The 57,456-nt window shown below is 72.4% G+C and carries 51 protein-coding genes, 1 pseudogene and 1 riboswitch (2 of these 53 cut by a window edge); of the genes and pseudogenes, 25 read left to right on the forward strand and 27 right to left on the reverse strand.

Features of this window, described 5'->3' with window-relative positions:
- Window positions 1-1,801 carry the 3' portion of an AMP-dependent synthetase/ligase gene (locus tag BLT36_RS17505; RefSeq protein WP_092097326.1) on the forward strand. The gene continues 47 nt to the left of window position 1, outside the view, so 1,801 of the gene's 1,848 nt are visible here — the last part of the coding sequence; its start codon lies off the left edge, out of view; its stop codon occupies window positions 1,799-1,801.
- Window positions 1,802-1,933: 132 nt separating this feature from the next.
- Here the strand turns inward: BLT36_RS17505 and BLT36_RS19145 are convergent, their stop codons facing one another.
- The 3 genes from BLT36_RS19145 to BLT36_RS17515 form a co-directional block, all read right to left on the reverse strand.
- Window positions 1,934-2,065 carry a hypothetical protein gene (locus BLT36_RS19145; RefSeq protein WP_302847122.1) on the reverse strand — a complete coding sequence of 44 codons (132 nt, stop codon included), beginning with the start codon at window positions 2,063-2,065 and terminating at the stop codon, window positions 1,934-1,936.
- A 153-nt stretch (window positions 2,066-2,218) separates the two neighbouring features.
- Window positions 2,219-2,722 carry a peptide deformylase gene (locus BLT36_RS17510; protein ID WP_092097074.1) on the reverse strand — a complete coding sequence of 168 codons (504 nt, stop codon included), beginning with the start codon at window positions 2,720-2,722 and terminating at the stop codon, window positions 2,219-2,221.
- Window position 2,723: 1 nt separating this feature from the next.
- The gene (locus BLT36_RS17515) at window positions 2,724-6,134 is read right to left on the reverse strand and encodes a pyruvate carboxylase (protein ID WP_092097076.1); all 3,411 of its coding nucleotides are present in this window, start codon (window positions 6,132-6,134) and stop codon (window positions 2,724-2,726) included.
- A 60-nt stretch (window positions 6,135-6,194) separates the two neighbouring features.
- Between BLT36_RS17515 and BLT36_RS17520 the strand changes: the two genes are divergently transcribed.
- Complete coding sequence (locus BLT36_RS17520) at window positions 6,195-7,007, forward strand: ParA family protein (RefSeq protein WP_092097077.1); 813 nt, start codon at window positions 6,195-6,197, stop codon at window positions 7,005-7,007.
- 456 nt (window positions 7,008-7,463) lie between these two features.
- Here BLT36_RS17520 and BLT36_RS17525 read toward each other — a convergent pair whose 3' ends face one another.
- The 7 genes from BLT36_RS17525 to BLT36_RS17555 form a co-directional block, all read right to left on the reverse strand.
- Complete coding sequence (locus BLT36_RS17525) at window positions 7,464-8,024, reverse strand: MerR family transcriptional regulator (RefSeq protein ID WP_071292796.1); 561 nt, start codon at window positions 8,022-8,024, stop codon at window positions 7,464-7,466.
- Between the two features lie 214 nt (window positions 8,025-8,238).
- Window positions 8,239-8,943 carry a transcriptional regulator FtsR gene (locus tag BLT36_RS17530; RefSeq protein ID WP_092097079.1) on the reverse strand — a complete coding sequence of 235 codons (705 nt, stop codon included), beginning with the start codon at window positions 8,941-8,943 and terminating at the stop codon, window positions 8,239-8,241.
- Window positions 8,943-9,422 (reverse strand): FHA domain-containing protein, encoded by a 480-nt coding sequence (locus BLT36_RS17535; protein ID WP_092097080.1) that lies wholly within the window; start codon window positions 9,420-9,422, stop codon window positions 8,943-8,945. Before BLT36_RS17535 ends, BLT36_RS17530 begins: the two co-directional genes overlap by 1 nt.
- 192 nt (window positions 9,423-9,614) lie before the next feature.
- Window positions 9,615-11,225 carry a chitinase gene (locus tag BLT36_RS17540; RefSeq protein ID WP_254787723.1) on the reverse strand — a complete coding sequence of 537 codons (1,611 nt, stop codon included), beginning with the start codon at window positions 11,223-11,225 and terminating at the stop codon, window positions 9,615-9,617.
- Window positions 11,225-13,681: a glycosyltransferase family 2 protein gene (locus BLT36_RS17545; RefSeq protein WP_092097082.1), complete on the reverse strand. Its 2,457-nt coding sequence runs from the start codon at window positions 13,679-13,681 to the stop codon at window positions 11,225-11,227. Before BLT36_RS17545 ends, BLT36_RS17540 begins: the two co-directional genes overlap by 1 nt.
- Window positions 13,682-14,167: 486 nt before the next feature.
- Window positions 14,168-15,184, reverse strand: coding sequence for a FecCD family ABC transporter permease (locus BLT36_RS17550; protein ID WP_092097084.1), 1,017 nt, complete (start codon window positions 15,182-15,184; stop codon window positions 14,168-14,170).
- 20 nt (window positions 15,185-15,204) lie between these two features.
- The gene (locus BLT36_RS17555) at window positions 15,205-16,200 is read right to left on the reverse strand and encodes a FecCD family ABC transporter permease (RefSeq protein ID WP_254787724.1); all 996 of its coding nucleotides are present in this window, start codon (window positions 16,198-16,200) and stop codon (window positions 15,205-15,207) included.
- A gap of 213 nt (window positions 16,201-16,413) precedes the next feature.
- On the opposite strand from BLT36_RS17555, the gene BLT36_RS17560 reads away from it, so the two are divergent.
- A complete protein-coding gene (locus BLT36_RS17560) occupies window positions 16,414-17,853 on the forward strand; it encodes a S1C family serine protease (protein WP_254787725.1) in 1,440 nt (479 codons plus the stop codon).
- Window positions 17,854-17,936: 83 nt separating this feature from the next.
- Here BLT36_RS17560 and BLT36_RS17565 read toward each other — a convergent pair whose 3' ends face one another.
- Both BLT36_RS17565 and BLT36_RS17570 read right to left on the reverse strand, forming a co-directional pair.
- Entirely contained in the window at window positions 17,937-19,094 is a 1,158-nt protein-coding gene (locus BLT36_RS17565) for a hypothetical protein (RefSeq protein WP_092097087.1), read from the reverse strand.
- Window positions 19,095-19,225: 131 nt separating this feature from the next.
- Entirely contained in the window at window positions 19,226-19,483 is a 258-nt protein-coding gene (locus BLT36_RS17570; protein ID WP_254787726.1) for a hypothetical protein, read from the reverse strand.
- A 35-nt stretch (window positions 19,484-19,518) separates the two neighbouring features.
- On the opposite strand from BLT36_RS17570, the gene BLT36_RS17575 reads away from it, so the two are divergent.
- Window positions 19,519-19,881: an RNA-binding S4 domain-containing protein gene (locus BLT36_RS17575; RefSeq protein ID WP_070418630.1), complete on the forward strand. Its 363-nt coding sequence runs from the start codon at window positions 19,519-19,521 to the stop codon at window positions 19,879-19,881.
- 34 nt (window positions 19,882-19,915) lie between these two features.
- Here BLT36_RS17575 and BLT36_RS17580 read toward each other — a convergent pair whose 3' ends face one another.
- The 3 genes and pseudogenes from BLT36_RS17580 to BLT36_RS17590 all read right to left on the reverse strand — a co-directional run bounded on the left by BLT36_RS17580 (window position 19,916) and on the right by BLT36_RS17590 (window position 22,817).
- A complete protein-coding gene (locus BLT36_RS17580; protein WP_092097088.1) occupies window positions 19,916-20,863 on the reverse strand; it encodes a J domain-containing protein in 948 nt (315 codons plus the stop codon).
- A gap of 107 nt (window positions 20,864-20,970) precedes the next feature.
- Window positions 20,971-22,123 (reverse strand): annotated as a pseudogene (locus tag BLT36_RS19210) (crosslink repair DNA glycosylase YcaQ family protein).
- Entirely contained in the window at window positions 22,071-22,817 is a 747-nt protein-coding gene (locus BLT36_RS17590; protein ID WP_092097091.1) for a phosphotransferase enzyme family protein, read from the reverse strand. The pseudogene BLT36_RS19210 and the gene BLT36_RS17590 overlap by 53 nt, the downstream one beginning before the upstream one ends.
- 152 nt (window positions 22,818-22,969) lie before the next feature.
- Between BLT36_RS17590 and BLT36_RS17595 the strand changes: the two genes are divergently transcribed.
- On the forward strand, window positions 22,970-23,611 hold the full coding sequence (locus BLT36_RS17595; RefSeq protein WP_217638332.1) for a GntR family transcriptional regulator: 642 nt from the start codon (window positions 22,970-22,972) through the stop codon (window positions 23,609-23,611).
- Window positions 23,608-24,834, forward strand: a complete 1,227-nt coding sequence (locus BLT36_RS17600) for an MFS transporter (protein WP_092097094.1) — start codon at window positions 23,608-23,610, stop codon at window positions 24,832-24,834. The genes BLT36_RS17595 and BLT36_RS17600 overlap by 4 nt, the downstream gene beginning before the upstream one ends.
- A gap of 123 nt (window positions 24,835-24,957) precedes the next feature.
- On the opposite strand, the gene BLT36_RS17605 is transcribed toward BLT36_RS17600, so the two are convergent.
- Complete coding sequence (locus BLT36_RS17605) at window positions 24,958-25,968, reverse strand: NUDIX domain-containing protein (RefSeq protein WP_254787727.1); 1,011 nt, start codon at window positions 25,966-25,968, stop codon at window positions 24,958-24,960.
- 68 nt (window positions 25,969-26,036) lie between these two features.
- Window positions 26,037-26,132, forward strand: a riboswitch (TPP riboswitch).
- On the opposite strand from BLT36_RS17605, the gene thiM reads away from it, so the two are divergent.
- The 3 genes from thiM to thiD all read left to right on the forward strand — a co-directional run bounded on the left by thiM (window position 26,121) and on the right by thiD (window position 29,337).
- Window positions 26,121-27,023, forward strand: coding sequence for a hydroxyethylthiazole kinase (gene thiM / locus BLT36_RS17610; protein ID WP_092097332.1), 903 nt, complete (start codon window positions 26,121-26,123; stop codon window positions 27,021-27,023). (Overlaps the previous riboswitch by 12 nt.)
- A complete protein-coding gene (gene thiE, locus BLT36_RS17615) occupies window positions 27,020-27,820 on the forward strand; it encodes a thiamine phosphate synthase (protein WP_254787728.1) in 801 nt (266 codons plus the stop codon). Before thiM ends, thiE begins: the two co-directional genes overlap by 4 nt.
- Window positions 27,817-29,337 (forward strand): bifunctional hydroxymethylpyrimidine kinase/phosphomethylpyrimidine kinase, encoded by a 1,521-nt coding sequence (thiD, locus tag BLT36_RS17620; protein WP_254787729.1) that lies wholly within the window; start codon window positions 27,817-27,819, stop codon window positions 29,335-29,337. Before thiE ends, thiD begins: the two co-directional genes overlap by 4 nt.
- Before the next feature lie 135 nt (window positions 29,338-29,472).
- Here thiD and BLT36_RS17625 read toward each other — a convergent pair whose 3' ends face one another.
- The 4 genes from BLT36_RS17625 to BLT36_RS17640 form a co-directional block, all read right to left on the reverse strand.
- Entirely contained in the window at window positions 29,473-29,982 is a 510-nt protein-coding gene (locus BLT36_RS17625) for a metallophosphoesterase family protein (protein ID WP_092097097.1), read from the reverse strand.
- Window positions 29,979-30,449: a MarR family winged helix-turn-helix transcriptional regulator gene (locus BLT36_RS17630; protein ID WP_092097099.1), complete on the reverse strand. Its 471-nt coding sequence runs from the start codon at window positions 30,447-30,449 to the stop codon at window positions 29,979-29,981. Before BLT36_RS17630 ends, BLT36_RS17625 begins: the two co-directional genes overlap by 4 nt.
- Before the next feature lie 84 nt (window positions 30,450-30,533).
- Complete coding sequence (locus BLT36_RS17635; RefSeq protein WP_092097100.1) at window positions 30,534-30,995, reverse strand: VOC family protein; 462 nt, start codon at window positions 30,993-30,995, stop codon at window positions 30,534-30,536.
- 22 nt (window positions 30,996-31,017) lie between these two features.
- A complete protein-coding gene (locus BLT36_RS17640; protein ID WP_092097102.1) occupies window positions 31,018-31,314 on the reverse strand; it encodes a GNAT family N-acetyltransferase in 297 nt (98 codons plus the stop codon).
- Between the two features lie 75 nt (window positions 31,315-31,389).
- Here BLT36_RS17640 and BLT36_RS17645 point away from each other — a divergent pair, with 75 nt between their 5' ends.
- Window positions 31,390-32,085: an NADPH-dependent F420 reductase gene (locus BLT36_RS17645; RefSeq protein WP_092097335.1), complete on the forward strand. Its 696-nt coding sequence runs from the start codon at window positions 31,390-31,392 to the stop codon at window positions 32,083-32,085.
- Between the two features lie 201 nt (window positions 32,086-32,286).
- On the opposite strand, the gene BLT36_RS17650 is transcribed toward BLT36_RS17645, so the two are convergent.
- Window positions 32,287-33,255: an aldo/keto reductase gene (locus BLT36_RS17650; protein ID WP_092097103.1), complete on the reverse strand. Its 969-nt coding sequence runs from the start codon at window positions 33,253-33,255 to the stop codon at window positions 32,287-32,289.
- 98 nt (window positions 33,256-33,353) lie between these two features.
- On the opposite strand from BLT36_RS17650, the gene BLT36_RS18865 reads away from it, so the two are divergent.
- Complete coding sequence (locus BLT36_RS18865; protein WP_175529710.1) at window positions 33,354-34,499, forward strand: hypothetical protein; 1,146 nt, start codon at window positions 33,354-33,356, stop codon at window positions 34,497-34,499.
- A gap of 43 nt (window positions 34,500-34,542) precedes the next feature.
- On the opposite strand, the gene BLT36_RS17660 is transcribed toward BLT36_RS18865, so the two are convergent.
- Complete coding sequence (locus BLT36_RS17660; RefSeq protein ID WP_092097106.1) at window positions 34,543-35,400, reverse strand: LysR substrate-binding domain-containing protein; 858 nt, start codon at window positions 35,398-35,400, stop codon at window positions 34,543-34,545.
- 124 nt (window positions 35,401-35,524) lie between these two features.
- On the opposite strand from BLT36_RS17660, the gene BLT36_RS17665 reads away from it, so the two are divergent.
- The gene (locus tag BLT36_RS17665) at window positions 35,525-36,850 is read left to right on the forward strand and encodes an MFS transporter (RefSeq protein WP_092097108.1); all 1,326 of its coding nucleotides are present in this window, start codon (window positions 35,525-35,527) and stop codon (window positions 36,848-36,850) included.
- Between the two features lie 172 nt (window positions 36,851-37,022).
- Here BLT36_RS17665 and BLT36_RS17670 read toward each other — a convergent pair whose 3' ends face one another.
- On the reverse strand, window positions 37,023-37,670 hold the full coding sequence (locus BLT36_RS17670) for an NAD(P)-dependent oxidoreductase (RefSeq protein ID WP_092097110.1): 648 nt from the start codon (window positions 37,668-37,670) through the stop codon (window positions 37,023-37,025).
- A 129-nt stretch (window positions 37,671-37,799) separates the two neighbouring features.
- Here BLT36_RS17670 and BLT36_RS17675 point away from each other — a divergent pair, with 129 nt between their 5' ends.
- Entirely contained in the window at window positions 37,800-38,162 is a 363-nt protein-coding gene (locus tag BLT36_RS17675) for a winged helix-turn-helix transcriptional regulator (protein WP_092097112.1), read from the forward strand.
- A gap of 44 nt (window positions 38,163-38,206) precedes the next feature.
- Complete coding sequence (locus BLT36_RS17680) at window positions 38,207-39,238, forward strand: NADPH:quinone reductase (protein ID WP_092097113.1); 1,032 nt, start codon at window positions 38,207-38,209, stop codon at window positions 39,236-39,238.
- 141 nt (window positions 39,239-39,379) lie between these two features.
- Here the strand turns inward: BLT36_RS17680 and BLT36_RS17685 are convergent, their stop codons facing one another.
- Window positions 39,380-39,565: a hypothetical protein gene (locus tag BLT36_RS17685; RefSeq protein ID WP_092097115.1), complete on the reverse strand. Its 186-nt coding sequence runs from the start codon at window positions 39,563-39,565 to the stop codon at window positions 39,380-39,382.
- 41 nt (window positions 39,566-39,606) lie between these two features.
- A complete protein-coding gene (locus tag BLT36_RS17690) occupies window positions 39,607-40,434 on the reverse strand; it encodes a GAF domain-containing protein (protein WP_139166515.1) in 828 nt (275 codons plus the stop codon).
- 157 nt (window positions 40,435-40,591) lie between these two features.
- Here BLT36_RS17690 and BLT36_RS17695 point away from each other — a divergent pair, with 157 nt between their 5' ends.
- The 7 genes from BLT36_RS17695 to BLT36_RS17725 all read left to right on the forward strand — a co-directional run bounded on the left by BLT36_RS17695 (window position 40,592) and on the right by BLT36_RS17725 (window position 49,287).
- Window positions 40,592-41,329, forward strand: coding sequence for a S1 family peptidase (locus BLT36_RS17695; RefSeq protein ID WP_092097118.1), 738 nt, complete (start codon window positions 40,592-40,594; stop codon window positions 41,327-41,329).
- A 102-nt stretch (window positions 41,330-41,431) separates the two neighbouring features.
- Window positions 41,432-42,604, forward strand: a complete 1,173-nt coding sequence (locus BLT36_RS17700; RefSeq protein WP_092097120.1) for an ROK family transcriptional regulator — start codon at window positions 41,432-41,434, stop codon at window positions 42,602-42,604.
- 211 nt (window positions 42,605-42,815) lie between these two features.
- Window positions 42,816-43,925: an ABC transporter substrate-binding protein gene (locus BLT36_RS17705; RefSeq protein ID WP_092097121.1), complete on the forward strand. Its 1,110-nt coding sequence runs from the start codon at window positions 42,816-42,818 to the stop codon at window positions 43,923-43,925.
- A gap of 147 nt (window positions 43,926-44,072) precedes the next feature.
- Window positions 44,073-44,837, forward strand: a complete 765-nt coding sequence (locus BLT36_RS17710) for an ATP-binding cassette domain-containing protein (protein ID WP_092097123.1) — start codon at window positions 44,073-44,075, stop codon at window positions 44,835-44,837.
- Complete coding sequence (locus BLT36_RS17715; protein WP_092097125.1) at window positions 44,834-46,102, forward strand: sugar ABC transporter permease; 1,269 nt, start codon at window positions 44,834-44,836, stop codon at window positions 46,100-46,102. Before BLT36_RS17710 ends, BLT36_RS17715 begins: the two co-directional genes overlap by 4 nt.
- A gap of 116 nt (window positions 46,103-46,218) precedes the next feature.
- The gene (locus BLT36_RS17720) at window positions 46,219-47,091 is read left to right on the forward strand and encodes a patatin-like phospholipase family protein (protein WP_092097126.1); all 873 of its coding nucleotides are present in this window, start codon (window positions 46,219-46,221) and stop codon (window positions 47,089-47,091) included.
- 81 nt (window positions 47,092-47,172) lie between these two features.
- Entirely contained in the window at window positions 47,173-49,287 is a 2,115-nt protein-coding gene (locus BLT36_RS17725) for a S9 family peptidase (protein WP_092097128.1), read from the forward strand.
- 181 nt (window positions 49,288-49,468) lie between these two features.
- On the opposite strand, the gene BLT36_RS17730 is transcribed toward BLT36_RS17725, so the two are convergent.
- Window positions 49,469-50,656 (reverse strand): acyl-CoA dehydrogenase family protein, encoded by a 1,188-nt coding sequence (locus tag BLT36_RS17730; RefSeq protein ID WP_092097129.1) that lies wholly within the window; start codon window positions 50,654-50,656, stop codon window positions 49,469-49,471.
- Between the two features lie 53 nt (window positions 50,657-50,709).
- Between BLT36_RS17730 and BLT36_RS17735 the strand changes: the two genes are divergently transcribed.
- On the forward strand, window positions 50,710-51,318 hold the full coding sequence (locus tag BLT36_RS17735; RefSeq protein WP_092097131.1) for a QsdR family transcriptional regulator: 609 nt from the start codon (window positions 50,710-50,712) through the stop codon (window positions 51,316-51,318).
- Window positions 51,315-51,758 carry an acyl-CoA thioesterase gene (locus tag BLT36_RS17740; RefSeq protein ID WP_092097132.1) on the forward strand — a complete coding sequence of 148 codons (444 nt, stop codon included), beginning with the start codon at window positions 51,315-51,317 and terminating at the stop codon, window positions 51,756-51,758. Before BLT36_RS17735 ends, BLT36_RS17740 begins: the two co-directional genes overlap by 4 nt.
- Window positions 51,759-51,943: 185 nt before the next feature.
- Here the strand turns inward: BLT36_RS17740 and BLT36_RS17745 are convergent, their stop codons facing one another.
- Window positions 51,944-55,411: a proline dehydrogenase family protein gene (locus BLT36_RS17745; RefSeq protein WP_092097134.1), complete on the reverse strand. Its 3,468-nt coding sequence runs from the start codon at window positions 55,409-55,411 to the stop codon at window positions 51,944-51,946.
- A 124-nt stretch (window positions 55,412-55,535) separates the two neighbouring features.
- Here BLT36_RS17745 and BLT36_RS17750 point away from each other — a divergent pair, with 124 nt between their 5' ends.
- Together BLT36_RS17750 and BLT36_RS17755 are read left to right on the forward strand one after the other, a co-directional pair.
- Window positions 55,536-56,438: a LysR substrate-binding domain-containing protein gene (locus tag BLT36_RS17750; protein ID WP_092097135.1), complete on the forward strand. Its 903-nt coding sequence runs from the start codon at window positions 55,536-55,538 to the stop codon at window positions 56,436-56,438.
- Between the two features lie 180 nt (window positions 56,439-56,618).
- Window positions 56,619-57,456: the 5' end (the start) of a hypothetical protein gene (locus BLT36_RS17755; protein WP_092097137.1), read on the forward strand. The gene runs 971 nt beyond the window's last position; the window shows 838 of its 1,809 coding nt (coding positions 1-838); the start codon lies at window positions 56,619-56,621; the stop codon falls past the right edge of the window.

Here is a 57,456-nt window from a genome sequence, read left to right on the forward strand (position 1 = left end):
GTCGGCAGCACGGCTGCTCTCCGACCGGGCCCGGAAGACACCGGACCGGCCGATCCTGGCCCAGCGCCACGGTGACACCTGGACGCCGATCACCGCCGCCGAGACCCTCGCCCGGGTCCGCGGCATCGCCAAGGGCTTCGTCGCCGCCGGCCTCGCACCCGGCGCGCACGTCGCGATCCTGTCGCGGACCCGCCTCGAGTGGACGCTCGTCGACTTCGCCGTGTGGACCGCCGGCCTGGTGTCGATCCCCGTCTACGAGACGAGTTCCGCCGACCAGGTGCGCCACATCCTGTCCGACTCCGAGGCGGTGGCCATCGTCGTCGAGCAGGAGGAGCACGCCCGTCGGGTGGCGTCGATCGCCCCGGACCTGCCGCACCTCGGCCAGCACTGGACGATCGACGGCGGCGGCCTCGACGACCTGACGCGCCTCGGCGAGGACGTCACCGACGCCGAGCTCGACGCCCGCACGGCCGACGTGCACGGCCACGACGACGCGACGATCATCTACACCTCGGGCACCACCGGTCGGCCGAAGGGCTGCGTGCTCCGCCACGACAACTTCACCGCCACGGTCGAGGGCGCCTCCGAGGCGATGCCCGAGGTCGTCGCCGACGACGCCTCGACGCTGTTGTTCATCCCGATGGCCCACGTCTTCGCCCGGTTCATCGCGGCGATGAGCGTGTCCGCCGGAGTCCTCGTCGGCCACGAGCCGGACACGAAGGACCTCATGCACGCCGTGTCGACCTTCAAGCCGTCGTTCCTGCTCGCCGTCCCGCGCGTCTTCGAGAAGATCTACAACTCGGCCGAGCAGAAGGCGGACCTCAGCGGCCGCGGCAACGTCTTCCGCGCCGCGGCCCGGACCGCGGTCGCGCACTCCGAGGCGCTCGCGAAGGGCCGCGTCCCGCTCGGGCTCGCCCTGAAGTACAAGGTGTTCGACAAGCTCGTCTACGCCAAGCTCCGCGACGCGATCGGCGGCCGGGTCCGGTACGCGATCAGCGGTTCCGCGCCGCTCTCCCCGCGGCTGTCGCACTTCTTCCGGTCCATCGGCGTGCTCATCCTCGAGGGCTACGGCCTCACCGAGACGACCGCGCCCGCCACCGTGAACCGTGCCGGCGAACTCCGCATCGGCAGCGTCGGACGTGCTCTGCCGGGCGTCGAGATCCGGATCGCCGACGACGACGAGATCCTGATCCGCGGCGTCGACGTCTTCGACCGCTACTGGCGGAACGACGAGGCGACCGCGAAGGCCCTCGTCGACGGCTGGTTCCGCACCGGCGACCTCGGCCGACTGGACGGCGACGGCATCCTCACCGTCACCGGGCGCGCCAAGGAACTCATCGTCACCGCGAGCGGCAAGAACGTCGCCCCGGCACCGCTCGAGGACGGCATCCGGGAGCACCCGATCATCGGGCAGGTGGTCGTCGTCGGCGAGGGCAAGCCGTTCATCGCCGCGCTCGTCACGCTCGACCGCGAGATGCTGCCCGGGTGGTGCGAGAGCCGGGGCATCTCCCCCGCCCTGTCCGCGCACGAGGCGGCGTACGACGAGCGCGTCCACCAGGCCGTGCAAGAGGCGATCGACGCCGCCAACCAGCGGGTCTCCCGTGCCGAGTCGGTGCGGTCGTTCACGATCCTCGACACCGAGCTCACCGAGGCGTCCGGGCACCTCACGCCGAAGCTCACGATCAAGCGGCCGGTCATCATGAAGGACTTCGCCGCCGACGTGGAGCACATCTACTCCGGCTCCAAGGTGCAGACCACCGCGACACCCGTCGTCGAGACGCGTCGCCGCGACCGCGCGTAGCGGCGAACGCACGACGCAACGGCCTGGAGGCCCGGTGCCGGTCCGTGGGACCGGCACCGGGCCTCCAGGCCGTCACCGTGCGCGCGGGGCGCGACCCGCCGTCCGGTCGTCGTCGACCCGGCGGATCTGCGGTCACGCCTCCGGCGTCTGCTCCGTGGCGGGTGCGTCGAGGACGGCCGTCGAGGCGGTCGTGGCCGGCAGCTCGGACGGCCGGCGGTTGGTGCGGGTGCGGTGCGAGCTGAGCTCGTCGTTCTGACTGGTCATGCGGGGTCCTGGGGTGGTGGGAACGATGCCGGGTGGGAAGCCGACAGCAGCACGGTACCCCTTCGTCAGGACAAAGCAACAATCCCACGAAGGGGTGTCACGGGAAGTTCACGAACCGCGAACGCCGTTGACGGGTGGACGGCCGCCGTGGCCTCAGTGGAACCAGTCCTGCGAGCGGATGTCGCGGAGGGCCTGACGGCGGATCTCCGGGTCGAGCGTCATCACGTAGACGGTGCCGGCGAGGTGGTCGACCTCGTGCTGCAGCGCCTCCGCCATGAGCCCGGTGCCCTCGAGCACGACCTCGTTCCCGTCGACGTCGACGCCCCGCACCTTGGCGTACGGGGACCGGCGCGTCGGGTACGCGAGGCCGGGCACGGAGAGGCACCCCTCGTCCATCAGCTCGGGCTCGCCGGAGACCTCGACGACCGTCGGGTTGAGGACGTAGCCGACCTCGCCGTCGACGTTGTACGAGAACGCGCGGAGCCCGACACCGATCTGCGGCGCCGCGACGCCGGCACGCCCGGGCTCCTTGACGGTGTCGAGCAGGTCCTGCACGAGGTCGCGGACGCCCTGCGAGCCGAGGGCCTCGGGACGGATCGGGTCCGCCGGCGAACGGAGGACGGGGTCGCCGAAGAGGCGGATGGGACGGACGGTCACGTTACTGCAGCACCACCAGGAGGTCGCCGGCGTCCACCTGCTGGGTCACCGGGATCGCGAGACGGCCGACGGTGCCCGCAACGGGCGCCGTGATGGCCGCTTCCATCTTCATCGCCTCGATGCTCGCCACGGCCGCACCGGCCTCGACGACGTCACCGACGGCGACCTTGAGCGTCACGACACCGGAGAACGGCGCCGCGACGTGCTTCGGGTCGGACTTGTCCGCCTTCTCGGCGGCCTTCGTCTCGACCTCGACCGAACGATCACGGACGGAGACCGGGCGGAGCTGCCCGTTCATCGTCGCCATGACGGTCCGGATGCCCTTCTCGTCGACCTCGCCGATCGCCTCGAGCCCGACGAACAGGTTCACGCCCCGGCCGAGCGGCACGGTGTGCTCCTGTCCCGGGCGGAGGCCGTAGAGGTAGTCGACGGTGGGGACGACGGAGAGGTCGCCGTACTGCTCGCGGACGGCGTCGAACTGCTTCGTCGGCTGCGGGAAGAGCAGGCGGTTGAGTGCGCGCTGGCGGTCCTTGCCGGGCACCTGGAGGTGCGGACGTTCGTCGTCCGGCACCGGTGCGATCTCCAGCCGGACGTCGCGCCCCTCGAGCACCTTCGACCGGAACGGCTCCGGCCAGCCACCGGGCAGGTCGCCGAGCTCGCCGGCCATGAAGCCGACGACGGAGTCCGGGATGTCGTACTTCTGCGGGTTCTGCTCGAAGTCCACCGGGTCGGCCCCGACGGCGGCGAGCTGCAGTGCGAGGTCGCCGACGACCTTGGACGACGGTGTGACCTTCGTCGGGCGGCCGAGGATCCGGTTCGCCTCGGCGTACCAGTCCTCCACCTGCTCGAAGCGGTCGCCGAGCCCGAGCGCGATGGCCTGCTGCCGGAGGTTCGACAGCTGGCCCCCGGGGATCTCGTGCTTGTACACGCGGCCGGTCGGCCCGGGGAGCCCGGACTCGAACGGTGCGTAGGCGCGGCGGACGGCCTCCCAGTACGGCTCGAGGTCGCCGACGGCGGTCAGGGAGAGGCCGGTGTCGCGCTCGGTGTGCGCCAGCGCCGCCACCAGGGCGGACATGCTCGGCTGGCTCGTCGTGCCGGCCATCGGCGCCGCAGCGACGTCGACGGCGTCCGCTCCGGCGCGGGCCGCCGCGAGCAGGGTCGCGAGCTGGCCACCGGCGGTGTCGTGGGTGTGCACGTGCACGGGCTGGTCGAAGCGCTCGCGGAGCGCGGTGACGAGCTTCTCGGCGGCGCCGGCGCGGAGGAGTCCGGCCATGTCCTTGATGCCGATGACGTGCGCGCCGGCGTCGACCATCTGCTCCGCCAGACGGAGGTAGTAGTCGAGCGTGTACAGCTCTTCCGCCGGGTCGAGCAGGTCGGCCGTGTAGCAGAGCGCAGCCTCGGCGACGGCGGTCCCCGTCGCGAGCACGGCTTCGAGTGCGGGCCGGAGCTGGCTGACGTCGTTCAGGGCATCGAACACGCGGAAGACGTCGACACCCGTCGCGGCGGCCTCGGCGACGAAGGCGTCCGTCACCTCGGTCGGGTACGGGGTGTAGCCGACGGTGTTCCGGCCGCGCAGGAGCATCTGGATCGGGATGTTCGGCATCGCCTCGCGCAGGGACGCCAGGCGCTCCCACGGGTCCTCGCCGAGGAACCGGAGCGCGACGTCGTAGGTCGCCCCACCCCAGGCCTCCGTGCTGAGCAGCTGCGGGGTGAGCCGAGCGACGTGCGGGGCCACCGCGACGAGGTCCTTCGTGCGGACGCGCGTGGCGAGGAGCGACTGGTGGGCGTCGCGCATCGTCGTCTCGGTGACCGCCAGCGCAGTCTGTGCGCGGAGGGCCTTCGCCCACTCGGCCGGGCCGACCTCGCGGAGGAGGTCGCGCTGCCCCGCCGGCACCGGCGTGCCCAGGTCGACGACGGGCAGCTTCTCGCTCGGCTCCACCGTCTGCGGGCGACGCTCGCCGTTCGGCTTGTTCACCGTGACGTCGGCGAGCCAGTTGAGGACCTTCGTGCCGCGGTCCTTCGAGACGTGGCCGCTGAACAGTTGCGGGCGCTCCTCGATGAACTTCGTCGAGACGTCACCGCGAGCGAAGTCCGGGTCCTCGAGCACGGCCTGCAGGAACGGGATGTTCGTCGACACGCCCCGGATGCGGAACTCGGCGAGGGCGCGCTTCGCACGGGCCACCGCCGCCGGGAAGTCCCGCCCGCGGCAGGTCATCTTCGCGAGCATCGAGTCGAAGTGGGGGCTGATCTGCGCACCCGTGGCGACGGTGCCGCCGTCGAGGCGGACACCCGCGCCGCCGGGGCTGCGGTACGTGGTGATCCGTCCGGTGTCGGGGCGGAAGCCCTGCGTCGGGTCCTCCGTCGTGATGCGGGTCTGCAGCGCGGCGCCGTGCACCTGGACGGCGTCCTGCGTCAGGCCGAGGTCGGCGAGCGTCTGCCCGGCGGCGATGCGCATCTGCGACTGCACCAGGTCGACGTCCGTGACCTCTTCCGTCACGGTGTGCTCGACCTGGATGCGCGGGTTCATCTCGATGAAGACGTGCTGCCCCTCGCGCTCCCCCTCGGTGTCGAGCAGGAACTCGACGGTGCCGGCGTTCACGTAGCCGATCGACCGGGCGAAGGCGACGGCGTCGCGGTGCAGCGCCCGGGCGATGCCTGGGTCGAGGTTCGGCGCCGGAGCGATCTCGACGACCTTCTGGTTCCGCCGCTGCACCGAGCAGTCGCGCTCGAACAGGTGGATCGTGCCCTCGTCCGTGCCGGTGGCGTCGGCGAGGATCTGGACCTCGATGTGCCGCGGCCGGATCACGGCCTGCTCGAGGAACATCGTCGGGTCGCCGAAGGCGCTGTCGGCCTCGCGCATCGCCTCTTCCAGCGCCGCACGCAGCTCGGGCTTCGTCTCCACCCGGCGCATGCCACGCCCACCGCCGCCGGCGACGGCCTTCGCGAACACCGGGAACCCGATCGCGTCCGCGCCGGCGATCAGCTCGTCGATGTCACGGCTCGCCGGGGTGCTCGCGAGGACCGGGACACCGGCCGCGATCGCGTGCTCCTTCGCGGTGACCTTGTTGCCGGCCATCTCGAGGACGTGCTCGCCGGGGCCGATGAACGTGATGCCGTTCGCCGCCGCGGCCGCCGCGAGCTCGGGATTCTCGGACAGGAAGCCGTAGCCCGGGTAGATCGCGTCGGCACCGGACTCGAGCGCCACGCGGACGATCTCGGACACGTCGAGGTACGCCCGGACGGGGTGTCCGCGCTCCCCGATCAGGTACGCCTCGTCCGCCTTGAGACGGTGCAGCGAATTGCGGTCCTCGTACGGGTAGACGGCGACGGTCTTCGCCCCCAGCTCGTACGCGGCACGGAATGCACGGATGGCGATCTCGCCACGATTGGCGACCAGGATCTTGCTGAACACGAGGTGCCTTTCAGCCCGGGTTGAGGTGAGACAACCCTAGTGGCGGTAACGTTGCTCACCGTGCATGTACTCAGCGTGAGCTCCCTCAAGGGTGGTGTCGGCAAGACGACGGTGACGCTCGGCCTGACTTCGGCCGCGTTCGCCAAGGGACTGCGCACGCTGGTGGTGGATCTCGACCCGCAGTCGGACGTCTCGACCGGCCTCGACATCAACCTCTCCGGACACCTCAACGTGGCCGACGTGCTCGAGAACCCGAAGGAGAAGATCGTCCGCCAGGCGATCGCCCCGTCCGGGTGGACGAAGGGCTCCCAGGGCAAGATCGACGTCATGGTCGGATCGCCCTCGGCCATCAACTTCGACGGGCCGCACCCGTCCATCCGGGACATCTGGAAGCTCGAAGAGGCCCTGGCGAACGTCGAGCAGGACTACGAGCTCGTCCTCATCGACTGCGCCCCGTCGCTCAACGCCCTGACGCGCACCGCGTGGGCCGCGTCCGACCGGGTCACCGTCGTCACCGAACCCGGACTCTTCTCCGTCGCCGCCGCCGACCGTGCGCTCCGCGCGATCGAGGAGATCCGCCGCGGTCTCTCCCCGCGCCTGCAGCCCCTCGGCATCATCGTGAACCGTGCTCGCGTGCAGTCGCTCGAGCACCAGTTCCGCATCAAGGAGCTCCGCGACATGTTCGGCCCGCTCGTGCTCTCCCCGCAGCTGCCCGAGCGCACGTCGCTGCAGCAGGCGCAGGGTGCGGCGAAGCCCCTGCACGTGTGGCCGGGCGAGTCCGCGCAGGAGATGGCGAAGAACTTCGACCAGCTGCTCGAGCGCATCATGCGGACCGGCAAGATCGGCCCGTACGCCGAGGGCGGCGCCGCGTAGGTCGCGGGATGCCGCGGGCGCGGGCGCCGGTGGGCGGCGCGCCTGCGCGCGGGGTGCGGGCGCGGGCTCGCAGTCGCCTGCGGGCTGCGCTGAGCGGGCACCATTCGTCACGGTCGGGGCTCGATCGCGCCACATCGCGACCGGTGGGCAGCACGCACGCGGCGTGTCGTGAGCGTTCGAGGACGCGCCGAACACGAACGTCGACTCGCCCGAGGAACGGCTTCCCGCGGCGTGCGTTCCCCCACTCTGCGACACCGACCGCCGAACCTCCGCGACCGGGCATGACGAGCGGGATCGAGGCGGCCGGGGTCGGCCGTGGGACGCTCGCAAGTGGGCGGGACATGCCGCTCACTTCCGCCGAACGGGCAGAAGCACCCGCATCCGGGCGTCGAGCGTGACGAATTTCGCCCGCTCGCGGCCGCGAGCGGCACCCGAGAGCGCAGGAAGCGCCGAGCGTCAGGAGGCGCGGGAAGCGCGGCGCGCAGCCAGCTCGTCGTCGGGGTCGGCCGCGGGCGTCGCGTCGAGTTCGACGAGCGAGCTCTCGACCTCGCGCAGGACCTTGCCGACCGCGATGCCGAACACACCCTGGCCGCGGGACACGAGGTCGATGACCTCGTCGTCGGAGGTGCAGAGGTAGACCGAGGCCCCGTCGGACATGAGCGTCGTCTGGGCGAGGTCGGACACGCCGGACTCACGGAGCTGGTTCACCGCGGTGCGGATCTGCTGCAGCGAGATGCCGGTGTCGAGGAGACGCTTCACGAGCTTGAGCACGAGGATGTCGCGGAAGCCGTACAGCCGCTGCGACCCGGAGCCGGCGGCCCCGCGGATCGTCGGCTCGACCAGCTCGGTGCGGGCCCAGTAGTCGAGCTGACGGTAGCTGATGCCTGCGGCCTTGGCGGCGACGGTGCCGCGGTAGCCGTTCTGCTCGTCGTGCTCGGGCAGACCGTCGGTGAAGAGCAACCCGAGGTCGTACCGCGTCATGTCTGACGGGGTACCGGGGGTTTCGTTCCCACTCATTGGACTGCCTTCCAGGACGATCGAGCCCTCTCCCGAAGCTTCAACGACGGGTTGAGAGTTGTGCCGAGGTCCACGGTAGCGACTCCGATGCCCCCGGCGCGGGACATCCGACTCGGCGCGTCCGGCGTGTCGAGGATACGCCCCCACCACCGACGAACGACAGCCCCGAAGAGACGGCCGACGGTGCCCGAGCGGGCCGGGAACGGCGCGGCCGTCATGCGTCGAGACGCCCGATCGCCGTGCGGATGAGGTTGGACCGGATCACCTCGAGGTGACCGGCGATCTCCCGCGCGAGCTCGGTCGCCTTCGCCCGCGAGGTGGCGTCACCGCGCCGGGAGACCGGCATGAGGGCGGACTCGATGAGGCCGACCTCGCGCTCGGCGACACTGCGCATCGTGCGGAGGTGCCGCGGCTCGATGCCGGTGCGCTGCAGTTCGACGAGGGCCTTCAGCACCGTCACGCCGTCCTCGCCGTAGGTGTCGGTGGCGGGCAGCAGCGACGCGGACACGGCGTCGGCGAGCAGCATCGGCGTCGCGCCGGCAGCCCGGACGGTCTCGTCGCGGGTGTAGCGGCGCTCACGCCCGAGGATCGACGGCTTCGGTGCGTCGCCTCCGCCCGGCAACACGGGCTCACGTCCGGCGTCGAGGTCGGCGAGGTAGTCCTTGATGACCTTGAGCGGGAGGTAGTGGTCGCGTTGGAGGCCCAGGATCACCCGGAGGCGCTCGACGTCGGCCCCGGAGAACTTCCGGTAGCCACTGGCCGTCCGGATCGGGGTGACGAGCTCGCGCTCCTCGAGGAAGCGCAGCTTCGAGCTCGAGAGGTCCGGGAAGTCGGGCTTCAGGCGTGCGAGGACCTGCCCGATCGTGAGCAGGTCCGGTACCGCGGACCCCGCCCGGGCCGCGGCGGACCGTGCGGCCACTACGCGTTCGCCAGGCGCGCCAGGTCGACCCGGGAGGCGTAGAAGGTCAGGCGGAACTTGCCGACCTGCACTTCGGACCCGTCGGTGAGCAGGGCTTCGTCGATGCGGACACCGTCGAAGTACGTGCCGTTGAGCGACCCGTTGTCCTTCACGCTGAAGCTCGTGCCGTGGCGGAGGAACTCGGCGTGCTTGCGCGACACCGTGACGTCGTCGAGGAAGATGTCGGCGTCAGGGTGCCGACCGGCCGTCGTGACGTCGGAGTCGAGCAGGAACCGCGCTCCGACGTTGGGACCACGGCGGACCACGAGCAGCGCCGACCCTGAGGGCAGTGCGTTGACCGCGTCGCGCTCCTCGGCGGAGACACCGGACTCGGCAGTGAGCGCCGCTCCCATGTCCATGCTGAAGGTCAGCGTGGTGTCGACCAGCCGCTGCTCAGGGGTCTTCTGACCGTCCGGCTGCGGGACCACTGGTTCTGGCATCGTGGACCTCCTCCTCTTGGCGCACCAGCGTATCGGAAACGAGTGACCCTGCGGGAGCCCCGAACGGGGCTGGGGACAACTCGGCAGAACGCGTACAGCGAACGTACCGGCGTTGCTCGGATTCCGCACCACCGGCGTACTGGAGGCGCGGTGCCAGCTGGCACCGCGTCTCCAGTCAGGGAGATCCGCAGGTCAGGACGACGGGGTCGCGTCAGCCGTCGGCGTCGCGTCAGCCGTCGGCGCGTCCTTGCCGGACTCCACGTCCTGCTGGATCTGCTTGATGACCGAGTCCTTGAGCTTCACCCAGGGCGAGCCGTCCGGGTCGCTCGTGGAGGCCTCGGGGCTGTCGCCCGTGTTCCACCACTTGGACTGGTACGGGACGCCGTCGAACAGGACGCGCGCACCCGTGTCGTACTGCTTCGTGCCGGACCAGTCGTCGTACGTTCCCTTCGGCAGGGTGACCTGCTGGACCGGCTTCTCGCCCTTCAGGACCGGGCCGACGAGCTGCCACGGCGTCTCGTACGCGCTCAGCACCGGGTCGTCCGGCAGGTCGCCGGAGGTCCACCACTTCGCCTCGTAGACGTTGCGGTGCCAGACGACCTTCGTGCCCTCCAGGTAGGACGCGTCCGCGCTCCACACCGGGTACGGGCTCGTCTTCGGGTCGTCGGTCGGCTGCACGGTCGCGGACGGCTCCGCCTTCGTGACGTCCGAGGCCGCAGCGACGATCCCGCCGGTGAACCCCTTGCCGAGGACGTCCGCGAACTGGACGCCCTTCTGGTCCACACCCGAGCAGGAGTCCGACACGGTGGACAGGTTGACGTAGTTCGTGCCGCACGTGGTGTCGCGGTTCAGGGACCACATCGACATCCGGCCGAGCCCACGGTCCCGAGCCCAGGTGTTGAGCTTCTTCGCGTCGGCGAGGGTGAAGACCTCGTCCTGGATGTCGTTCTGGCCGATCATCGGCGTCGCACCGACCTTGTGCCAGAGCGTCGCGTCGCTGAGCGGCGTGCCCGACCGCTTGTACAGGACGCCGAGCTGGCGCTGCACCTGCTGCAGGGTCTCGACCGACGCCGAGTACATGCTCTGGCTCGCGCCCTTCGCCTGCCCGTAGTCCATCGTCATCGCGTTCACGCCGGCCAGGTCGACCCCGGCCTTGAGGAACTGCGCCACCGCGGTGGTGCCGTCGCTCGTCAGCCCGGCGGGTGCGGCCGGCAGCGTCAGCCAGACGGCGAGCGGGTGCCCGGCGGCGCGGCGCTCGTCCTGCAGCTTCGCGACCGCCGCAGCCCGTCGCTCCCCCGCGTCGTGGTTCGTCAGGTCGTCGCCCTCGACGTCGAAGTCGACGGTGGAGACGTCGTACCGCTTCACCACGGTGTCGTACGCGCTCACCAGATCCGAGGCGTTCGTGCACGTGGTGGCCAGCTCGTCGTTCGCGAGACCGCCGAAGGACACGCCGACCTCGCCCTTCTGCTGCTGGAGCCGTGCGATGCGGCGGTCGAGGTCGAGCTGGTCCGACGCACCCTGCAGCGAGTAGAACGAGCCCCACGTCGGGGTGCAGGCGGCGTCGTGGTCGGCGACCACGAAGGACAGCATCACGTCGCGGCCCTTGGCGGACTTGACGTCCTCGAAGGCGAACGTGGGGGTGGCGGTGACGTCGGTGTAGGCGGAGAACCAGGACTGCTGGGTCTCGGCGGCCTGGGCCGACTGCCAGCGGTCGAAGCCGACGTAGCCGGCGGCGGCGAGGGCGGCGGTCAGGACGACCGCGATGCCGACGCGGATCGGGGACAGGCGTCTGGTGGTGGACATCAGGCGGCACTCCGCTCGTCGGTGGTGGTGGTGGTCGTGGTCGTGGTCGGCGGGCCGGCGGTCGGGCCCGCCGCGCCCGCGCTGGCCGCGCCCGTGCCCGCGCCCCGCGCCGCTCCCACCACGTCGGCATGGTGCCGCACCGGCATCGCCTTCCCGCGGTGCCCGAAGTAGAGGACGGCACGCCAGTCCTCGGTCACGGGCTCCGGCTCCGGCGCGAGCCCCCCGCGGGCCCGCTTCCGATCCGCGCGCGAGGCACGACGGTCCGCCTTGCGGGCGGCACGGTCGGCCGGGCTGTAGTACATCCACTTCGTGGCCCACAGCCACACGTCGACCACCGAGTTCCAGATGCCGATGTAGGCGACGATCGCGTACATGGCGAGGACGGCGTTGAACGCGGCGAACACGGCGTTGCCCCAGTTCTGCGCCTGGTAGTCCCGGGCGAAGGTGAACACCGAGAAGACGACCATGGCGTAGGGCGCGAGGACGTACAGCGCCGGCGAGGCGGTGCGGTCCCGGACCTTCGGCGTGCGGGCGAACGGGATCTTCTTCGCCGTGAGCGCCTGCTGGATGCTCTTCAGGACCCCGGCGACGTTCACCGGCATGAGGATGAGGTTGAAGCCGTAGATGCGGAACACGTCGGTGCGCTTGTACCCGCAGTACTTCAGGTCGCTCGACAGGAGCCAGAAGTACGGCAGCGCGGCGAGGAGCACCATCGGGCTGAGGAGCCGGGAGTCGTACGGGTAGGCCAGCAGGAAGATGAGGCCGAACGACGCCCATGCGATGGACGCCATGTAGTTGACGCGGAGGGACATCTCGACGATGCCGACGCGCTCTCCGCGGGCTCGACGCTCGCGGACCTGGCGGATGTACTTCGGCAGGATGAGCAGGCCGCCGTTCGCCCAGCGGCGACGCTGGACGATGAGCGAGCCGAAGTCCGGCGGCGTCGCGCTGTACGACAGGCGCTCCGGGTAGTTGACGAGGGTCCAGCCGTGCATGCCGAGGTCGACGCTCGACTCGGTGTCCTCGATGACCGTGCGGTCCTGCACGTAGCGCTTCACCTCGAAGCCGCCGACGGTCTCGACCTCCTCGATGTCGCGGAGCGCCCGGGTACGGATGACCGCGTTGGCGCCGACCCAGAAGGTCGCGTTGTGGCGGGACATGCCCTGGTGGAGGATGTGCTGGATGTCGGTGGTGGCACCCGCGAGGCGCTCGATGCGGGTGGCTGCACCGCGGAACGACGAGTACGGGGTCTGCGTCACGGCGACGCGGGCGTTCTCCGGCTGCTCGAGGAAGTAGACCAGGCGCAGGCAGTAGTCGCGGAGCAGCACCGAGTCGGCGTCGAGCGTCAGGATGTAGTCCGACGCGGGGACGACCAGGTCAGCGGCGGCGGGGTCGGACACGGTGCGGAGGATCGTGCCGGAGGCGGTCTCCTCGAACGCGTACGCGCCGCCGAGCAGGCCGATGTAGGCGTTGAGGTTCATCGCCTTGTTCGCCTCGTCGGACAGGTTCGCGTAGCGCTTCCGCTCGAACGTGGTGATCTCGGCGGTGAAGGTCCACGCGAGCCGTCGCTGCAGTTCGAGCGCGCGGGCGGAGGTGATCTCGGTGAACGAGTGCCCCGCGGCGACGGCGTCGACGATCGCGGCCTCGAGCGCCTCGGAGGTCAGGCGGAACTCGTCCGCCAGTCCGACCAGCACCTGGTCGTGGAAGAAGTGGTCGACGTGGTCGAGGACCTCGTGCTCGCGGGCGTGGCGGCGCAGCCAGGCGTCGGCCCAGCGGTGGTGCTCGACGAGGTTGCGGAGGCCGTCGACGCTCGCCATCGGCGCTGCGGCGGCCTCCACCTCGGCGGAGAGCAGGGCCTCCTGGAAGCGCTGCGACGGTGCCGCGAGCTGGTCCTGGATCGTGGTGGCGACGGCGCGGGTCCGCTCGAGCTTGTCGAGGGTCTCCGGGTCGGTCGGGAACGGGGCGTCGTCGACGAGCAGCACGACGCGCAGCGAGGGGTACTCCTGCAGCGCGGCCGACCAGAGCGTAGTGGCGACGACGTCGGGCTCCTCGGCGTAGCTCGGCACGAGGACGGTCATCGGCGACTCGTGCCCCTCGGCGGAGTGGCGGTCGAGCTCGGCGCGCGGGACCCGGACGTGGGTCGCGAACCGCTCCATCGCACCCTGGCGGGCGACCAGGTGCATGAGGGCGGAGAACGTGAGGAAGGTCACCACGACCAGGTAGGAGAGCGCCTCGGTGGTGAAGCGGAAGCTCTCGGTGCCGTAGTCGAGGAACTGGCGGATGACGGTGTAGATCACGTAGGCGAGCCAGAAGGCGATCGTCAGGATGATCGCGACGCGGCCGGAGACGAGCTTCCGGTCGGAGGGGCGTTCGTGCAGGGTGTCGAGCGGGTGGGTGCGCCTCTCGGAACCCCACTGGCGACGGCGCGCGGGAGCGCCGTCATGCAGATCGGGCATGACAGTCCTTCGTTCCGCTGGACCAGCGCACCATCGGGTCGGGCGCTGTCGGGGAGTCCGTGCGGTCGAGAAGAACGTATGGGGACAGAACGAACGGTGCAGACACCCGGAAGGGGGGTTCTGGGGGTGTCGTGCGGGAAACCGCACGATGTTGCGTGGTGCACCGTGGCAGCGTGTCGCTGTCGTTCCTGCGGGTGCGGTCGTGCGGGTGGTCCGGGCGGTCTGCCGGGAGGCGCGGCGCACCCCCGCCCCGCCGCCGCGCCCCCCGAGGGGGCAGGACGCGCCGCTCACGTCTGGCGAGCGGGCGGAACATGACGGCCGCGCGCGCCGAACGTGACGAACAGGGCCCGCTCGGCACGCCCCGCCGAGGGGGCAGGACGCGCCGCTCACGTCCGGCGAGCGGGCGGAACGTGACGGCCGCGCGCACCGAACGTGACGAACAAGGCCCGCTCGGCACGCCCCGCCGAGGCCGGCACACCCAGGGCGTCAGCGGCCGCGGGCCAGGAGCCAGAGCAGGTAGGGGGCGCCGACGACACCGGTCACGACGCCGACGGGCAGCGCGTTGCCCGGGATCGCGAACTGCGCGACGAGGTCGCTCGCGAGCGTCACGGCTGCCCCGACCGCCGCGGTCGGCCCGAGCGCCACGCGCCCCCCACCGACGAGCCGTCGGGCGATCGGCGCCGCCATGAGCGCCACGAACGACACCGGCCCCGCGGTCGCCACGGCCGCCGCGGTCAGGCAGACCGCGGTGAGGAGCAGCAGCACCTTCGCCCGGTTCGGCCGGAGCCCGAGCGCCGATGCGACGTCGTCCCCGAGGGTGAGGACGGTCAGCCGCGGGGACTGCACGAGGGCGGCGGCCATCAGTACGACGAACGCGATCGCGAGCACGCCGACCAGGTTCCGGTCGACGGCGTTGAGGCTGCCGGAGAGCCAGAGGAGCGCCGTGCCCGCCTGCTGGACGCTCCCGCTCGTGAGCATCCACCCGGTGATGCTCAGGCAGATCGCCGCGACACCGATGCCGACCAGGACCACCCGGTTGCCGGTGATGCCCCGGCGCCACGCGAGCCCCGCGATCACGAGTGACACGACGACGGCGCCGACGAGCACCACGGAGAAGAGGGTCCCGCCGCTCGCTCCGAACAGCACGATCGCGGTGAGCCCCGAGGCACTCGCCCCCGAGGTGATGCCGATGACGTCCGGGCTGGCGATCGGGTTCCGGACGACGCTCTGCACGATGCCGCCGGCCACCCCGAGGGACGCGCCGACGAGGATCGCGCCGAACACCCGCGGGCCGCGGAGCTGTCCGATCACGAAGTCCGAGATCGTGTCGCCGTGCCCGACGAGCGCGCCGGCGACCTGCACGGGCGACAGCGGGATCTCGCCGACGCCGAGCCCGACGAGCACGAGCGCGACGAGCAGCACGAGGACCGCGCCGAGGACCACGTACTCCCGCCGGACGGCGGTTCGGCCGACAGCGGATCGGCGGACGGCAGACCGGCGCACGGAAGGCCCGCGGACGCTGCTCACAGGCCTCTCACCGCCCGGGAGCGCACGAGCCAGATGAACACCGGCGCGCCGATCAGCGCGGTCACGATGCCGACCTGCAGCTCCCCCGGGTACGCCACGACCCGGCCGATGACGTCAGCGACGAGCAGCAGCGCGGGCGCGACGATCGCCGACAGCAGGATCGTCCAGCGGTGGTCCGGCCCGCTCAGCCGTCGGACGGCATGGGGCACAGCGAGCCCGATGAACGCGATCGGGCCGGCGGCGGCGACGGCCGACCCGGCGAGGAGCACGGTGACGAGTCCGCCGACGGCGCGGACGAGCACGACCCGCTGTCCGAGCGAGGCGGCGAGCTCGTCCCCGAGCGCGAGGGTGTTCAGTGAGCGACCGAGGCCGAACGCGATCACCAGGCCGACCAGCACCGGGACGGTGATGACGGCGGCGGTCCCGAGGTCCTTCCCGGCGAGCGCCCCGACCTGCCAGAACCGCAGCTGGTCGAGGAGGCTCTGGCCGGTGACGAGCACGGCGGTCGTGATCGACGACAGTGCGGCGGCGACCACGGCGCCGGAGAGTGCGAGCCCGACGGGTGAGAGCCCGCGCCGGGCGACCGCAGCGATCCCGTAGACGAGCAGTGCGGCGAGCGCGGCGCCGACGAACGCGAACGGCAGGTACGCCGCCGTGCCGCTGATGCCGAAGAGGGCGATGCCGGCCACGACGGCGAGGGCGGCGCCGGAGTTGATGCCGAGGACGCTCGGGTCCGCGAGCGGGTTCCGGGTGACGCCCTGCATGACGGCGCCCGCGACGCCCAGGGCGGAGCCGGCGAGGAGCCCCACGACGGTGCGCGGCACCCGGTTCCCGAGCACGATGAGCCCGATCTCGTCGTTCCGCCCCGGGTGGAGGACGGTGTCGAGCACGGTGCCGAGCGGGATGGGGCGGGACCCGAACGCGATCGAGAGTGCCACGGCGACGGCGAGGACGACGACCGCCAGCACGGTGGCACCGACGAGGCGGGTCACGGAGCTGGGTGCAGGGGGCGTGTGCACGGTGTGCGTGGGCGACGAGGAACGCATGGGAAGTAAGGCAACCCTAACGCTTCGCCTCGTTCGGCGACCCCCGAGGTGACCGTGAGCAGCCGCAGGGTCCGTTCATAGGTTCGTCATGGGAAGCGGTCCTGTACTGGATCCATCGACAGCCCGACCGGGTCGTCGAGGGACGACCGGAGAGCACCGATGAACGAGACCCCGAACCACGCAGCCGGAGCCGGACACGACGCCGAGCACGGCGCTGCCCACGTCGACCCGTCGACGCTGCGCTCCGCGTACGCGTTCGACGGCAGCGGCCCCTACCTGTACGGCCCGGACGGCTCCGGTCCCTACGCCTACGCCCCGGACGGCTCCGGCCCGTACCGCATCGGCAGCCCGGCCCTCCCGACCGTGCACACCACCCAGTACGGCTGGGCGCACAGCGCGGCGATGGCGGACCACGGGGCGAAGCGTCCCCGTCGACTCGGGCTGATGCTCGGTTCGGGGATCGCCGCCCTCGCGATCGTGGGGGCCGCGGGCGGGACCGCGCTCGGGCTCTCCTCGCAGAGCACCACGACGACCTCGAGCCAGTCCCAGGGCACGACGCTGCCGGACACCGGGTCCGGCACGGACAGCGGCAGCGGTTCCGGCACGAACGGATTCACGGTCCCGGGCGACGGCAGCGGCAGTGGCAGCTCCGGCAGCGGGACCGGCACGAGCACGCAGTCGGCGGCGACCGCGGCCACGAGCGCCCAGAAGAAGGGCGTCGTCACGATCAACACGGTGCTGAACTACGACGAGTCCTCGCAGGCGGCCGGTACCGGCATGGTCCTCAGCGCGAACGGCACCATCCTCACCAACAACCACGTCATCCAGGGTGCGACGAGCATCACCGCCACCGACGAGACCACCGGCAAGGAGTACAAGGCCGACGTCGTCGGGACGGACGCCACCCACGACGTCGCCGTGCTCAAGCTCGAGAACGCGTCGGGCCTCTCCACCGTGACGCTCGACGACGACGGCGAGCCGTCCACCGGCGACACGGTGACCGACGTCGGCAACGCCGAGGGCACGGGCAACCTCGTCGCCGCCGAGGGCACCGTGACCGCCACCGACCAGGACATCCAGGTGCAGAGCGAATCGGGCACCGGCACCGAGTCGCTGCAGGGTCTCATCGAGATCGCCGCGGACATCGTCTCCGGTGACTCCGGCGGCCCGGTGCTCGACCGCGAGGGCGAGGTCGTCGGCATGGCGACCGCGGCGTCCTCCGGGTCAGCCGACGTCACCGGCTACGCGATCCCGATCACCACGGCGAAGAGCATCGCGGACAAGATCCTGGCGGGCGAGTCCTCGTCGACGATCACCATCGGCCTGCCGGCGTTCCTCGGGGTCGAGGTCAGCGGCGCGGCGACCACCGGCGGCGTCGCGGTCGCCGGCACGGTCGAGGGCTCCGGTGCCGCGAGCGCGGGGCTGACCGAGGGTGACACCATCACGAGCATCGACGGCACGGCGGTCGCCAGCTCGGACGCGCTCACCTCGGCGATCCAGTCCCACTCCGTCGGCGACAAGGTGACGGTCGGCTACACCGACGTCACCGGCGCCGCGAAGACCGTCACGGTCACCCTCACCGCCGGCCCCGCCGCCTAGCGAGAAGCAGCAGCTCAACCCAGCAGGGCACGCACCAGGGACCGGTGGACGTTGGCCCAGCGGGCAGAGTGTCAGGAAAGCGGTCAACCCAGCAGGGCACGCACCAGGGACCGGTAGACGTTGGCCGGGGAGTCCGTCACGAAGGCGGTCGCCCCGGCCTCCGTGCGTCCGACGCGGGCGAAGCCCTGCCCCTCCGCGTGCACCACCACGATCGGGTTCGGCTTCCCCGGACGCCGCAGCGACGACACCGTCCACGGCGCCGCCCAGAACCGTGCGAGTCGCGGGTCCGCCTCGGCGGTCGCCGCCGGCAGGTCGGTCGCCGTGTCCGCACCGCTCGTCCGTCGCGTCAGCACGTCCGCCGGGACCGACCCCGTGCGGAACGGGAAGGTCCATGCCGGGCCGATGCCGAGCCTCCCGGCCATCACCCGCACCACGTGCTCGGCGGACAGCCCGGTGACCACCGCGCCCGCCTCGTCCGTCCCGTCGACGACGGTCTCCGACCAGGCCTGGAGGCGCGTGGTGCGCCCATCGGGCAGCCGCTGTTCCAGCGTGACGGGCTGGGCATCGCCCTCCCACGGGCCGAGGAGGGTCTGGGTGGACTCGGGCAGCGTGCCGAGTCGGCCGACGAGGCCCGCTTCGATGAGCTCGCGACCGGCGGGTGTGCGGAGGAGCGTGGGGTTCCACCGGCGGCCGGCGAGGCTGCGGAGTGTGCCGAGGGCGTCGGCGCTGAGGTGCGTGCCCTCGACCGGAGGTGCCGGTGCCGCCGTCGGCAGGGGCTCGAGGTCCCGCTGCACCCGCGACGGTGCGGGCTCGGTGGCGCGGACCGTGTCGAGCACGGCGAAGACGAGGTCGTCGGTGGCGAGCATCCCGGCGAGGGGCCGCTCGATGGTGAGGTCGACGCGGTGCCGCCCGGTGACGAAGAGCAGGTGCGCTCCCGCGACGTCGCCGTCCTCGTCGGGGCGGACGTACTCGACCAGGCGTGCCGGCGCTCCCGTGGTGGTCCACGGGTCCGAGCCGATCAGCCGGAGGCCGTCCACGGAGCCGGGCAGTCGCTCGAGCAGGCTCGTGTGCTCCTCGGCGATGGTCCGGTCACTCGGACGGGAGCGGACGGTGAGCACGACGTCGTCGCCGGTGACGCGCAGGTCCGCCTGGGCCGAGTCCTCGCGGCGCCACGCGTCGGGGCGGCGGAGGGTGAGGCGGGCGGTGCGGTCCTCGGTGCCGAGCGGAGCGGGGACGGCCATGGCACGAGGCTACGTCGGGGCCCGCGTGCGGAGCGCTGCGGCTCGCCGGTCGGGCGCGGGTTCGGGGTGGCGTCGTTCGCAGCCGCGCGGGTTGGTGCGGTGCGAGGGGCGCGAGGTGGTGCGGTGCGCGGTCAGGGACGCGGCGCCCGGGACGCGGGCGGCGGCGGGACGTGCTTCGCAGCGACGACGTCGGCGATGGCCACCTCGACCGGGCCACGCCGCGTCTCGATCGTGACCGCGCCGGCGGTGCGAGCAACCAGGACCCCGAGGGCATCCCGTGCACCGCCCCCGTGGTGCGCCCGCACGACCAGCCGGTCCCCGAGCATCGCGTCGCCGAGCACGCCGAGCGCCCGCGCCCGCGCGATCGCGTCCTGCCCGCTGTCCGTCACACCGCCAGCGTAGGACGCGCGCCTAGAGTGTGGGGATGGCCAAGGCACGCGTGGACAGCTGGATCTGGGCGGTGCGGATCACGAAGACCCGCTCCGCCGCGACCGCCGCGTGCAAGGCCGGCCACGTCCGGGTGAACGGGGAGCGTGCGAAGCCCGCGCAGCCGATCGGCCCCGGCGACGAGGTCCGCGTCCGGCAGAACGGCTTCGACCGGATCGTGGTCGTCACCGGGATCATCCTCAAGCGGACGAGCGCCCCCGAGGCAGCGAAGCACTTCGAGGACAAGACCCCGCCGCGCCTCCCGAAGGAAGAGGCCGGGTTCGTCCCGATGCGCGACCGCGGCGCCGGACGCCCGAGCAAGCGGGAGCGCCGCGACCTCGAGAAGCTCCGCGGCTACTGACGCCCGCCGACCGCCCCGTCAGACGAAGCGGACGTCAGACGAACCGGACGGTCTGCTGCAGCCGGTCGCGGATCTCGAACACGTCGACGGAGCCCTCCGGCGAGAACACCCCGTTCAGCACCTGGCCGAGCGCAGTCCGCCGGACGACCAGCGCGGTGGGTTTCCGGGGTGAGCCGACGACCTGCACGTCCTCGTCGACCGCGGAGTCCGGCACGACGAGCAACCGGCCGGTGAACCGCACCCGCGTCTGCTTCTGCACGGCACGGGCGGCCCGGACGAGCTCCTTCACCGGACGCTCCCCCGGCGCGAGGGTCTCCCCCACGATCTCACCGTGCTCGATGCGCACCGGGGCACCCCAGTCGATGGACTCCAGCGCCCAGAGCCCGCTCGGGGCGAGGACGGCGTGGTCGAGCTTCCCCTCTGCCCCGGCGTCGAGGTCGTGCCAGACGGTCACGCCGATGCCCATGTCGGCGACGATCGAAGCGGTCGCTTCCTCGGCGAGGGCCTCGGCGAGGAGCCGTCGGATGTGCCGGGGCGCGGAGCGGATGAGCGTCGGGTCGTACGGGTCCTCGATCGGGTCGCCGAGACCGACCCACTCGCGCTCGGCCTGCAGGAAGACCTCGCGCGACCGACCGCCGGGGTGTCCGTGGGACCGAGCCCGGGGCCGTGTGTCGCGACGCGCCGCCGGCGGTGCGTAGGCGTCGCGACCGGAGTCGGGCCTCCAGGCGGAGGAACCGGACGGACCGGACGCGCTCTGCCCGGCCGAGCCGCGGGATCCGACGTCGTAGGCGCGGCGTGCGGCGGGCGTGCCCACGCGCTCCCAGGCGATCTGCACCTGGCGGAATCGGCGGGCGTCGCCGCCGAGGTCCGGGTGGGACTCGCGGGCGGCGCGGCGGTAGGCGCGGCGGAGCTCGTCGTCGTCGGCGGTCGCGGGGACGCCGAGGACTTCGTACGGGGTGGCGTCGGCCGGGCTGTCGGTCATGGCCCTGCGACATTACCCGAGGGACCGTCTGAGTCCGCCGCGTGCCTGCTGGGTGCTGCCTGGACCCGCGCCGCCGGTTCACGAGCGCGTGGTGCGTCCGGCGCTCGTCAGGTCACGGAGAACTCGATCGGGCTGCCGAGGAAGCGGCGGTAGCGGTCGGCGGCCGCCTCGAGCGCACGGACCGCAGCGGTGTCGAGCGGTTCGAAGGGGACGATGGTGACGTGGACGGCCCGGGAGCGCTCCGTCCGGCTCCAGGTGCCGACCACCCGACCGCGGACGACGGCCATCGGCAGGAACATGCCGTTCCCGCCGGGCACCACACGGTCGGCGTACGCGGGGTCGAGCTGCGCCGAACGGTCGGCGTACCCGAGCAGGTACTCGTCGAACCCGGGGAGCAGGTGCCCGGTGGGGATGCCGCCGGTCGCCGGACGGTCGGCGAGTGCGAGCAGTCCGTCGCCGAGGTCCTCGACGGCGTCCCCGGCAGCCGCTCGGGCACGACGGACGTCCCCGAGCGGGAGCTTCGTCCACGACGCCACGTCGACCTCGGTCGCGGGTCCGCGTCCTCGGAGGTGCCCGATCAGCACCCGGCGGAGGGCCCCGTCGCGGTCCGGCACCGGCGACTGCGGCGGTGCCCACTCGTCGAGCAGGACGAGCGCTTGGCCGACCCGGGCCGTCGGCCCCCACGCGACCAGCCCCTCTTGCGAGAGCTGCAGCACGACGTGGTACCCCCGACCGCCAGCGGGGTCGATGCCCGCGGCGCGGTACGCCGCGAAGAGTTCGTCGCGCGAGCGCCCGACCGTCGGACAGTGCCTGGACGGTGGCGTCGCGCGCACGACCGAGCAGGGCGGCGTCGATGCCGAGCTCGGCCGCGCGGCGGGCGATGCTCCGCAGGGTCCGCTCGGCGGTGAGGGACAGCAGCAGCCGGAGGTCGTCCGGGCGCATCGCGTGGAGGGTCCCGCGCATCGGCCACGACCGGACGAGTTCCCCGCGGTCGAAGGCAGCGCGGACGTCCCCACGCGTGGAGCCGGGCGACCGGACACCGATCGCCCAGAGGACCTGGCCGAGGTCCTGCCCCTGCACGGCGGTCATCCGCTCGACCACGGCGGTGGGACCGAGCCCCGGCACGGCGACGCCCTGCGCGGCGAGGCGCATCGTCCGGAGCTGCGCGGGCGTGGTCGTCATCACCCCAGCATGGCGCGGACCACCGTCACGCGACCGCGGCGGTGATCTCCTCGCTGTGCTGGTCGATGTACGCGACATCGGCCCGGTACAGATCGGCGTGCCCGTGCTGCAGGTCGCTGACGAACTTCGGGTTGCCCGCGGCGGCCTCGGTCTCGATGGTGGTGACGAGCGCCACGAGGGACCCGGTCATCGTCTCGGCGAGGACCGACCGGGAGCGTGCGTCGAGCTCGTAGGCGCGGCAGAACTCCGCCGCACGATCGAGCCGTTCGTCGAGCGACGGCGCGGTGGAACCCTCGACGGCTCCGGTCGTGAACGGGGCGAACCGGTACACCGCGCTGGCGACGTCCCACACCCGCGGCCCGGGGTGGGCCGTGTCGAAGTCGATGAGCCCGACGGCCGCGATGCCGTCGTACACGCAGTTGTAGGGCGCGAAGTCGCCGTGCACGATCGTCTCGACGGGCAACCGGTCGGCCTGCGACCAGACGTCCCGCGCACCGTCACGAGGGAAGGTGGCGGCGGCGTCGTGGTAGTGCCGGAGCAGCCGGGCGGTCGTGACGAGGGCTGCCTCGCTCGCGACGTCGGCGGTCCAGGGGTACTCCCCCGCGGTGCCCGGGACGAACGACACGGTCTCGAGCGTGTCCCCGTGCGAGATCGGTTCCGGCGCCGCGACGAACCCCTGTTCGTGCAGGTGGGCGAGCAGCCGGTGCACGGTCGGTGTCCACGGCCCGGCGGGGCGGTGGACACGATCGTCGGCTCTGGTGATCCGCTCCATCGGAACCTCCTGTCGGCCACGTCTCCGTTGACGTGGTGGTCCAGGGTATCCGGACGACCACCGCCACGTCCCGACTTCCTCGGGTTGCACACAGCAACACAGCGCCATGCATCGGCATGCACCGTTGCATGCAAGGCGTAGTCTGGGTGACCGTGAGCACTCCCACCACCAGCCAGGCCGCGTCCGACCGGGCGTACGAGCACGTCAAGCGGGCGATCATCCGGGGCGACCTCCCCGGCGGCACCGCGATCAGCGAGAACGCCCTCTGCCAGGAGATCGGCGTTTCCCGGACACCCGTGCACGAGGCGTTCCTGCGTCTCGCCGCCGAGGACCTGCTCACCCTCGAGTCCCGGAAGGGCGCCGTCGTCCGACCGATGTCCCCGAACGAGGCCGCCGACGTGCTCGAGATGCGGGAGGCCATCGAGTCGACCGCGGCGACCCGCGTCGTGACCGACGGTCGCGCGGCGGACGTCGCCCCGTTCCTCCAGGCCCTGCTCGACGACCAGGCCGAGGCCGTCGCGACGAGCGACGTCGACCGCTTCATCGAGGCGGACGCGGAGTTCCACGGCGCGGTCATCGGCGCGTCGCGGAACGCGATCGCCGTGCTGTTCGCGCGGACCCTGCGGGACCGGCAGCAGCGGCTCCGGCACCACCTCATGCGGCTGCAGCCGTCCCAGCTCGCCGCGTCGCTCGAGGACCACCGCGCCCTCGCCGCGGCGCTCGAGGCGGGCGACGCCGCCCGCTACGCCGAGGTGCTCCGTGCGCACGTCGCCTCGCACCGGGGGGCGATGTGAGCGCCACCACGGGGTCGATCGCCGTGCCGACCCCGCGCGTCCTGCCGTGGGTGGCCGTGTGGGGTGCCGTGTTCGTCTGCTCGTGGGGCGGGAACCAGTTCTCGCCGCTGCTGCTCATGTACGAGGAGCGTGCGCACTACTCGTCGCTGCTCGTCACCGTCTTCCTCGGCGTGTACGTGCTCGGGCTCGCGCCGGCCCTGGTCGTCGCCGGTTCCCTGTCCGACCGGCACGGCCGCCGTCCGCTGATGCTCGCGGGCATCGTCTCCGCGGTCGTCGGCAGCGGGCTGCTCGCGTTCGGACCGCTCGGCGCCGGGTTCCTGATGGCCGGTCGGCTGTTCTCCGGCATCACCGTCGGCATCGCGATGGCCGTCGGCAACAGCTGGGTCAAGGAGCTCTCGCAGGGACGGTTCGACCCCGCAGCCGACGCCGGCTCGGGCGCCCGCCGGGCCTCGCTCGCGTTCACCCTGGGGTCCGCGTCGGGTGCGCTCGTCGCCGGACTCATCGCGCAGTGGGGACCGATCCCGGAGGTGCTGCCGTTCCTCGTGCACATCTGCGTGGCGATCCCCTTCGCCGTCATCGTCTGGCGGACGCCGGAGACGAACCGCACCGGTGGCGTCCCCGGGCCGTGGTGGCGACAGCTCGCGGTCCCGAGCGCCGGGCACCGCCGGTTCACCCGGGTCGTGCTCGTCGCGGCGCCGTGGATCTTCGGTTCGGCGGCGATCGGGTACGGGTACCTGCCGACCAAGCTCGCCGGGGCGACCGGCACGTGGGGGCTCGTGTTCGCGACCGCCGCGACCGTCGTCGCGCTCGGGGTGTCGAGCGCCGTGCAGCCGTTCGCCGGTCGGGTCACCTCGCTCCTGTCGGCGCGGGGGCTGCTCACCGCGGTGGCCCTGATGACCATCGGGATCGGGGTGGTCGCCGTCGCGATCGTGCAGCAGTCGGTGGTGATCGGCCTCGTCGCGAACGTGGTGATCGGCGTCGGGATCGGGCTCGCCCTGGTGTCGTCGCTCCTCGAGGTCCAGCGGATCGCGGGGTCGCGCGACCTGGCCGGGCTGACCGGGGTGTTCTACGCGGCGGCGTACGCCGGGTTCCTGGCACCGGCCGTGATCGCCGCGGTCGCGAACGTCGTCGAGGTGCCGGTCATCCTGCTCGTGGTCGTCGGGCTCGGGGCCGTGTCGTGGGTGGCGATCCTGGTGTCGTCACGGAAGCACATCCCGGCGTAGTCCTGCGGCGGCGGGCACCGTGCCGGCTCCGCCAGCCCGTGCGGGGTCGTTCGGTCGGTGCCGCGTTGTGGCGCCGCACGGGGCGAACGACCTCGCACCGAGTGGTGAACACGGCGCCGGTCGCTAGAACTGGTCGCGGAGCCAGCTCGGCCCGCGCACCGCGACCGAAGTGCCGAGGGCCTCGACCCGGGACCGGAGGCCACGATCGGCGGTCACGACGACCACGGGTGCGTGCCCGGCGTCGACGGCGGCACGGGTGGCCTCGACGATCGCGTCGTCGCCGGACGCGGGCGCCGACACCACCGCGACGTCGGACAAACCAGACCCGGCGCCACCAGCAGGAGCGGCAGCGCCACCCGCAGCCGCACCAGCGCCAGCCGCAGGGGCACCAACGGCGGCACCCGCGCCAGCGGCACCAGCAGCAGCACCCGCGGCACCCACAGCCCCCCGCGCCTCCCCCTCGAGCACCACGGTCCACCGCGGCCACCACCGGTCGAACGGCAGCGCCAGCTCCGCCGCCACGACGCCGACCCCGGCGAGCGCCGACACCGCCGAGACCAACCGCGCGGCGGCTCCGGCGCGGTCCTTCCACCACCCGTCCGGCACGCTGCCGACGACGTTCGCCGCGTCGACGACGACGTGCGGTGTGGTCGTGATGCGTTCGCGGAGCGCGGGCCACGAGGCGCCGAACCCGGGGTGCAGCGGCAGGTCCTCGACGTCGTCGACCGGAACCCAGGCGAGCTCGAGGCTCTCGCGGTCCGCGATCACCGGTTCGAACGGCCGGGAGGCACGCCCCACCACGGTCGTGTACGTCCAGAACCCCAGGTCGAGGACCGCCGTGTGGCGGAGGTCGACGCCGTCGTCGGGGACGCCGGCTTCTTCGGCGGACTCGCGGAGGGCGCCGGTGACGGCGTCCTCGCCCAGGTGCCGGGCGCCGCCCGGGATGCCCCAGGTGCCGCCGTGGTGGCTCCACTCGACGCGGTGCTGCAGGAGCACGCGGCCGGAGCCGTCGTCGACGAGCAGCCCGGCGGCGCCGAAGCGTCCCCAGGCCTTGGTGCCGTCGGGTCCGACCGCCCAGGCGTCACCGGGGTCGCGGGGGCCGGGAGGAGGCCCGGGAGGGGTTGCGTCTGGCACCTCCCAAGCCTCCCACACGGCGCCGACGACGGGCCTCGAACCGGTCATCGGGCGTCGTGTACCGTGTCGCTCGAGACACGGGGTGCCGCAACCAGCGGCTGAGATCACACCCGTCGAACCTGCTCGAGCTCGTACTCGCGAAGGGATCGTCCATGCACAATGCTGCGCCCGCACCCACTGCACGCCCGGGGGCTCCGGACCCCGACTGGGCCCACCGCACCGCGGAGCTCCTCGAGGCCGTTCGCGCCCGGGGCCCGCTGGTGCACTGCATCACGAACACGGTGGTGCAGAACGTCACCGCGAACGTCCTGCTCGCCCTCGGCGCCTCGGCCGCGATGGTCGACGTCGTCACCGAGGCGGGGCCGTTCGCCCGGGTCGCCGACGCCCTGCTCGTGAACACCGGCACCCCGCACGCCGAGCCCCGCGCGGCGTCGCTCGAGGCTGCGCACGCCGCGGTCGACGCCGGCACCCCGTGGGTGCTCGACCCGGTGGCGGTCGGCAGCCTGCCGGTCCGCACCGCCCTGGCACGCGACCTGCTGGCGCTCGGCCCGACGGTGCTCCGCGGCAACGCCTCCGAGGTGCTCGCCCTCCTCGGTGCGTCCACCGGTGGGCGCGGGGTCGACAGCACCGTGGGCACCGATGACGCGCGCGAGGCTGCGGTCGCCGCCGTGGCCGGTCCGCTCACGGCCGGGAGGCGCGTGGCCGCGGTGGCCGTGTCGGGTCCCGTCGACCTGCTGGTCGCGCCCGGCATCGGGACGGTCCGGGTCGCGAACGGCACCGAGCTGCTGACACGGATCACCGGTGGTGGGTGCGCGCTCGGCGCGGTGGTCGCCGCGTTCACCGCGGTCTCGCCGGACGACGCCGGCGCCGCGGCCGTCGCCGCGACCGCCGTGCACACGATCGCCGCGGAGCTGGCCGCCCGCGAGGCCGGTGGCCCGGGCACGTTCCAGCCGCTGTTCCTCGACCGCCTGGCGTCGCTCACCCCGGAGGACGTCGTCCGCGAGGCGCGCATCACCGTCGAGGCCGCGCCGAGCACGACGGCGGTGCCGGCATGAGCAGCGCCCGCATGAGCGGCGCCGGCACCAGCAGCGCCGGCATCAGCAGCGCCGGCGCGCGTCGCCGTGCCGCCGGCGACGTCGGCGTCTACCTCGTCACCGACCGAGCCCTCGCCGACCGGCACGGCATCGGCGTGCTCGGCGTCGTCCGGGCCGCGGTGGACGGCGGGGTCCGGATCGTGCAGGTGCGCGACAAGGACGCCTCCGCCCGCGACCTCCTGGCGCTGACCTCCGCGGTCGCCGACGCCGTGGGCGACCGGGCACTCGTCGTGGTGGACGACCGGCTCGACGTCGCGCTCGCCGCCCGGCACGCCGGGCACCGGGTCGCCGGGGTGCACCTCGGGCAGTCCGACGTGCCGGTCGAGGTCGCACGTGCACTGCTCGGGCCGGACGCCCACGTCGGGTTGACCGCGAACACGCCGGAGCACCTCGCGGCCGTCGCCCGGCTCCCCCACGGCACCGTCGACCTGCTCGGGGTCGGGGTCGTGCACCCCACCACCACGAAGGCGGACCACCCGCCGGCGCTCGGCCACGACGGGTTCGCTCGACTGGCCCGCGCGACCGCGGTGCCGTGCGTGGCGATCGGCGGCGTCACGCTCGACGACGTCGCGCCGCTCCGGGCCGCGGGTGCCGCCGGTGTCGCCGTGGTGTCCGGGATCTGCACGGCAGCGGACCCCGGTTCCGCGGCGGCCGCGTACGTCGCTGCGTGGGCCGGCGGCCTGCCGGAGGCGGGTCGACGAGACCCGGGTGATCCGTTCCTCCAGGCCGTCGCCACCAGCCACGAGGCGGACGCGTGACCGGCGCGCAGGTCCCCCGCGTGCTCAGCATCGCCGGGACGGACCCGACCGGTGGCGCCGGGATGCAGGCGGACCTGAAGTCGATCGCGGCGCACGACGGGTACGGGATGGGCGTCGTCACGGCGCTCGTCGCGCAGAACACGCACGGGGTGCGGTCCGTGCACGTGCCGGACCCGGGCTTCCTGCGGGAGCAGCTCGACGCGGTGTCCGACGACGTGACGATCGACGCCGTGAAGGTCGGGATGCTCGGCACCGCCGAGGTCGTGCGGACCGTCACCGCGTGGCTCCGGGAGCACCGGCCGCCCGTCGTGGTCGTCGACCCGGTGATGGTGGCGACGAGCGGGGACCGGCTGCTCGACGAGGACGCCTCGGCGGCGATGTCCGACCTGTTCGCGCTCGCCGACCTGGTGACGCCGAACCGGGCCGAGCTGGCGGTGCTCGCGTCGCTGGCAGGGGTCGCACCGGCCGCTCCGCGGGACGCCCTCGGTGCCCGGGAGGCCGCGCTCGCCGTCGCGCGGCGCTGGGACGTGCTCGTCCTCGCGAAGGGCGGCCACGACGACGGCCCGACCTCGGACGACCTGCTCGTGTCGCCATCCGGACACGTCCGGACGTTCCGGGGCCCCCGGGTCGCGACGACGAACACGCACGGCACGGGGTGTTCGCTGTCGAGCGCGATCGCGACGCTGGCGGCGTGGGGCGGCGACTGGGAACTCGCGGTCGGCGGCGCGAAGGCGTGGCTCACCCGGGCGCTGCAGGGTGCCGACGCCCTGCACGTCGGGAGCGGCAACGGACCGATCGACCACGGCGCCGTCGTCCGCGAGCGGCTGCCCGAGCCCTCGTGGACCGATCGGTGGTGGGACGACGTCGCCGAGGTGCTCGAGGAGACGATCGCCTGCCCGTTCCTGGTCGGCCTGCGGGACGGCACGCTCGACGCCGACGTCTTCGCGGGCTACCTCGCGCAGGACGTGCACTACCTCCTGGCGTACGAGCGGCACCTGTCGACCCTCGCGTCCCGGACCACCGGGGACACGTCGGCGTTCTGGTCCGCTGCCGCATCCGGCTGCGGTGCCGAGGCCGAGCAGCTGCACCACCGGCGTCTGGCCGGCACACACGCCGACGACCCGGTGCACCCGACCTGCGCGGGCTACCTCGCGCACCTGCAGGAGGCGGCGGACTCCGGGTCGGCCGGGGTCCTCGCGGCGGCGGTGCTGCCGTGCTTCCGGGTGTACGCGTGGGTGGGGACGCGGCTCGGTGCGGCTCCGCCGGGGCACCCGTTCGCGGACTGGCTCGGGGCGTACGGCGACCCGGGGTTCGCGGCGTCGTCGGCTGCGGCGACGGCGGAGGTGGAGCGGCTCGCCCGGGCCGGGTCGCCCGCGGAACGGGGTGCGATGGCGCGGGCGTTCCGCCGCTCGACCGCGTGGGAGCTCGCGTTCTTCCGGATGCCGCTGGCCGCGCCGGCGGCCGCCCCGGCGGCGGCCGCCCCGGCCGCCCCGGCCGCGGGCCGAGACTCGGCCTGAGCGACACTTCTCGGACTCGGGGACCCGAGAACTGTCGCTGACCCCGAGACTCGGGTCGCGCCCGCGACGCGGGACGAGACGGCCTGGAGGCGCGGTGCGGGCTGGCACCGCGCCTCCAGTCCGGTGGTGGTCGCGTCAGCGAACGGGCGGCGGCAGCCGCACCAGCTCCACGGACAGGTCTCGGCTGTCGACCCTGCCGCGCATCCAGGTGTGGTCGGGCTGGCGCCGGCGGTCGGTCGGGGAACCGGGGTTGAGCAGCCGGAGCCCGGACGGCGTGACGGTGTCCCAGGGGATGTGCGAGTGCCCGAAGACGAGGACGTCGGTGTCCGGGTACTCCTCGGTCATGCGGCGTTCGCGGCCGGTCGTGGCTCCGGTCTCGTGCACCAGCGCGAACCGGAGGTCCTCGACGGCGAAGCGGGCGACGAGAGGCAGGCGGTCGTCGAACTCGGAGCCGTCGTTGTTGCCGCGGACGCCCACGAACCGGCGGGACCGGGCCTCGATCGCGTCGAGCGTGGCGAGGTCCACCCAGTCGCCGGCGTGCACGACCAGGTCAGCGGCGTCGATGTCCGCCCAGAGCGGCGCGGGCAGGTCCTTCGCCCGCTTCGGCAGGTGGGTGTCGGAGAGCAGGACGAACGAGGTCGTCACGACTCCGAGCGCCCCGGCATCGGGAGGCCGGCCTCGTCCGCGAGGCCCAGTCGTTCGAGCAGCCCGGCGAGCAGCGCGATGTCGTCGTCGGACCAGCTCGCGAGGCGTTCGTCGAGCGCGTCGCGGTGCAGCTGCACGGATCGGTCGAGCGCTGCGCGGCCGGCGTCCGTCGCCTCGAGGGGCTTCGCGTTGCCGGTACCGCCGTCGGTCGTCCGGATCAGTCCCGCCGCGAGGAGCCCGGACAGCTGCCGGGAGATCGTCGAGCGGTTGAGCCGCAGGTACCGGGCGATGTCGATGGCCATGCAGCCCCGGTGCTGCACGACGAAGTCGACGAGGGACTGGTCCACGACGCTCAGGATCGACTCCGAACCCCGCGCCCTGATGCTCGCCCGCCTCGTGATGCGGGCGAGTTCGGTGTAGGCACGCCCGATGTCGCTGTTGCGGACATCGGGCTTCGGGTCGGTCATCGGAGCACTCCAGCCTGTCGGTGCCGGCGCCGGCCGGCGGTGTTGGGTCCCGCCACCATACCGGCGGGTACGGTGTGCTCCGGCTCAGCGTCCCGCGGCGGCGGCCTGCAGCGCCGGGATGTCGAGCTTGACCATCTGCATCATCGCCTCGAAGACGCGTGCATTCGCCTCGGGGTCGCCCGAGCCGGTCATCAGTTCGCCCATCATCGACGGGGTCACCTGCCACGCCACACCCCAGCGGTCGAAGAGCCACCCGCAGCGCGAGGGTCGTCCGCCGTCGGCGAGGAGGGCGTCCCAGATGCGGTCGAGTTCCTCCTGGGTGTCCACGTCGACCTGGAACGACACCGCGTCGGAGTGCTCGTGGCCCGGGCCGCCGTTCATCGCCCGGTACGGCTGCCCGAGCAGCGTGAACTCCACCACGAGGGCCTTGCCGTCCGGGGTCTTCGACACGCTGTCGATGCGGCTGTCCGGGAACAGCGAGACGTAGTGCTCGGCGGCTTCCTCGGCCTGGTCGTCGTACCAGAGGAACGGGGTGATCGTCGGCATGGCGACGCCTTCCAGGGTCGGCTCAGTCCGCAGCGCCGCGGATGAGCAGGTCGGCCTTCTCGGGGTGCTCGTCGAACCACTTGCCGACGAACCAGCACATCGGGACGACGCGCTTCGTGGAGTTCGCCTCGACGTCGGCGACGGCGAAGTCGACGAGTTCGGCGGCGTACCCGTGCCCGCGGTGCTTGGGCACCGTGTAGGTGTGCGGGAAGGCGATCGCGTCGCCGTTCTCGCGGTAGTCGAGGACGCTCACGAGTTCGCCGCCGACGTACATCGCGTACCGGTCCTGGTCTGCTTCGTCGCGGAACTCGTGGTCCATGCGGCCATCATGCACCGCGCACGCGGCCGACGCCGCATCGGGAATGCAGAACGCACCACGGCGTTCTGGCCGACCATGACGACAATCGGCATCATCGGCGCAGGCCACATCGGATCCCAGCTCGCACGGCTCGCCGTGCAGCACGGCCACGACGTGGTCATCGCGAACTCCCGGGGTCCGGAGACCCTGACCGACCTGGTCGACGAGCTGCGTGCGCTGGGCGGCGCGGCGACGGGCACGACCGGCGGCTCCGCTGCGGGTTCGACCGGCGGCTCCGCCCGTGCGGCGACCCGTGACGAGGCGGCGGCCGCTGGCGAGATCGTGGTCGTGACGACCCCGCTCGCCGCGATCGAGACCATCCCCGTCGAACCCCTGGTGGGCAAGGTCGTGATCGACACGAACAACTACTACCCCGGCCGCGACGGCGACATCCCGGCGCTCGACGACGAGACGACCACGACGGCCGAGCTCCTGCAGGACCACCTCCCCGGCGCCCGCGTCGTGAAGGCCTTCAACCACATCGGCGCCGCGGACCTCACCGGCCACGCGACCCCGGCAGGCACGCCGGGCCGTCGGGCGCTCGTGGTGGCGGGCGACGACGCCGAGGCGAAGCGCGTCGTGACCGAGCTCATCGACGCGTTCGGGTTCGACGTCGTCGACGCGGGCCCGCTCGCCGAGGGCTGGCGCATCCAGCGGGACACCCCCGGCTACGGCCCCCGCTTCACCGCCGAGGAGCTGCGCGCCAAGCTGGCCGAGGCGACGCGCGGCTAGCGGCCCGCGCCCGGTGCCCCGCGCCCCGCGCCCGGCGCCCCGGGCCCCCGCCCAACAGCCCGAGACTCGGGCTCAGCGACAGTTCTCGCGGCCCCAGGCCCGAGAACTGTCGCTCACAGCGAGACTCGGGCCGCGCCGGACCGCGCCAGGGCCGGGGCCGGGCTGCGCCGCCCCGCCGGGCCCGGCCGCGCGGCCGCGCACTCACGCGCCGTCGAAGATCACCGTCATCTCGGCGAGGTCGTCCTCGGAGGGCGTCCACGCCGTCCCGGCCTCGGCGTTCTGCACGATCTGCTCGGGCTTCGTCGCACCCGCGATGACGCTCGAGAGCCCGGGCTGCGCGAGCAACCACGCGAACGTGGCCTGCAGCATCGTGACCTCGCGCTCGTCACAGAACCGCTGGAACTCCTCGACGATCCCCCACGGGGCGTCGGCGAGCAGCTGCGGCTTCGCCGTCGTCAGGCGTCCGTCGGCCGGCCCGCCGTCCTTCGTGTACTTGCCGGTGAGCAGCCCGTTGTAGAGCGGGAAGTACGGCAGGAACCCGAGGGCGTACGCGCGGACCGCCGGCAGCACCTCGTCCTCGACCCCCCGGGCGAGCGGGCTGTACTCGTTCTGCGCGGACACGAACGCCGTGGTGCCCGCGATCGACGCGGTCAGTTCGGCCTCGGCGATCTGCCACCCGGCGAAGTTCGAGTGGCCGATGTAGCGGATCTTGCCCTCGCGGACGAGGTCGTCGAGCACGGACAGGGTCTCCTCGATCGACGTCACGTCGTCCGGGCCGTGCATCTGGTACAGGTCGATCCAGTCGGTCCCGAGGCGCTTGAGCGACGACTCGACGGCGAGCCGCACGTACCGCCGGGAGCCACGGACGCCCCAGTCCGGCCCGTTCGCACCCCGCATGTCCATGCCGAACTTCGTCGCGAGGACGATCTCCTCGCGCCGCCCGGCGATCGCCTTGCCGAGCAGCTCCTCGGACAGGCCGGGGCGGCCGCCGTAGACGTCCGCCGTGTCGAAGAGGGTGACACCGGCGTCGAGGGCTGCACGGACGACGGCGTCCGTACCCTCCTGCGACTCAGTGAACGTGCCGGGCCGGCCGAAGTTGTTGCAGCCGATGCCGACGGTGGAGACGACGAGCCCCGAGGGCCCGAGCGGACGGTGTTCGATTCCGGTCATGCCTCGACCGTACCGGCGACCCCGGAACTGGGGCTGCGACGTGCGGGCCCGTTGCCGTTAGAACTGACGATGGATCAGGCTACGGAGGGAGTGCCGCAGTGGCATCGCATCGCTTGCCCGACGAGGAACGACCGCGTCGAGCGGTCCCCGCATGGGTGACGGCTCCGCCTGAGGGCGTTCCCGGCACGGTCGCGCCCGGGGCGGTCGCGCCCGGCGCACCGGGGCACGGCCACGACGCGGTCGACGGCCTGGAGGCACGCCCCGCCCCCGTCACGTCGGCCCCCGCCCCGGAGACGGTCGGCACGGAGACGGTCGGCACGGTCGGTTCCGTCGGCTCCGCCGACGCAGCCACCGCGGGTGACTTCGTCGTCCCCGACTACCCGCCGGACGAGGCCCTCCTGCCGCCCGCACCGACCTCGCCCACGGTGAGCACGGTGCCGTTCGACACCGCCTCGGTCGTCCCGGCGCCCGCCCCGGTCTCGCCGATCGACGCCGCTCACCGCGCGCCCGTCACCCCGGCCGTGCCGGTCGTCGGGCAGCCGCGGTTCTCCGTCCCGGGCCTCGAACACGTCGTCGTCGAGGGCACCGAACCCGAACCTGTCGGCCCGATCGGCTACCGGACCCCCGCACGCTTCGCGCACCAGCGTCCCGCGGTCACCGCACCGACGACCACCACGGCACCGGCGTCCTCGTCGGTCGCGCCCACCCGCGCGTTCGACGCGCTGATCACGCCGTCCGCTCCTGCTCCTGCTCCTGCTCCGACCGCGGGACCGACACCCGCCTCGACGGCCGGGACGGCGACCGCATCGAACGCTGCGGGCGCGACCACCGCAGCCGGACAGACCGCAGTGGTGGGCGCGTCCGTGGTGGCCGCCACGGGCCTCCAGGTCGAAGCGAAGCGCAGCACGGCCGGGGCGACCCCGATCGGCCCGACCCCGGGAGCCGTCCTCGGCGCCGTCGCCGGCCTGGCGACGCTCGGACTGGCGGCCTGGTGGTTCCTCGCGCCCGCGACCGTGCACGGCGTGGGCGTCGCGCTCGGCGTGATCGCCGTCCTGGTCTCCATCGTGACGCTGCGGAACCCCGCGGCGACGTGGCAGCGGCCGGTCGCGCTCCTCGGCGCCGTGCTCGGCGGTGTCGGCACGCTCGTGCTGCTGTGGGCGGTGGCGTCCGCGCTGCTGCCGATGGCGGGCGTGACGCTGCCCGACGTCACCGGTGCCGGCGTGGTGCCGACGCTCGCGCCGTAGCGTCCGCACCGTAGCGCCCGCGCCGCGTGCGCGCTGGTCCGCCTCAGACGGCGCGGACGACCCCGCGGGACAGGATCGCGTTCGTCAGGGCGTCGATCGGTTCCCGCTGCACCGTCGGGTTCGCGATGAGGACGTAGTCGACGGCGGGCAGCTCCGGAAGGGACAGTCGCTGCGAGACCTTCACGAGGTCCGCGGGGATGAGCGAGTGCGGGAACACCGCCACACCGATCCCGGCCCGCACGGCCGCGAGGACGCCGTTCACGTCACGCGTGTTGCAGGTGATCCGCCAGGTGCGCCCGGCGGCTTCGAGGGCGTCGATCGCCATCTGCCGACTGATGCTCGGCGCCTGGTACGCGATCAGCGGCACGGGCTCGCCGGGCTCCAGCGCGATGCCGTCCTGCGCCATCCACACCATCTGGTCGGTGGCGACCCGGGTGCCCTCGGCGGACTCCCCCGCGGTCTGCTTGATGAACACGAGGTCGAGCTGCCCCGCGTGCACGCGGCGGAGGAGCGGCGACGACTGGTTCACCGTGAGCTCGAGGTTCACCTGCGGGTGCAGGCGACGGAAGTCCCGGAGGATGCGTGGGAGCTGCGTGATCGCGAGGTCGTCGGCGGCGCCGAAGCGGAGCCTGCCGCGGGTCGCCGCGCCGGAGAAGTAGGCGTCGGCGGTGGCGTGCGCCGCGAGGATCGTCCGTGCGAACCCGGCCATCGCGTCCCCGTTGTCGGTGAGCGCGACGCCCCGGGTGTCCCGCGCGACGAGGGTCCGAGACACCGCGGTCTCGAGGCGTCGCACGTGCTGGGACACCGTCGGCTGGCTGATGCCGAGCCGTGCCCCGGCCTGGGTGAAGCTGCCGGTCTCGGCGACGGCCAGGAAGGTCTGCAGCAGGACGGGGTCGAGCACGGTGCACTCCGCTCATTCGACATCGCAATGGACTGATAGCCACCATAGGGGTATCGAATGGGCCGGCACCACGTAGTTTCGATGGGGTACCAGTTCCGTAGCCGACGTCCGGAGATCCCCACCCGTGAGCGCGTCATCGACGACCCTCCCCCCGCCCACCGAACCGCTCCCGATCCAGGCCACCCGACCGCCCTGGCGGCACACGCTCATCGCGCTGTCGGTCCCGAACTTCCGACTGTTCACCGCCACGAACCTCGTCGCGATGACCGCGGGCTGGATGCAGCGCATCGCCCAGGACTGGCTCGTCCTGCAGCTCACCGGCTCGGTCGCGCAGGTCGGCATCACCGTCGCCTGCCAGTTCGCACCGATGCTGCTGTTCGGGCTCTTCGGCGGGGTGATCGTCGACCGGTTCTCGAAGCGAGCGCTGATGATGATCACGCAGGGGTCGTTCGCGGTCCTCTCGGCACTGCTGGCCGTGCTCACCCTGGCCGGGGTCGTGCAGGCCTGGCACATCTGGGCGATCGCCTTCGTGGTCGGCATGGTCACCGTGATCGACAACCCCGCGCGCCAGGTGTTCGTCACCGAGATCGTCGGCCACCAGCACCTCCGGAACGCCATCAGTGTCAACTCGTCGGTGTTCCAGCTCGGCGGCATGATCGGCCCCGCGCTCTCCGGCGCGCTGCTCGTCGCGGTCGGGGCGGGCTGGTCGTTCGGGGTGAACGCGATCGCCTGCGTCGCCGTGGTCGTGACACTCGGGTTCCTGAAGGTGTCCGAACTCCACCGCACACCGCCGGCACCGCGCGGCAAGGGCCAGCTCGTCGAGGGCCTCCGCTACGCCGTCCGGAAGCCGACCATCATCGTGCCGGTCATCCTGGTGGCGTTCTTCTCGGTGTTCGCGCTGACGATGCCCGTGCTGCTGTCGGCCTTCGCGTCCGAGGTGTACGACGTCGGCGCGGGCGGCTACGGCCTGTTCAACTCCGCCGTCGCGATCGGCGCCCTCGTCGGCGCGCTGCTGTCCACCCGCCGCGCCACGGTCCGGCTCCGCACCATCGTCGGCGGCGTGTTCTGGACCGGGGTGCTGCTCGTCCTCACCGGGTCGATCCCGGTCATCGCGCCGTTCACCGTCGCGCTCGTGGCCGTCGGGATGTCACAGCTGCTGTTCCAGACCGCGTCGAACTCGCTCGTGCAGCTGTCCTCGAACGTGGCGATCCGCGGCCGGGTGATGTCGCTGTACGTCCTGGTGCTGCTCGGCGGTCAGGCGATCGGCGGCCCGCTCATGGGGCAGGTCGTCGACCACTTCGGTGCGCACGTCGGCATGGTCGTCGCCGGAGGGGTGCCCGCTGCCGCAGCCGCGGTCGTCGGCCTGGTCCTCGCCCGCCGGGGCGGCCTGCACCTGGCGGTGCGGATGCGGCACCACATGCCCGTGCCCTCCATCGTCGGCCACCGCTGACGGCGGGCGCTGTCGGTGCGGGGCCGCCTGCCGGCCTGGAGGCCCGTGGCTGGCTGGCCGGCGGCGGGTTGGCTGGTGCGCAAAACACCGGTGTTCGTCTGACGCACCCCGACATTGCAGGGCGCGACTGACGAGCACCGGTGTTTCGCGAGCGAGAACCGGGCGGGGTGGCTCAGTACGCGACGCCGAACCGCGCCTGGTGATGCGCCGGCGTGACGATCTCGTCGACGAAGGCGATCGCGAAGTCCTCGCCGGAGATGTCCGAGTTGCCGTCGGCGTCGGCGAGGAGCACGTCGTCCGAGCTGCGGTAGGTGCCGCGACGCTCGCCGGGGTTGTAGCCGCCGAAGGCCGCAGCCGGGCTCACGTAGAACCAGTCGACCTCGGTGTCCCCGGCACGGAGAGCCTCGAGGATCTGACCGTGGCTCTTCGCCTCGCCCTTGAACGCGTCCGGGAACTCGGCCGTGTCGTACAGCGCGGGTCCGCCCTCGGCGACGAGCATCGAACCGGCACCGCCGACGATGCCGAGACGGGCACCCGAAGCAGCGGCAGCGTCGACGAACGGCTGGAACTTGTCCTTGAGCTCGCTGCCGTCCGCCTGGACCGCGTGCAGGGCGACGACGATGACATCGGCGCCCTTCGTGACCTCGGCGACGAAGTCGGCGTCGAACGCATCGCCCTGCGCCGCCGTCAGTCCCTCGGCCGACTCGAGCTTGGACGTGTCGCGGGCGACGGCGGTGACGGCGATGCCGCGGGACAGGGCCTCGCGGGTGATGGCGGAGCCGGCGTAGCCGGTGCCACCGAAGACGACGATGCTGGTCATGGAGCTTCCTCTCGTTGGCGGTACGACGGGGTGCCGTCGTGGACGTTGACACTCACCGTACAAGCGTTACTCTCTTTGAGTAAGTAGGCACCTCGCAGTGCGTGTCTCACTCGCCCACCCGGAGGATCCATGTCAGCGCTCGAGTACAGCCCCTACGCCGCCGAGTGCCCCTCCCGGCAGCTCCTCGACCGCATCGGCGACCGGTGGAGCGTCCTCACCGTCGGCACCCTCGCCGACGGTCCGGCACGCTACTCGGCGATCGCGAACCGGGTGCAGGGCGTGTCCCAGAAGATGCTCACCCAGACACTGCGGGCGCTCGAGCGCGACGGACTCGTGACACGGACGGTCTTCCCCGAGATCCCGCCGCACGTCGAGTACGAGCTGACCGACCGCGGCCGCTCCCTCCGGACCGTGCTCCGGCCGCTCGAGGACTGGGCGACCTCGCACATGGACGAGGTCACGGTCTCACGCGAGGAGTACGACGCCCGCTGAGTGCTCCCGGAATCCACCGGGGCCGAGCGTGGTTGCCTGGGGACATGCGATCTGTCGTCTACACAACGCCCGGTGACTCGTCCGTCCTCGAACTCGTCGACCGCGAGGTCCCGGAACCCGGCGCCGGCGAGGTCCGCGTCCGCGTCGTCGTCTCCGGCGTCAACCCGACGGACTGGAAGGCCCGGGCCGGTGGGACCTACGGCGACGGCCTGCCCTTCCCCGAGATCACGCCGAACCAGGACGGTGCGGGCGTCGTGGACGCCGTCGGCGAGGGCGTCGATGGGCTCGCCGTCGGGGACCGCGTCTGGCTCTACATGTCCGCCGCCGGCCGCCCGACGGGCACGGCGCAGGAGTACACGGTCGTCCCCGCAGCCCGCGCCGTCCCGCTGCCCGAGGGCACCTCGTTCGACGTCGGCGCCTCGCTCGGCGTCCCCGCGATGACCGCGCACCGAGCGCTCACCACCCACGAGCACGGTCCCGCACGGCTCTCCCCCGGCGCCCTCGCCGGCAAGGTCGTCCTCGCCGCGGGCGGTGCCGGCGCCGTCGGCCACGCCGCGATCCAGCTCGCCCGCTGGGCCGGGGCGACCGTCATCTCGACGATCAGCTCGGACGCGAAGGCCGCCCTTGCCACGGCCGCCGGAGCGCACCACACGGTGAACTACCGGGACGACGACGCTGCCGCGCAGATCCGCGAGATCACCCCGGACGGCGTCGACATCGTGGTCGAGGTGTCGATCCCGCAGAACGCCGGACTCGTCGCCGAGGTCCTGGCGAACCACGGCGTGGTCTCGATCTACGCGAACAACGGCGGTGACGAGGCGACCCTGCCGATCCGTCCCAACATGAGCGTCAACGCCCGGTACCAGTTCCTGCTGCTCTACACGATCGGCGACGAGGCCCTGACCGCCGCCGCCGAGGACGTCACCGCGGCGCTCCGCGACGGCGTCCTGCCCGTCGGCGAGGACGCCGGTCTGCCGCTCGTCCGGTTCGGACTCGAGGACACCGCCGCTGCGCACGACGCGGTCGAGGGTGACACCGTCGGCAAGGTCCTCATCGACGTCGCCCCCGCCGCCTGACGGCGAACGCGCGAAGGCCACCGCGAGCGTAGGCCACCGGGAGCGCTGCCGACGCAGGAGCCCCGCGCATGCACGAACCGCTGCGTCCACCGACCGGATGTGGTCGGCGGACGCAGCGGTTCGGTGCCGGAGCCCGGCCGGTCAGCGGCGCTGGTTCGCCGCGATCCGTTCGGCCACGCGCACGCGCGCCTCGACGAGCTCACGCTCGAGGTTGGCGGCGATGACGTCGAGGTCCTCGTAGTCCGCATCGGTGGTGTCGACGTTCCAGTTCGGCGAGCTCAGGCGAGCACGCCCGAACGCCTTGGGAGCAGGGTTCACGGTCGTCATGGGGGGATCGTACGTCGAGCGTCCGACAGAACGAGTCAGCATCATGGGCCTTTCCGGTATCGCCGGTCTCGCTCGGGGAACGAGTACGTGAGGGAGAACGCGACGGCGAGGAACGAGGCCATCATCGCGACGTTCTTCGTGTCGAGGTCGGTGAAGGCGTCCTGCGCGGGCGAGTCCACCGTGAGCATGCCGAACGAGTACTCGTCCGACCGGATCACCACGGACACGTACGAGGTGTACCGCGGCTCGAAGTCGGGGAGGTCCTGGTCGGCGTCGACGTCCGCCGTGCGGTCGCCGACCACGCGCGGCGCACCGCCGATCAGCACCCACTCGAGGTTGCGGTCGCCGTACGGGGTGCCCGCACGGAACACCCCCGCGGTGTCACCGGCGCCGCCGTGGCCGATCGGCTCGAGCGCTGCCAGGTCCGCCGACAGCTGGTACACGTTGGCGCGCACGTCCGGCACGCCCGGCAGCAGGTAGAACGCGAGCGCCACCGCGACCCGGTCGGCGAAGCCCGGCAGTTCCGACCGGCGGTCGCGCCGCGGGACCTCGGTGAAGCGGACGAGGCGTGACGCGATCTGGGTGAAGGCGTACCGGACGGCGGTCGACTGCTCGCGCTCGACGTGCGCCGCCGATTCCTCGGCCGCGAGTCGCGCCGCCTCGCTGCGCCGGGTGCGGACGACCTGCACCAGCACCGCGCCGACGAGGACCGCGAGCCCGAACACCACGAGCGAGACCCGCACGGCCGGGGTCACGAAGAGGTTCGGCAGCTGGAACGCCGCGGTCGGGGCGGCCGCGACGAGCACGGGCCACACTACCGCCCGGACACGGCCGGCGTGCGTCCCTCGTCGTTCTCCTGGATGCCCCATGTCCTCGACGCTAGGGCACCCCACCGACGCGGACGGAGTTGTCCACAGGCTGAGATCCCGACCCGTCGAAGTCGTGCCGCGCACGTCGTCCGGGTGACGAAGTTGTCCTCCGCAACGCTGACTTGACCCCCGAACGGGGCACGCGGAGCATCGTGCCATGAAGCAGCGAACGAACCGCAGGGCCCTCGCGCTGACCGCGACCGCAGCCCTCGTCCTCCTCGGCGGATCCCTCGGCGCCACGGCCGCGAACGCCGCCACCGCCTCCCCGAACGTCATCGGCGGCCAGCAGGCACCGAGCACCCCGTGGGAGGTGCAGCTGGTGTTCCAGCAGGGCGGCACGGACACCTTCGGGTGCACCGGCGAGCAGCTCAACGCCTCGTGGGTGCTGACCGCGCAGCACTGCGTCGACGGCACCACCGCGATGAACGTCTACCACTCGAACAGCACCACGAACCGGGGCGCCGCGACCGCCGCGGACCGGCTGTACTCCGCGCCGACCGGTGACATCGCACTCGTGCACCTCCGCACCGCGAAGTCGCTCGCCTCGTACGCCCCGCTCGACCTCGCGTACACGACGAAGTCGTCCGGCACGGGCACGATCATGGGGTACGGGAACCGTGCGGACAGCGTGCCGACCACCGGCCTCTACCAGGCGAGTGTGAACCTGACGGGTGCCTCGACGGACGCCTACTCCGGCCGCGCACAGCACGTCACCGGCGTCTCCGGAGCCGCGAACCACGGCGACTCCGGCGGCCCCCTGCTCGTGAACGGCAAGGTCGTCGGCGTCTGCTCGACCGGCGACGTGGCCGACCCGGGCGCGAACACGCACGCGGGTGCGAACTACGCGGTCCTCACCCAGAGCGCGAGCTGGATCCGCTCCACGGCGGGCGTCTGACCCAGCCCACCGACAGACGGCCTGGAGGCACGTGGCGGCGCCGCCACGTGCCTCCAGGCCGTCACCCACTCGCGTTCCCGAGCCGCCGGTTACGCTGTCCCCGTGTCAGAGCCGCGCCGCAGTCCGGGGAATCAAGCTTCACTGCGTGAAGCCAACCGGGGTCGCGTCGTCAGTGCGGTGAAGCGCCACGGCGGTCTGACGCAGGTCGAACTGGCCGGCGTGACCGGTCTCTCCCCCGCCACGGTCTCGAACATCGTCAAGGAACTCGTGGCGACCGGCGCCCTGCACGCCACCCCGAGCACCTCGAGCGGTCGCCGCGCGCTCCGCGTGACCCTGCCGCACGGCCTCGGCCTCGTCGCCGGCGTGCACGTCTCGCCCCGGCACCTCCGGCTGGCGCTGTCCGACCTGAACGGCACGGTCCTCGCCGAGCGACACATGCCCCTGGCGCGCGACCACCGTGCCGACGCCGAGCTCGACAAGACGGCGCTGCTCATCATGGACATGGTCGAGTCGATCGAGTCCTCGATGGACGAGGTGCTCTCGGTGGGCCTCGCCGTGGCCGCACCGATCGACAGGCGCACCGGGATGACGGCCCGCGGTGGGATCCTCCGCGGGTGGGACGGCATCCCGCTCGGGCAGTCGCTCGCCCGTCGGATGGACAAACCGGTGCAGGTGGACAACTCCGCCAACCTCGCAGCCCTCGCCGAACACCGGAGCGGCGCAGCCCGCGGGCGCGACACCGTCGTCACGCTCGACGTCGGCAACGGCATCGGCGTGGGACTCGTGCTCGACGGGCGGCTCCACCGCGGGCACCACGGCGTCGCGGGGGAGTTCGGCCACACCCCCGTCGTGCCGCACGGTCCGATCTGCCGGTGCGGCAACCGCGGCTGCCTCGAGGCCGTCGCCGGCGCGCCCGCCGTGCTCGAGGGCATCCGCGACGAGGTCGGCACCCTGAAGCTGGCGGACCTGATCCTCCGCGCGATGGGCGGCGACCAGGTGTGCATGCGCGCGGTCGCGGACGCCGGGCACGCGATCGGCACCGCGGCGGTCGGCCTCTGCAACGTCCTCGACCCGGAGCGCGTCGTCGTGACCGGCGAGTTCGCACGCGCCGGGGAACTGCTGCTCGGTCCGATGCGGCACGCCCTCGAGTCGATGCTCATCGTCGACGCCGACGGGACCCCGGACGTGGTGCAGGGGCAGCTCGGCGAGAAGGCCGCGGTGACCGGCGCCCTGGCGCTCGCGATCGAGGCGGTCGACGTCACCAGGCCGCGCTGAGCGGACAGCGCAGAACGCGGGCTGCCACGCCCCGGGGAACACGGGTTCCGCGCGTTGATGACGAGGCACATCGCGTCCTGCCGGACGCCCCGAAGATAACGATCTCGTCACGGCGCGCGACCCTTGCGTTCAACTCTTGCAGCCAAGAACACCCGCTGCCACACTCAGGGCACCGCCAACGTGGGCGGTCCACCTGTTGGAGGACGTTTCAATGAAGAAATCCACCACACGAGCCATGCTGGGCGTCGGCGCCCTGCTGCTCGCCATCACCACACTGGCGGGGTGTTCCAACGGCTCCGACGCGAGCACCGGGTCCGGCGGAGGCGACGCGTCGAACGCCAAGATCGGCCTGCTCCTCCCCGACTCCGTCACCGCCCGCTACGCCAGCGCCGACCGTCCGCTCTTCACCGCCGAGGTGAAGAAGCAGTGCAGCGGCTGCTCCGTCATCTATGCGAACGCCGACGGCGACGCCTCGAAGCAGCTGCAGCAGGCCCAGTCGATGCTCACCCAGGGCGTCAAGGTCCTCGTCCTCGACCCGTTCGACGGTGAGGCCGCAGCGTCCATCGTGCAGCAGGCCAAGGCCAAGAAGGTGCCGGTCATCTCCTACGACCGACTCATCGACAGCCCGGACCTCAGCTACTACATCTCCTTCGACAACGAGAAGGTGGGCGAGCTCCAGGGCCAAGCGCTCGTCGACGCCCTCAAGGCGAAGAACGTGCCGTCCGGCTCCGGCATCATCATGGTGAACGGCTCGCCGACCGACAACAACGCCTCGCAGTTCAAGAAGGGCGCCCACTCGGTCATCGACTCGAGCGGCTACAAGGTGCTCGCCGAGTACGACACACCCGGATGGGACCCCGCCAAGGCGCAGGACTGGGCCGCCGGGCAGATCAGCAAGCTCGGTGCCGACAAGATCACCGGCGTCTACGCGGCGAACGACGACACCGGCGGTGGTGTCATCGCGGCACTGAAGTCGGCCGGCGTGAAGACGCTGCCCCCGGTGACCGGTCAGGACGCCTCCCTCGCCGGCATCCAGCGCATCCTCGCCGGTGAGCAGTACATGACGGTCTACAAGGCCTTCAAGCCGGAGGCCTCGAAGGCGGCCGACCTCGCGATCCAGTTCGCGAAGGGCGACAAGCCGAAGGGCGACACGACCGTCAAGACCGCCAAGGGCGACAGCGTCCAGTCGACGCTGCTCGAGCCGGTGGCCGTGACCACGAAGAACGTCCAGTCCACCGTGGTCAAGGACGGCCTGTACAAGGTGACGCAGATCTGCACCTCCGCGTACACGTCCGCCTGCGACGCTGCCGGCATCAAGTGAGTGACGCCGCTCGCAGCGATTGACACCCGCCTGCCCGCCCGGTCCGTCATCGGACCGGGCGGGCCTCACCGATCGAGGACGACACCCGTGAGCACGACACCCGTGAGCAACGAGTCACCAGCAGCACACCCCACCGCCGACCCGGTGATGTCCCTCCGCGGGATCACCAAGCGGTTCGGCGCCGTCCAGGCCCTCAGCGAGATCGACTTCGACGTGTACCCGGGCGAGGTGGTCGCGATCGTCGGCGACAACGGCGCCGGCAAGTCGACGTTCGTGAAGATCCTCGCCGGGGTCTACACGCCGGACGGCGGCACGATCACCTTCAACGGCGACGAGGTCACCGTCCCGAACCCCGCGGCGGCGCAGGCGCTCGGCATCGCCACCGTCTTCCAGGACCTCGCCCTCGCCGACAACCTCGACGTGGTGTCGAACCTGTTCCTCGGCCGCGAGATCGCCCACCCGCTCCTCGACGAGGAGGAGATGGAGCGCCGCTCGTGGGAGCTCCTCCAGCAGCTCGCCGCGCGCATCCCGTCGGTGCGCATCCCGATCGCCTCGTTGTCCGGCGGGCAGCGGCAGACGGTCGCGATCGCCCGCTCGCTGATCGGCGACCCCCAGGTCGTGATCCTCGACGAGCCGACCGCGGCCCTCGGCGTCGCACAGACCGCCGAGGTGCTCAACCTCGTCGAGCGGCTCCGCGAGCGGGGCCACGGGGTCATCCTCATCAGCCACAACCTCGCGGACGTGCAGGCGGTGGCGGACCGGGTCGCGGTCCTCCGCCTCGGCCGCAACAACGGCACGTTCCGGATCGACGACGTCTCCTACGAGGAGATCATCGCCGCGATCACCGGTGCCACCGACAACGCCGTCACGCGTCGCGCGGCCGCCCGGACCGAGCAGGAGACCTCAGCATGAGCAAGACCGACGAGACCCTCACCGCGGCGACGCCGACCCCCTCGGCGGCGGACCTGCAGGACGAGCGGCTGCTCCGGGACCAGGGCATCGGCGGGGCCGCGAAGGCGTTCGTGCGCCGGGTCCGCGGCGGCGACATCGGGTCGCTGCCGGTGGTTGTCGGCCTCATCGTCATCTGGGCGGTGTTCCAGGCGCTCTCCCCCGACTTCCTCTCCCCCGGCAACCTCGTCAACCTCGCCCTGCAGTGCGCCGCGGTCGGCACGATCGCGATCGGCATCGTGCTGGTCCTGCTCCTCGGCGAGATCGACCTGTCCGTCGGCAGCGTCAGTGGTCTGGCGGCCGCGATCCTCGGGCAGGGGCTGACCACGCTCGGCTGGCCGCTCTGGCTGGTGCTCGTCGTGGCACTCGCCGTCGGTGCCGCCGCCGGTCTGCTCTACGGCCTCCTGTTCACCCGCTTCGGCGTCCCGAGCTTCGTCATCACGCTCGCCGGCCTCCTCGGGTTCCTCGGACTGCAGCTGCTCATCCTCGGCCCGAACGGCTCCATCAACCTGCCGTACTCGTCGCCGATCGTGCAGTTCGCCTCGGCGTCGTACCTGCCGCCGTGGCTCGCGTACCTGCTCGCCGCGGTCGCCGCCGGAGGCCTCTTCTTCACCGAGGTCCGGCGCGCTGCCCGTCGCCGCCGTGCCGGGTTGTCCACCGGCGCGATGTCCCTCACGATCGCGAAGTCCGTCGCGCTCTTCATCGCCCTCGGCGTGATGGTCTGGTACCTGTCGCGTGACTTCGGCACCGGCACGTCGTTCGTGTTCTTCGTGGTGCTCGTCGTCCTGATGAACTTCGTGCTGAAGCGCACCCGGTGGGGCCGCTCGGTGTTCGCGGTCGGCGGCAACGTCGAGGCCGCTCGCCGGTCCGGCATCCGGGTGAACCGGATCTACATCTCGGTGTTCGTGCTGACGTCCCTGTTCGCCACGATCGGCGGCATCCTCGCTGCTGCCCGGCTGAACTCCGCGAGCCTGTCCTCGGGTGCCGGCGACACGAACCTCAACGCGATCGCCGCCGCGGTGATCGGCGGGACGAGCCTCTTCGGTGGTCGCGGCAGCGCGTGGTCGGCGCTCCTCGGCATCATCGTCATCCAGTCGATCTCGAACGGCTTGACCCTGCTCAGCCTGGACTCCTCGATCCGGTACATGATCACCGGCGCGGTCCTCCTCCTCGCCGTCATCATCGACTCGCTGTCGCGGCGCAGTCGCGCCAGCCACGGCGCGGCCTGAGCGGGCCCGGAACGTCCCCAGCAGTCGGACTGGAGGCCCGTGGCGGCGCCGCCACGGGCCTGCAGTCCGACACCCGTCGCGACCACGGCGTCACCCGCGCCTGGTAAGCAGGTCCCATGACCGACGTCTCGACGCCCGCGCCCGGAACCAGAGCACTCGTCCTCGGAGGTGGCGGCGTCGCCGGCATCGCGTGGGAACTCGGGGTGCTGACCGCGCTCCAGGAGGCGGGGGTCGACCTCGACGCCGCCGACCTCGTCGTCGGCACCAGCGCCGGCAGCGTCGTCGGGACCTTCGTCCGGCACGGCGGTGTGCAGCACGCGTACGACCAGCAGCACGCTCCCGTCCCGACCACGTACGAGGAGCCCGTCGCGATCGACGCCGACGACTTCCAGGCACGACTCGGCGCCGCGCTCGAGGGTGCGACCTCGGAGCAGGACGCCCGCGCCCGACTCGGCCGGGCCGCCCAGCGCGTGACGACCGGCCAGACCGACGACGAGCGCGTCGCGACCTTCACCGAGACCCTGCCGTCGCCCGAGTGGCCCACGAAGCCGCTCGCGCTCACGACGATCGACGCCACCGACGGCACCTTCCGCGTGCTGACCGCGGCCGACGGCATCCCGCTCGCCCGCGCGGTCGCGTCGAGCTGCTCGGTCCCGCTCGTCTGGTCGCCGGTCACGCTCGAGGGCTGTCCCTACATCGACGGCGGCCTGCGCTCCGCCACCAACGCGGACATCGCCGCCGGGTACGAGCGGGTCCTCGTCATCGCCTGCGGCCCCGAGGGCCCGTCGCCGCTCGGGCCGTGGCTCGACGTCGCCGTCGAGGGGCTCCGTGCCGCGGGCAGCTCCGTCGAGGTCGTCGTGGCGGACAGCACTGCGCAGCAGGCGTTCGGCACGAACTCGCTGTCACTGTCCACGCAGGCTCCGTCGGCCGAGGCCGGGCACGCGCAGGGGGCGGCGCTGGCGGAGGGCATCGCCGCGTTCTGGGCATGATCCCCATGGCGTCCGCCGGGAGTTCTCCACAGTCTCGGGTGTGACCGTCCTGCTGTCCGGTGCCGCCGATAGCGTGGGGGCATGACGACGCCGTTCTCCGATCTGGACCAGTTCACCGCCCTCCCCCGAGTCGACGGGATCGCGGTGAGCCCGGACGGATCCCGTGTCGCGCTGACGGTCAGCAGGCGGGACGCCGAGGGGACGGGCTACCGGCGGTCCATCTGGGCCGTGCCCGGGCCGTCCGGTCCCGGCGACGCCGCCGGCTCGGGCGCTCCGGTCCGGCTCACCCGCTCGGCGAAGGGCGAGGGCGGGGTCTCCTTCACCCGGACCGGCGACCTGCTCTTCGTGTCCGGCCGCCCCGACGGCGAGGGCGACCAGGACAGTGACGCTCCGCAGCTCTGGGTCCTGCCCGCGGCCGGCGGTGAAGCCCGTCCGGTCACCCGACTCGCCGGTGGTGTCGGTGGCGTCCTCGGCGTCGCCGCGTCCGCGGACACCGTCGCCGTCACTGCCGGGCTCCTCCCCGGCGCCGGCACCGACCGCACGGGTGTGGTGGCGGCCGACGCCGAACTGCGCGGCCGCCGGAAGGACCGCGGTGTCGCGGCGATCCTGCACGAGACCTACCCGGTGCGCTTCTGGGACCACGACCTCGGCCCGGACGAGACCCACGTCCTGACGCTCGACCTCGGCACCCTGCGCGAGGCCGACACCACGCCGCCGCTGTCCGACGACGGCCCGGACGGCGACACGAAGCCGGCCTACCCGCCGCACCTGCCGGCACCGCTCGACCTCGCCCCGGCACCCGCCCGCTCGCTCGAGCACGTCGACGGGGTGGTGTCCCCCGACGGCGCGGTGGTCGTCGCGACCGTCGCCGTCCAAGAAGCGCGTGGTTCGCGTTCGACCATCGTCGCGTTCGACGTCACGAGCGGCCAGCGCACGGTGCTGTTCGACGAGGACGCCGTCGACCACGAGATGCCCACCCTCAGCAACGACGGGCGGACGCTCGCGTGGGTCCGGACGGCTCGTTTCACACCCCAGGGTGCGACGCCGCAGGAGATCTGGGTCGCCACGCTCGACGGCACCGCGGTGTCCGGGGCCCGGCGCATCGCGACCGAGTGGGACCGCTGGCCGAACGAACTCGTCTTCGAGCACGGCGACGGTGCGCTCCTGGCGACGGCCGACCAGGACGGCCGCGCGCCGGTCTTCCGTCTGCCCGTCGACAGCGGCACGGTCGAGCAGCTCACCCACGACGACTGGGCGTACTCGAGCCTGCGCGTGGCAGAGGCGACGGGTGCCGTGGTGGCGCTCCGTGCCTCCTGGCAGGCGCCGCTCCACCCCGTGCAGATCGACGCCGACGGCGCGGTGACCCCGCTCGCGACGCCCGCCGCACTGCCGGAGGTCCCCGGCCGCCTCGAAGAGGTCGACACGACGGCCGCCGAAGGCGCGCGCGTGCGCGGCTGGCTCGTCCTCCCTGAGGGCGACGGCCCGCACCCGCTCCTGCTCTGGATCCACGGCGGCCCACTCAACTCGTGGAACCAGTGGTCGTGGCGGTGGAACCCGCAGCTCGCCGTGGCGCGCGGGTACGCCGTGCTCCTGCCGGACCCCGCACTGTCCACCGGGTACGGACTCGACTTCATCAACCGCGGGTGGAACGCGTGGGGTCAGGCGCCCTACACGGACCTCATGGCGATCACCGACGCCGTCGTCGCGCGGGACGACATCGACGAGACCCGGACCGCGGCGATGGGCGGGTCGTTCGGCGGCTACATGGCGAACTGGGTCGCCGGGCACACTGACCGGTTCGACGCCGTGGTCACCCACGCCAGCCTCTGGGCGCTCGACCAGTTCAACGGCACGACGGACATGTCGCAGTACTGGCAGTCGATCTTCGACCAGTCCGGCCTCGACGCCAACGACCCGCACCGGTTCGTTCGCGAGATCACGTCACCGATGCTCGTGATCCACGGCGACAAGGACTACCGGGTGCCGATCGGCGAGGGGCTGCGGCTCTGGTCGGAGCTCGCGGAGCACCACGCGGCGGAGGACGGCACGATGCCGCACCGGTTCCTCTACTTCCCGGACGAGAACCACTGGATCCTCAAGCCGCAGCACGCCGTGGTCTGGTACGAGACGGTGTTCGCGTTCCTGGCGCAGCACGTCCTCGGCGAGGAGTGGAAGCGCCCCGAGCTGCTGGGGTAGCGGCGGGCGGCGCCGCAGGGCCGCGCGGTGCCCGATGCGCAAAACACCGGTGTTCGTCTGCCGCGCCCTGCGATTCCGCGGTGCGGCGCACGAACACCGGTGTTGTGCTCGCTGTCTGGCCGGGGTCGGTCCGGTCCACCTCAGACGAACACGGCCGACCCCGGCCGTCGGTCAGCTCAGCTCAGACGAACGCGGCCTGCCCCGTGATCGCCCGACCGACGATGAGGGTGTTCACCTCGCGCGTGCCCTCGTACGAGTAGATCGCCTCGGCGTCGGCGAAGAACCGCGCCACACCCTTGTCGAGCACGATGCCGTTGCCGCCCTGCACCTCGCGGCACCACGCCACGGTCTCGCGCATCTTCGCCGTCGCGAACGCCTTCGCCATCGCGGAGTGCTCGTCGCCCCCGGTGCCGGCGTCCTGCATCGCCGAGGCCTGCGTGCACAGGGCGATCGAGGCGGTGATGTTCGCCAGGGACTGCACCAGCCGGTCCTGCACGAGCTGGTGCGCAGCGATCGGCTTGCCGAACTGAATGCGGTTCCGGGCGTAGTCGAGGGCCGCTTCGTACGCGCCGACCGCGATGCCGATCGCCTGCCACGCGACCTCGGTGCGGGTCAGGCGGAGCACCTCGGCGGTGGCGCGGAACGAGTTCGCGTTCTGCAGCCGGCGCGACTCGGGGACGCGGACGCCCTCCATCACGATGTCGGCGTTCTGCACACCGCGGAGGGCGATCTTGTCCTCGATCTTCGTCGCGGTGAAGCCCGGCGTGTCGGTGGTGACGAGGAAGCCCTTGACCTGCTCGTCGGCGACGTCCTTCGCCCAGATCACGACGACGTCCGCGAACGTGGCGTTGCCGATCCAGCGCTTCTCGCCGTCGAGCACCCACTCGTCGCCCTCGCGCCGGGCGGTCGTGCGGAGCCCGCGTGCCGAGTCACTGCCGGAGAGCGGCTCGGTCAGGCCGAACGCGCCGACGATCTCGCCAGCGGCCATCCGCGGCAGCCACTCGCGCTGCTGCTCGTCACTGCCGGCCACCGCGATCGAGTTCATCGCGAGCCCGGACTGCACCCCGATGAACGTCGCCACGCTGGCGTCGATGCGTCCGAGCTCGAGCGCCGCCCACCCGCGGTACACGGCGGAGTTCTCGAACTGGCGGACGAGCGGGATGCCCGCGCCGTACATGCCGAGCTCGGCCAGCGGAGCGATCGTCTGCATCGGGAACTCGGCCCGCGCCCAGTACTCGTCCGCGATCGGGCGCACCTCGGACTCGAGGTAGGTGCGCAGCCGTCCGAGTGACTCACGCTCCTGGTCGGTCAACCCCTCCTGGAAACGGTAGAAGTCGGACTCGAGCAGTGCGGTCGTGGACGTCGTCATTGACATGGGAACCACGATGCATCATTCTCGGAAACGTTGCAAGGGAGGGACGCGTGTACACATCGGATTCTGCGCTGCGCGCGTTCCGGGAGGCGCGCCACACCTTCATCGCCGGCTCACGGATCGACATGGGTGCGCTCGCGACCTCGCTCGGCGTGGACCGCACGTCGCTGTTCCGCTGGGTGGGCAACCGTGACCGGTTGCTGTCCGAGATCCTGTGGTCCCTCGCAGTACCGACCCTCGACGGCGCCACCCGCACCGCCGACGCCACCGGGTCCGTCGGAGCGGCCCGCCTCGTCCAGGTGCTCGACCGCTTCACCGCCGACCTCATCGACGCCACGTACTTCCGCGCGTTCCTCACCCGCGAACCCGCACGAGCCCTGCGGCTGCTGACCACGACCGAGAGCGACGTCCAGAGCCGCTTCGTCGGCCGGGTGACCACGCTCATCGAGCGGGAAGCCGACTCCGGTACGTTCGATCCCGCGCCACTGTCGGCGGAGGAGCTCGCCAGGCTGCTCGTCCGGATCTCCGAGTCGTTCACCTACGCCGAGTTCATCTCGGGCGAGACCCCGGACCCCGATCGGGCCCGCGCCGCGTTCGAGTACGTCCTCCGACCCGACTCCGTACGTCCCGCTCACACCCCACCGATCGGAGACCGATGACCATCGACGAGTACCCGTTCCGCCGGATCTACCCCACCAGGTGGAACGACAACGACATGTTCGGGCACGTCAACAACACGATCTACTACAGCGCGATGGACAACGCGTCGACGTACTGGTTCCGCGAGGAAGCCCGTCTCGACCCGTTCTCGACGCCCTGGATCGCGGTGCTGGTGTCGTCGAGCTGCCGGTTCGTCGAGTCCGCGGTCTGGCCGGACGTCATCGAGGTCGGGATGCGGTCGAAGCACCTCGGCACCACGAGCCTGTCGTGGGAGTTCGGCCTGTTCCGCCAGTCGGACGGTGCCCTGCTCGCCACCGGCGAGTTCGTGCACGTCATCATCGACCGCGAGGGTGCCCGCCGCCCGATGGCCTTGCCCGCCGAACTCCGCGAGCTCGTCACCACGACGATGCAGGCGCCCGCGTCCGTCTCCGCCGACTGACCGCTGCGGCTCGGGCCGTCCGAACGCCCGCCGACCCGTCGCACGAGGGCCCTGAGACCGTCGCCGACCCTGCGCGCAACCGAAGTCACCTCGAACCGCGGGATCCCCCGGCTCCGGCCGACTTCGGTTGTGCGAAGTGGACGGTCCGCCCGAGCGCCGAGCACCCGTCCGCCCGAGCGCCGGCGTCAGATCAGGTCGTCGGTGAGGTGGTTCGGCGTCCCGAACCGGTGCGCCGTGATGGACACCGCCTGCTCCCGGAGGAACGGCAGCAGCTCGATCCGCCCGGCCTCGGTCACCGGCTCCCCGTACACGGCGACGTCGGGGCGCCCGCCGATCGCGGTGTACAGCGCGGAGACGTCACCGCCGATGAGCCGCACGCGGGTGGACGGACCGGCAGCGACGGCAGCAGCGAAGGCCTCGTCCGTCTGGCCCGAGGACAGCGACCGGACGTTCGGCAGCGCACGCACCGCTGACGCGACGGCGTCGGGCAGCGCGGCGGACGTCGAGACGTCGACCGTGGTGCCGGCGCGCACGGATGCAGCGAGGACGCGGACCAGATCCGCGACGCCGTCCGAAGCGGCCGAACCGGACGAACCGGACGAACCGGACGACGCACCCGAGGCGAGCCGTACCCGCACCCCCGGGTACGGCAGGTACCGCGCGATGTTCCGCTCGGCCGTCAGGGCCGACACGTCGGTGGCCGTCCCGAACAGGGAGTCCCATGCGAGCTGGTCCGAGGCGACGGCGCGGTCGAGCGACGGCGAGGTGACACCCGCGGCGCGGACGAAGGCCGCCACCGGAGCTGACGGAGCCGACCCGGCGGTGGCGTCGGACGCCGACCAGGACCCGAGCCCGACCAGGTAGTTCACGCCACCGGCCTTCGTCCCGGCGCCCACGGCCGACTTCTTCCAGCCACCGAAGGGCTGCCGGCGCACGATCGCCCCGGTGATCCCGCGGTTCACGTAGAGGTTGCCGGCCTCGATGCGGGACAGCCACGTGCCGATCTCCGCCGGGTCGAGCGAGTGGAGTCCCGAGGTCAGGCCGTAGTCGACCTCGTTGACGATGTCGATCGCCTCGTCGAGGGAGGACGCCGTCATGATGCCGAGGATCGGCCCGAAGTACTCGGTGCGGTGGAAGGCCGAGCCACGCCGGACGCCGTCGCGGACACCGGGGCTCCAGAGCTTCCCGGAGTCGTCGCGCTTGGCGGGCTTCACGGCCCAGGTCTCCCCGACGCCGAGCTTCGTCAGCCCGTCGAGGAGCTTGCCCGCGGCGGGCTCGATGACCGGCCCCATCTGCGTGGTGGGGTCGGTCGGGTAGCCGACGGTGAGCGAGGACACGGCGTCGATGAGCTGCGACCGGAAGCGCCGCGAGGTGGCGACGGAACCGACGAGCACGACGAGCGACGCGGCCGAGCACTTCTGCCCGGCGTGGCCGAACGCCGACGCGACGACGTCCTTCACGGCGAGGTCGAGGTCGGCCGACGGGGTGACGATGATCGCGTTCTTGCCAGACGTCTCGGCGAGGAGCGGCAGGTCGGGGCGGAACGAGCGGAAGAGCTCGGCGGTCTCGTACGCACCGGTGAGGATGACCCGGTCGACGAGGGGCGACGCGACGAGCTGCTGCCCGAGGTCGTCCTCGGAGACCTGCACGAAGGCGAGGACGTCGGCCGGTGCTCCCATCGCGTCGAACGCGGTGGACAAGATCGACGCGAGGACGGCACCGGAGCGCTCGGCGGGCGGTGCCGGCTTGAGGACCACGGCGGACCCGGCGGCGAGCGCGGCGAGCGTCGACCCGGCGGGGATCGCGACGGGGAAGTTCCACGGCGGCGCGACCAGGGTCAGTGCCGCGGGCGTGAAGGAGGCGCCGTCCACCTCGTCGAGCGAAGCCGCCAGGGTGCCGTAGAAGTGCGCGAAGTCGATCGCTTCGGACACCTCGGGGTCGGCCTGGTCGATGGTCTTGCCGGTCTCGGAGGCCATGACCTCGACGAGGGCGGCGCGGTTCGCCTCGAGCGCATCGCCGACGGCGTGCAGGACGGCGCCGCGAGCCGCTCCCGACCAGGCGCCCCATGCGGCGCCGGCGGCGCGGACCCGGCCGAGGACGGTGTCGAGCTGGGTGGCGGAGGTGAGTCGCGCCTCCTGGACGGCCGTGGTGCCGAGCGTCGACGACGCGACGCGCGCGGTGATCGCCGCGCCCCACGCACGGAACTCGGCGACCGACGGGTCGGTGTCCGGCGTGTTCTCGAAGTGCCCGGGGCCGGGGCGGCCGACTGCGGCGTACCGGTCGGCGACACGGTGCGACGCCGGCGCGGCGAGCCCTTCCGGCGTGCTGAGGGGTTCGAGGGAGGCGCGGAAGCGCGCTTCCTCTCGGGCGAAGAGCGGCGGCGAGGAGACGAGGGAGAACACCGCGGACATGAAGTTCTCCTGCGATGCCCCTTCCTCGAGGCGGCGGATCAGGTACGCGATGGCGACGTCGAACTCGCCCGGGTGCACGACGGGTGTGTAGAGCAGGAGCGAGCCGACGGTGCGGCGGACGGCTTCGGCCTGGCCCTGCGCCATGCCGAGCAGCATCTCGAACTCGATGCCGTCGCGGACGCCGCGGGACCCGGCGAGGAGCCAGGCGTGCGCGACGTCGAAGAGGTTGTGGCCGGCGACGCCGATCCGCACGTTGGCCACCCGGGACGGCGTGAGCGCCCAGTCGAGCACGCGCTTGTAGTTCGTGTCGGAGTCCTGCTTGCTGTGCCAGGTGGCGAGGGGCCAGCCGTGCACGGACGCTTCGACCTGCTCCATCGGCAGGTTCGCACCCTTCACCAGGCGGACCTTGATGCCGGCGCCGCCGCGGGATCGGCGTGCGGCGGACCACTCCTGCAGCTGCTGCATCGCGGCGAGCGCGTCGGGGAGGTACGCCTGCAGGACGATGCCGGCCTCGAGGTCGAGGAACTCGGGCTCGTCGAGGAGCTGGGTGAAGACCGCGATGGTGAGGTCGAGGTCCTTGTACTCCTCCATGTCGAGGTTGATGAACTTCTTCGGCGATGCGGCGGCGGCGCGGCGGAACAGCGGGCGGAGCTTCTCGATGATGTCCTCGACCGCGTGGTCGAAGGCCCACGGGGAGTGCGGGTGGACGGTCGAGGAGACCTTGATCGACACGTAGTCGACGTCGTCGCGGGCGAGGAGCTTGTGCGTGCCCTCGAGTCGGCGTGCGGCTTCGCCCTCACCGAGGACGGCCTCGCCGAGCAGGTTCACGTTGAGGCGGACGCCGTCGCGCTTGATCTTCGCGATGGCGGGGCCGAGCTTGGCGTCGGTCGCGTCGACGATGAGGTGGCCGACCATGTTCCGGAGGACCCGGCGGGCGATCGGCACGACGACGCCGGGCAGCACGGGGGCCATGCCGCCGCCGAGCCGGACGAGGCCGCGGAGCGCTGCCGGCAGGAAGCCCGGCGCGTTCGGTGCGATGGCGCGGAGCTTCCGCGCGGCGACCCCGAGGTCTTCCGGGCGGACGACGCCGTCGACGAACCCGACCGCGAAGTCGAGGCCGGCGGGGTCGGCGAGGACGCCGGCGAGCTGCTTCGCCGAGCCGTCGACCGGGTAGGTCTCGGCCTCGGCCAGCCACTGCCGCACCAGCGCCACCGACTGGTCGGCGAGGTCACCGGGGCCCACGGGCTCGGCGTCGGTGGTGGGGGGGCTCGTGCAGCGTCGTCATGGGATCAGTGTGGAACGCCCGATGCTTCAGCGGAAGCAAGGCTTCCTGACGCATACCGTGCAGCGCACCTAAACTGTCGACATGCTCGACGTCCGCCGCCTGGTCCTGCTCCGAGAACTGTCGATCCGCGGCACGATCGCCGCCGTCGCCGAGGCCGTGAACTTCACCCCCTCGGCCGTCTCGCAGCAGCTCTCCGCACTCGAGCGCGAAGCGGGCGTGCCCCTCCTCCGCAAGGCCGGGCGACGCCTTCAGCTCACCCCGCAGGCCGAGGTGCTCGTGCAGGCGGCGGGGACCGTGCTCGACGTGCTCGACCAGGCGCAGGCCGCCGTCGAGTCGACGATGCCGACCGTGCAAGGACGCGTCCGGGTCGCGGTGTTCCAGTCGGCCGCGCTCGCACTCATGCCGAGCGCCCTGCACGCGATGGCGACGGCGCACCCGGACGTGCGGATCGAGATGGTGCAGCGCGAGCCGGAGACCGCACTGCACGAGACCTGGGCCCGCGACTTCGACATGGTCATCGCCGAGCAGTACCCCGCGCACGCCGCGCCCCACCTGCCCGGGCTCGACCGCTCGGACCTCACGACCGACGCGGTCCGGCTCGCGCTCCCCCCGGTCGACACCGCTCTGGCGCCGGTGTCCTCGATCGAGGACGCCCGGGCGCTCCCCTGGGTGATGGAGCCGCGCGGGACGGCGTCGCGGCACTTCGCCGAGCAGGTGTGCCGACGCTGGGGCTTCGAGCCCGACGTCCGCTTCGAGACCGCCGACCTGCAGACCCAGATCCGGCTCGTCGAGTCGGGCAACGCCGTCAGTCTCATGCCCGACCTGATGTGGACCGGGCGGACGACCACCTGCCGCCTGGTCGACCTGCCGGAGCAGCCGCGGCGGACGATCTTCACGGTGGTGCGGTCCGCCGCGTCGGCCTCCCCCGCCGTGGCCGCCCTCCGTGAGGCGCTCGAACACGCCGCCGCAGCCGTCGCCGACTGACGAGCGTGCACGCGGGCGAACGCGCCGGCGGACTGAGGAGCCACCCGGCGGGACCGGCCCGACCGCACCGAGCACACCGTGACCGAGCCGTGACCTCCGAACCCGTCAGGATCCGTCAATCCACGACACCTCTGAGATGAGGGCACTTCCCGGTGCCCCGCGAGCATCCAGGGGGATCCCATGAAGCAGTCCTGCACCTCGACGGTCCGGCGCGGCGCCGCGATCGGCGCGGCCGTCGCCATCGTCGCCGCCTCGTCCGCGTTCGGCATCGGTGCCACCGCGGCCGTCGCTGACACCCCGGCGGACACCAGCGTCGTCCAGCCGGGAGGCGCGACCACCGTCACCACGTCGACCAGCGCTGACGAGATGGTCACCGACGAGAGCCCCACTCCCGTCCCGACGTCGACTCCCGTCGCCGAGACGCCAGCGGCCACGCCCGCCGCGGCGACACCCACCGCAGCCGAGCCGGACGCTTCCCTCGCCTTCCCCGAGGGCACCAGCGCCGACGCACCCCTCGTCCTCACCGCGACCGCCGGTGACGCCCTCTCCCGGACGTTCACGGCGTCCGGCGGGTCGGAACCGGTGACGTACGCCCTGCGCGGCGAGCGGGGGAAGCCGATCGTCGGCGACGGCTCCTTCGACAACGACTTCCACCTCGACGGCACCACCGGCGTGCTCTTCGGGACCGCCCGGCTCGCCACGCAGTACCGCTTCCAGGTCGTCGCCACCAGCGGGGACCAGACCGCGACCGAGTACGTCGAGCTCACCGTCGCCCCCGGCAAGCCGGTCGGTGTGACCTTCTCGGCCGCCTCGTCGGACGACGTCGGCCTGTGGCAGGTCGAGACGGACGGCACCGTCTGGGAGCAGGCGGTCGGGCAGGGCAGGGTCAAGATCGTGCCGGACATCCCCGTCCAGACCGGGACGTCCCTGACCCTCGCCGGCCTCGCGGTCGACGCGTACGGCAACCGCACCACGGGCAGCGACGCCGACGACGAGTACCCGCGGTCGACGGCGACGA

Source organism: Curtobacterium sp. UNCCL20 (genome assembly GCF_900101675.1).
Taxonomy (GTDB): domain Bacteria; phylum Actinomycetota; class Actinomycetes; order Actinomycetales; family Microbacteriaceae; genus Curtobacterium.

Coding starts and splice junctions, on each gene's coding strand:
- BLT36_RS17750 (WP_092097135.1), top strand. CDS start 55,536: ATGCTCGACGTCCGCCGCCTGGTCCTGCTCCGAGAACTGTCGATCCGC.
- BLT36_RS17675 (WP_092097112.1), top strand. CDS start 37,800: ATGTCAGCGCTCGAGTACAGCCCCTACGCCGCCGAGTGCCCCTCCCGG.
- BLT36_RS17720 (WP_092097126.1), top strand. CDS start 46,219: ATGACCGACGTCTCGACGCCCGCGCCCGGAACCAGAGCACTCGTCCTC.
- BLT36_RS17670 (WP_092097110.1), bottom strand. CDS start 37,670: ATGACCAGCATCGTCGTCTTCGGTGGCACCGGCTACGCCGGCTCCGCC.
- BLT36_RS17685 (WP_092097115.1), bottom strand. CDS start 39,565: ATGACGACCGTGAACCCTGCTCCCAAGGCGTTCGGGCGTGCTCGCCTG.
- BLT36_RS17710 (WP_092097123.1), top strand. CDS start 44,073: ATGTCCCTCCGCGGGATCACCAAGCGGTTCGGCGCCGTCCAGGCCCTC.
- thiM (WP_092097332.1), top strand. CDS start 26,121: ATGCACAATGCTGCGCCCGCACCCACTGCACGCCCGGGGGCTCCGGAC.
- BLT36_RS19145 (WP_302847122.1), bottom strand. CDS start 2,065: ATGACCAGTCAGAACGACGAGCTCAGCTCGCACCGCACCCGCACCAAC.
- BLT36_RS17635 (WP_092097100.1), bottom strand. CDS start 30,995: ATGCCGACGATCACCCCGTTCCTCTGGTACGACGACCAGGCCGAGGAA.
- BLT36_RS17725 (WP_092097128.1), top strand. CDS start 47,173: ATGACGACGCCGTTCTCCGATCTGGACCAGTTCACCGCCCTCCCCCGA.
- BLT36_RS17630 (WP_092097099.1), bottom strand. CDS start 30,449: ATGACCGACCCGAAGCCCGATGTCCGCAACAGCGACATCGGGCGTGCC.
- BLT36_RS17740 (WP_092097132.1), top strand. CDS start 51,315: ATGACCATCGACGAGTACCCGTTCCGCCGGATCTACCCCACCAGGTGG.
- BLT36_RS17545 (WP_092097082.1), bottom strand. CDS start 13,681: ATGCCCGATCTGCATGACGGCGCTCCCGCGCGCCGTCGCCAGTGGGGT.
- BLT36_RS17645 (WP_092097335.1), top strand. CDS start 31,390: ATGACGACAATCGGCATCATCGGCGCAGGCCACATCGGATCCCAGCTC.
- BLT36_RS17640 (WP_092097102.1), bottom strand. CDS start 31,314: ATGGACCACGAGTTCCGCGACGAAGCAGACCAGGACCGGTACGCGATG.
- BLT36_RS17730 (WP_092097129.1), bottom strand. CDS start 50,656: ATGACGACGTCCACGACCGCACTGCTCGAGTCCGACTTCTACCGTTTC.
- BLT36_RS17565 (WP_092097087.1), bottom strand. CDS start 19,094: ATGGCCGTCCCCGCTCCGCTCGGCACCGAGGACCGCACCGCCCGCCTC.
- BLT36_RS17650 (WP_092097103.1), bottom strand. CDS start 33,255: ATGACCGGAATCGAACACCGTCCGCTCGGGCCCTCGGGGCTCGTCGTC.
- BLT36_RS17590 (WP_092097091.1), bottom strand. CDS start 22,817: ATGGAGCGGATCACCAGAGCCGACGATCGTGTCCACCGCCCCGCCGGG.
- thiE (WP_254787728.1), top strand. CDS start 27,020: ATGAGCAGCGCCCGCATGAGCGGCGCCGGCACCAGCAGCGCCGGCATC.
- BLT36_RS17715 (WP_092097125.1), top strand. CDS start 44,834: ATGAGCAAGACCGACGAGACCCTCACCGCGGCGACGCCGACCCCCTCG.
- BLT36_RS17680 (WP_092097113.1), top strand. CDS start 38,207: ATGCGATCTGTCGTCTACACAACGCCCGGTGACTCGTCCGTCCTCGAA.
- BLT36_RS17690 (WP_139166515.1), bottom strand. CDS start 40,434: ATGGGGCATCCAGGAGAACGACGAGGGACGCACGCCGGCCGTGTCCGG.
- BLT36_RS17705 (WP_092097121.1), top strand. CDS start 42,816: ATGAAGAAATCCACCACACGAGCCATGCTGGGCGTCGGCGCCCTGCTG.
- BLT36_RS17560 (WP_254787725.1), top strand. CDS start 16,414: ATGAACGAGACCCCGAACCACGCAGCCGGAGCCGGACACGACGCCGAG.
- BLT36_RS17540 (WP_254787723.1), bottom strand. CDS start 11,225: ATGTCCACCACCAGACGCCTGTCCCCGATCCGCGTCGGCATCGCGGTC.
- BLT36_RS17695 (WP_092097118.1), top strand. CDS start 40,592: ATGAAGCAGCGAACGAACCGCAGGGCCCTCGCGCTGACCGCGACCGCA.
- BLT36_RS17535 (WP_092097080.1), bottom strand. CDS start 9,422: ATGCCAGAACCAGTGGTCCCGCAGCCGGACGGTCAGAAGACCCCTGAG.
- BLT36_RS17580 (WP_092097088.1), bottom strand. CDS start 20,863: ATGACCGACAGCCCGGCCGACGCCACCCCGTACGAAGTCCTCGGCGTC.
- BLT36_RS17525 (WP_071292796.1), bottom strand. CDS start 8,024: ATGAGTGGGAACGAAACCCCCGGTACCCCGTCAGACATGACGCGGTAC.
- BLT36_RS17575 (WP_070418630.1), top strand. CDS start 19,519: ATGGCCAAGGCACGCGTGGACAGCTGGATCTGGGCGGTGCGGATCACG.